This window comes from Psychrobacter sp. YGAH215 (assembly GCF_007280595.1).
In the GTDB taxonomy this organism is placed as follows: Bacteria; Pseudomonadota; Gammaproteobacteria; order Pseudomonadales; family Moraxellaceae; genus Psychrobacter; species Psychrobacter faecalis.
The window spans coordinates 57,672-115,342 of the sequence record NZ_VKLR01000004.1; the positions used below are offsets into that span (position 1 = coordinate 57,672).

General features: G+C 43.7%; 46 protein-coding genes (2 of these 46 cut by a window edge). 14 read left to right on the forward strand and 32 right to left on the reverse strand.

Going from position 1 to position 57,671, the window contains the following annotated elements; all coding sequences use genetic code 11:
- From prmA to purH, 4 genes are all read left to right on the forward strand, one after another.
- On the forward strand, positions 1-566 hold the 3' portion of the coding sequence (prmA, locus tag FOR85_RS02035) for a 50S ribosomal protein L11 methyltransferase (protein WP_144296498.1). It extends 361 nt beyond the left edge of the window; 566 of the gene's 927 nt are visible here — the last part of the coding sequence; its start codon lies off the left edge, out of view; its stop codon occupies positions 564-566.
- Between the two features lie 180 nt (positions 567-746).
- Positions 747-2,060, forward strand: coding sequence for a DUF3426 domain-containing protein (locus FOR85_RS02040; protein WP_144296499.1), 1,314 nt, complete (start codon positions 747-749; stop codon positions 2,058-2,060).
- A gap of 322 nt (positions 2,061-2,382) precedes the next feature.
- The gene (fis, locus tag FOR85_RS02045) at positions 2,383-2,652 is read left to right on the forward strand and encodes a DNA-binding transcriptional regulator Fis (protein WP_068404623.1); all 270 of its coding nucleotides are present in this window, start codon (positions 2,383-2,385) and stop codon (positions 2,650-2,652) included.
- Positions 2,653-2,851: 199 nt separating this feature from the next.
- Positions 2,852-4,432 (forward strand): bifunctional phosphoribosylaminoimidazolecarboxamide formyltransferase/IMP cyclohydrolase, encoded by a 1,581-nt coding sequence (gene purH, locus FOR85_RS02050; RefSeq protein ID WP_144296500.1) that lies wholly within the window; start codon positions 2,852-2,854, stop codon positions 4,430-4,432.
- 154 nt (positions 4,433-4,586) lie between these two features.
- On the opposite strand, the gene FOR85_RS02055 is transcribed toward purH, so the two are convergent.
- Both FOR85_RS02055 and FOR85_RS02060 read right to left on the reverse strand, forming a co-directional pair.
- Complete coding sequence (locus tag FOR85_RS02055) at positions 4,587-6,461, reverse strand: SurA N-terminal domain-containing protein (RefSeq protein WP_144296501.1); 1,875 nt, start codon at positions 6,459-6,461, stop codon at positions 4,587-4,589.
- 463 nt (positions 6,462-6,924) lie between these two features.
- On the reverse strand, positions 6,925-7,236 hold the full coding sequence (locus FOR85_RS02060; protein ID WP_223808465.1) for an HU family DNA-binding protein: 312 nt from the start codon (positions 7,234-7,236) through the stop codon (positions 6,925-6,927).
- A gap of 600 nt (positions 7,237-7,836) precedes the next feature.
- On the opposite strand from FOR85_RS02060, the gene FOR85_RS02065 reads away from it, so the two are divergent.
- From FOR85_RS02065 to fdx, 8 genes are all read left to right on the forward strand, one after another.
- Positions 7,837-8,484 (forward strand): hypothetical protein, encoded by a 648-nt coding sequence (locus FOR85_RS02065; RefSeq protein WP_068404477.1) that lies wholly within the window; start codon positions 7,837-7,839, stop codon positions 8,482-8,484.
- 490 nt (positions 8,485-8,974) lie between these two features.
- Positions 8,975-9,502 (forward strand): Rrf2 family transcriptional regulator, encoded by a 528-nt coding sequence (locus FOR85_RS02070; protein ID WP_144296502.1) that lies wholly within the window; start codon positions 8,975-8,977, stop codon positions 9,500-9,502.
- Entirely contained in the window at positions 9,499-10,725 is a 1,227-nt protein-coding gene (locus FOR85_RS02075; protein ID WP_068404481.1) for an IscS subfamily cysteine desulfurase, read from the forward strand. The genes FOR85_RS02070 and FOR85_RS02075 overlap by 4 nt, the downstream gene beginning before the upstream one ends.
- A 228-nt stretch (positions 10,726-10,953) precedes the next feature.
- Positions 10,954-11,367: a Fe-S cluster assembly scaffold IscU gene (gene iscU / locus FOR85_RS02080; RefSeq protein WP_068404483.1), complete on the forward strand. Its 414-nt coding sequence runs from the start codon at positions 10,954-10,956 to the stop codon at positions 11,365-11,367.
- A 226-nt stretch (positions 11,368-11,593) separates the two neighbouring features.
- Positions 11,594-11,914 (forward strand): iron-sulfur cluster assembly protein IscA, encoded by a 321-nt coding sequence (iscA, locus tag FOR85_RS02085; protein ID WP_068404485.1) that lies wholly within the window; start codon positions 11,594-11,596, stop codon positions 11,912-11,914.
- A 187-nt stretch (positions 11,915-12,101) separates the two neighbouring features.
- Complete coding sequence (gene hscB / locus FOR85_RS02090; protein WP_144296503.1) at positions 12,102-12,692, forward strand: Fe-S protein assembly co-chaperone HscB; 591 nt, start codon at positions 12,102-12,104, stop codon at positions 12,690-12,692.
- A 169-nt stretch (positions 12,693-12,861) separates the two neighbouring features.
- Entirely contained in the window at positions 12,862-14,739 is a 1,878-nt protein-coding gene (gene hscA, locus FOR85_RS02095) for a Fe-S protein assembly chaperone HscA (RefSeq protein ID WP_144296504.1), read from the forward strand.
- 111 nt (positions 14,740-14,850) lie between these two features.
- Positions 14,851-15,189 carry an ISC system 2Fe-2S type ferredoxin gene (gene fdx, locus FOR85_RS02100; protein WP_068404490.1) on the forward strand — a complete coding sequence of 113 codons (339 nt, stop codon included), beginning with the start codon at positions 14,851-14,853 and terminating at the stop codon, positions 15,187-15,189.
- 101 nt (positions 15,190-15,290) lie between these two features.
- Here fdx and FOR85_RS02105 read toward each other — a convergent pair whose 3' ends face one another.
- The 8 genes from FOR85_RS02105 to FOR85_RS02130 all read right to left on the reverse strand — a co-directional run bounded on the left by FOR85_RS02105 (position 15,291) and on the right by FOR85_RS02130 (position 25,785).
- The gene (locus FOR85_RS02105; RefSeq protein ID WP_144296505.1) at positions 15,291-16,721 is read right to left on the reverse strand and encodes an adenylate/guanylate cyclase domain-containing protein; all 1,431 of its coding nucleotides are present in this window, start codon (positions 16,719-16,721) and stop codon (positions 15,291-15,293) included.
- Between the two features lie 452 nt (positions 16,722-17,173).
- Positions 17,174-18,244 carry a neutral/alkaline non-lysosomal ceramidase C-terminal domain-containing protein gene (locus FOR85_RS12730; protein WP_223808475.1) on the reverse strand — a complete coding sequence of 357 codons (1,071 nt, stop codon included), beginning with the start codon at positions 18,242-18,244 and terminating at the stop codon, positions 17,174-17,176.
- On the reverse strand, positions 18,240-19,085 hold the full coding sequence (locus FOR85_RS12735) for a neutral/alkaline non-lysosomal ceramidase N-terminal domain-containing protein (protein WP_223808466.1): 846 nt from the start codon (positions 19,083-19,085) through the stop codon (positions 18,240-18,242). Before FOR85_RS12735 ends, FOR85_RS12730 begins: the two co-directional genes overlap by 5 nt.
- A complete protein-coding gene (locus FOR85_RS12740) occupies positions 19,086-19,427 on the reverse strand; it encodes a hypothetical protein (protein ID WP_223808467.1) in 342 nt (113 codons plus the stop codon).
- A 395-nt stretch (positions 19,428-19,822) separates the two neighbouring features.
- Positions 19,823-20,254: an HIT domain-containing protein gene (locus tag FOR85_RS02115; RefSeq protein WP_144296506.1), complete on the reverse strand. Its 432-nt coding sequence runs from the start codon at positions 20,252-20,254 to the stop codon at positions 19,823-19,825.
- A gap of 253 nt (positions 20,255-20,507) precedes the next feature.
- Positions 20,508-24,227: a transcription-repair coupling factor gene (gene mfd / locus FOR85_RS02120; protein ID WP_144296507.1), complete on the reverse strand. Its 3,720-nt coding sequence runs from the start codon at positions 24,225-24,227 to the stop codon at positions 20,508-20,510.
- A 238-nt stretch (positions 24,228-24,465) separates the two neighbouring features.
- The gene (rraA, locus tag FOR85_RS02125) at positions 24,466-25,008 is read right to left on the reverse strand and encodes a ribonuclease E activity regulator RraA (protein ID WP_082894266.1); all 543 of its coding nucleotides are present in this window, start codon (positions 25,006-25,008) and stop codon (positions 24,466-24,468) included.
- Positions 25,009-25,083: 75 nt separating this feature from the next.
- Positions 25,084-25,785, reverse strand: coding sequence for an NAD-dependent epimerase/dehydratase family protein (locus FOR85_RS02130; protein ID WP_144296508.1), 702 nt, complete (start codon positions 25,783-25,785; stop codon positions 25,084-25,086).
- A 524-nt stretch (positions 25,786-26,309) separates the two neighbouring features.
- Between FOR85_RS02130 and rpsT the strand changes: the two genes are divergently transcribed.
- A complete protein-coding gene (gene rpsT / locus FOR85_RS02135) occupies positions 26,310-26,576 on the forward strand; it encodes a 30S ribosomal protein S20 (protein WP_010200097.1) in 267 nt (88 codons plus the stop codon).
- Positions 26,577-26,735: 159 nt separating this feature from the next.
- Here the strand turns inward: rpsT and FOR85_RS02140 are convergent, their stop codons facing one another.
- The 20 genes from FOR85_RS02140 to FOR85_RS02235 form a co-directional block, all read right to left on the reverse strand.
- On the reverse strand, positions 26,736-27,578 hold the full coding sequence (locus FOR85_RS02140) for a histidine phosphatase family protein (protein WP_144296509.1): 843 nt from the start codon (positions 27,576-27,578) through the stop codon (positions 26,736-26,738).
- Positions 27,579-27,684: 106 nt separating this feature from the next.
- Positions 27,685-28,482 carry a metallophosphoesterase gene (locus FOR85_RS02145; RefSeq protein ID WP_144296510.1) on the reverse strand — a complete coding sequence of 266 codons (798 nt, stop codon included), beginning with the start codon at positions 28,480-28,482 and terminating at the stop codon, positions 27,685-27,687.
- A 164-nt stretch (positions 28,483-28,646) separates the two neighbouring features.
- On the reverse strand, positions 28,647-29,345 hold the full coding sequence (gene pyrF / locus FOR85_RS02150) for an orotidine-5'-phosphate decarboxylase (protein WP_144296511.1): 699 nt from the start codon (positions 29,343-29,345) through the stop codon (positions 28,647-28,649).
- Positions 29,346-29,431: 86 nt separating this feature from the next.
- Complete coding sequence (locus tag FOR85_RS02155; protein ID WP_068404506.1) at positions 29,432-29,842, reverse strand: lipopolysaccharide assembly protein LapA domain-containing protein; 411 nt, start codon at positions 29,840-29,842, stop codon at positions 29,432-29,434.
- A 73-nt stretch (positions 29,843-29,915) separates the two neighbouring features.
- On the reverse strand, positions 29,916-30,221 hold the full coding sequence (locus FOR85_RS02160) for an integration host factor subunit beta (protein WP_068404507.1): 306 nt from the start codon (positions 30,219-30,221) through the stop codon (positions 29,916-29,918).
- A gap of 255 nt (positions 30,222-30,476) precedes the next feature.
- Positions 30,477-32,165, reverse strand: a complete 1,689-nt coding sequence (gene rpsA, locus FOR85_RS02165) for a 30S ribosomal protein S1 (RefSeq protein ID WP_068404509.1) — start codon at positions 32,163-32,165, stop codon at positions 30,477-30,479.
- 235 nt (positions 32,166-32,400) lie between these two features.
- Complete coding sequence (gene cmk, locus FOR85_RS02170; protein ID WP_144296512.1) at positions 32,401-33,156, reverse strand: (d)CMP kinase; 756 nt, start codon at positions 33,154-33,156, stop codon at positions 32,401-32,403.
- Positions 33,157-33,336: 180 nt separating this feature from the next.
- Positions 33,337-33,888, reverse strand: coding sequence for a tRNA adenosine(34) deaminase TadA (tadA, locus tag FOR85_RS02175; protein WP_144296513.1), 552 nt, complete (start codon positions 33,886-33,888; stop codon positions 33,337-33,339).
- Positions 33,889-34,626 carry a uracil-DNA glycosylase gene (locus FOR85_RS02180; RefSeq protein ID WP_144296514.1) on the reverse strand — a complete coding sequence of 246 codons (738 nt, stop codon included), beginning with the start codon at positions 34,624-34,626 and terminating at the stop codon, positions 33,889-33,891.
- Between the two features lie 135 nt (positions 34,627-34,761).
- Positions 34,762-37,335 (reverse strand): AAA family ATPase, encoded by a 2,574-nt coding sequence (locus tag FOR85_RS02185; RefSeq protein ID WP_144296515.1) that lies wholly within the window; start codon positions 37,333-37,335, stop codon positions 34,762-34,764.
- Between the two features lie 668 nt (positions 37,336-38,003).
- Positions 38,004-39,311, reverse strand: a complete 1,308-nt coding sequence (locus tag FOR85_RS02190; protein WP_144296516.1) for an RNA-guided endonuclease TnpB family protein — start codon at positions 39,309-39,311, stop codon at positions 38,004-38,006.
- Positions 39,312-39,519: 208 nt separating this feature from the next.
- Positions 39,520-39,927, reverse strand: a complete 408-nt coding sequence (locus FOR85_RS02195; protein ID WP_068404516.1) for an ATP-dependent Clp protease adaptor ClpS — start codon at positions 39,925-39,927, stop codon at positions 39,520-39,522.
- A gap of 173 nt (positions 39,928-40,100) precedes the next feature.
- On the reverse strand, positions 40,101-40,985 hold the full coding sequence (locus tag FOR85_RS02200) for a hypothetical protein (protein ID WP_144296517.1): 885 nt from the start codon (positions 40,983-40,985) through the stop codon (positions 40,101-40,103).
- Between the two features lie 103 nt (positions 40,986-41,088).
- A complete protein-coding gene (gene argC / locus FOR85_RS02205; RefSeq protein ID WP_144296518.1) occupies positions 41,089-42,156 on the reverse strand; it encodes an N-acetyl-gamma-glutamyl-phosphate reductase in 1,068 nt (355 codons plus the stop codon).
- Between the two features lie 98 nt (positions 42,157-42,254).
- Positions 42,255-43,391, reverse strand: coding sequence for a uroporphyrinogen decarboxylase (gene hemE, locus FOR85_RS02210; protein ID WP_144296519.1), 1,137 nt, complete (start codon positions 43,389-43,391; stop codon positions 42,255-42,257).
- A gap of 209 nt (positions 43,392-43,600) precedes the next feature.
- Entirely contained in the window at positions 43,601-44,773 is a 1,173-nt protein-coding gene (gene proB, locus FOR85_RS02215) for a glutamate 5-kinase (RefSeq protein ID WP_144296520.1), read from the reverse strand.
- A 141-nt stretch (positions 44,774-44,914) separates the two neighbouring features.
- Positions 44,915-46,117 (reverse strand): Obg family GTPase CgtA, encoded by a 1,203-nt coding sequence (cgtA, locus tag FOR85_RS02220; RefSeq protein ID WP_144296521.1) that lies wholly within the window; start codon positions 46,115-46,117, stop codon positions 44,915-44,917.
- A gap of 323 nt (positions 46,118-46,440) precedes the next feature.
- Positions 46,441-47,886: a glyceraldehyde-3-phosphate dehydrogenase gene (locus FOR85_RS02225; RefSeq protein ID WP_144296522.1), complete on the reverse strand. Its 1,446-nt coding sequence runs from the start codon at positions 47,884-47,886 to the stop codon at positions 46,441-46,443.
- Between the two features lie 378 nt (positions 47,887-48,264).
- Complete coding sequence (locus tag FOR85_RS02230) at positions 48,265-49,548, reverse strand: lipocalin family protein (RefSeq protein WP_144296523.1); 1,284 nt, start codon at positions 49,546-49,548, stop codon at positions 48,265-48,267.
- Between the two features lie 563 nt (positions 49,549-50,111).
- Positions 50,112-51,251, reverse strand: a complete 1,140-nt coding sequence (locus FOR85_RS02235) for an NUDIX domain-containing protein (protein ID WP_144296524.1) — start codon at positions 51,249-51,251, stop codon at positions 50,112-50,114.
- A gap of 206 nt (positions 51,252-51,457) precedes the next feature.
- Here FOR85_RS02235 and hemP point away from each other — a divergent pair, with 206 nt between their 5' ends.
- A complete protein-coding gene (gene hemP, locus FOR85_RS02240) occupies positions 51,458-51,616 on the forward strand; it encodes a hemin uptake protein HemP (RefSeq protein WP_227672156.1) in 159 nt (52 codons plus the stop codon).
- Between the two features lie 122 nt (positions 51,617-51,738).
- On the opposite strand, the gene FOR85_RS02245 is transcribed toward hemP, so the two are convergent.
- Together FOR85_RS02245 and FOR85_RS02250 are read right to left on the reverse strand one after the other, a co-directional pair.
- On the reverse strand, positions 51,739-56,760 hold the full coding sequence (locus tag FOR85_RS02245) for a translocation/assembly module TamB domain-containing protein (RefSeq protein WP_144296525.1): 5,022 nt from the start codon (positions 56,758-56,760) through the stop codon (positions 51,739-51,741).
- Between the two features lie 120 nt (positions 56,761-56,880).
- Positions 56,881-57,671: the 3' end of an autotransporter assembly complex family protein gene (locus FOR85_RS02250; protein WP_144296526.1), read on the reverse strand. 2,776 nt of this gene lie beyond the right edge of the window; only the last 791 of its 3,567 coding nucleotides appear in the window; its start codon lies beyond the right edge, outside the window; its stop codon occupies positions 56,881-56,883.

Consider the following 57,671-nt stretch of genomic DNA (forward strand, 5'->3'; position numbering starts at 1 on the left):
GGCTAACACCGCCGAACCCTGCGGCTACCAATATTATTATGGATCCCGGTTTGGCTTTTGGTACTGGCTACCATGCCACTACTCGCCTCTGTCTTGATTGGCTGACCGAGCAAGACCTGACCGATAAAGTTGTGATCGATTATGGCTGCGGCTCTGGTATTTTAGGGATTGCGGCGCTGTTATTGGGCGCGCGTCAAGTTTATGCGGTGGACATTGACCCACAAGCCGTACTTGCAACCAATCAAAATGCGGCGCGCAATCACGTTGATGACCGCCTGCAAGCATTTTTGCCAGAAGACTTCAATAATTACTGGCAACAAAACGATATGAAACCTGTAGAAATCATGGTTGCCAATATTTTAGCCAAGCCACTTATTGGTTTAGCACCTTATTTTGCAACCTTGATGGCACCTAAAAGCCGTATCGTGTTAGCAGGTTTGATTGAATCGCAAACTGAGCAAGTCAGCGAAGCATATCAGCCTTACTTTGCGCTCGATCCTAAGCATGCTTTTACCGCGCAAGAAGATCAACATTGGCAGCGTTTATCTGGTACATTTACAGGGTAGCAACATTTAATTACATCTGTTACGATAGAGGAGCAGTTAAATAATGTTGTGTATTTAACGCTGCTCTATCGTTGCCTGAAAATTATGATGATTACTATATAAAAAACGACATAAAAAACTGGTAGCGATTGGTAAGTGATTATGCGGTATTAATACTGATACCTTTTTGGATTCGACCTTATGACTACGCCAATCAAAACCCAGTGCCCTCATTGTCATGCTATTTTTAATATTAAAAAAACACAGTTAAACCAAAAAACAGCCAATGTTTGCTGTGAACATTGTCAACACAGTTTTTTGGTCAATAACAACCTTATTGTCACGAATGATACAGAGCCGACTGCTGACGCTATAGTGTATGAACCTCAATCTGATGCATCCACTACCGCCAATACTTCTATTGAGCAAACGTCTACCGTTACGCCAGAAGCAAAAGCCACAACCAAGCCAAACGTCACCTCTGAACCAGAAGATGCAGATATTCTTATCCATGATGATATGGCTGAAGAAGATTTGATAGATGATCAGTTGATTCACGATGATATGGATATTGCAGATTTTGAAGAGGAAGATTTAGAATACGGTTCGCTCGACAGTATGGACGCTTGGCTAACGCAAGCAGCAGATAGCACCCCTACCTCAACTACAAACAATAGTGACAAGCCGCCGAAAAGTCCAGCGACAAAGCTAGATAAAAACGCTCACGCCTCTGTTAGTTCCATAGAAAAACCCTCTTTAGCAAACGCTCTTATAAAAGAGCCAGCATCAGCTGCCCAAGTAGCCCTTAGCTCAGCGGCAGCTAATGACATCCATGCCAGTATCGATGATAATAGCGATGAGTCTTGGCTTGAAAAATTGCTCAAAGAACAAAATGAAAACGAAGACGGCCATAGTCCAAGAAAAGACACAGATTTATCAGCGCTGCTCGCAAGCATGGGCGTTTCTATCAAAGACGAAGACAACACGCAGGCCGCACGCCTTAAAAGGCAGCAAGCACAAGTCAAGTTTTCACCAACACCTGCTAAGCGCTCGCTTGCTTCATTACTCTGGACACTTGGATGTTTAGTATTAGCGCTGCTACTTTTTGCGCAGTATGTCATTTTTAATTTAGATAACTTGGTGAAAATTCCTGCCCATGCTGAGCGCTTGCAAAAAGTATGTGCCATCGCCGCTTGTAGCTTACCTAGCGCCAATCTAGCGGCTTTGAGTACAAGCGATATCACTCATCGACCTAGCCACATCAAGACTGCCAACACCTTTAGTGATATCAGCATCACTTTAAACAACCAAAGCACCCAAGCACAACTCCTGCCGCATGTGAAAGTCAGTATTTATGGTACTGATGCACTTATCGGCGAATTTATTGCAGCACCGCAAGATTATCTACTCAGTACACAGAGCCAATTGGGCGCCACAAGTCGCAAGCAGCTGTTATTTACCATCCCAGTTGCCAATGCTCAAATCGACAAAGTAAACGCTGAGCCTATTTATTAACATTCGGCTTGGTAAAACTGCCATTTATAAGCAATAAAATTTATTCAAAAGTTTTGCTCTTTTATCAAATTTGTCCTAAATGTTTTAAATCTGTCATCATAAATGACAATCAATAGCGTCAAGCCTACAGTAATAATAGGGTAATACCCAATCTATTGTTCTGATAGGCGTTGACTTTGTTATAATAGCGCTTAAACGCCTTATGGTTTACGCTTACGCTTAAGGACATTATCTTATGCCACCACATGCACCGTATAATGCCACTCATTTTGACCAGGATATTGAGAGCTCTGCTGATTATAAAGACGGCTATCATCGCTCTATCCATAAGGTAGAAGCTTCCTTAGACAATAGCCTTCATGCGCACCAACCGTTACGTGTGCATGTAGAGCGCGTGGTGCGGCAGTATTTTGCGATGCTCGATGATGAGATGCCAACCGACTTATATGAGCTTATTTTAAAAGAGATAGAGCAGCCACTATTGTCAGTCGTGCTCGAAAAGTGCCGCGGCAATCAGACCAAGTGTGCGCAAATCTTAGGTCTCAATCGCGGTACGCTACGCAAAAAGCTCAAAACTTATGGCTTAATGTAATCTATGGCTTTATGCCAGTCGCTGTTATTTACGACGACCAAATACTACACTCACCGCCCTTATTAGCCCTGCTAACCGACATTCAATTGTATGGCACGTTTATAGTTTATGATCTTATCAAACCCGATATGCTCTGCACTGCTTGCCATTATTACCTTGCCAGACGTTTACGTCAGGCTTTTTTTATGGAAATTTTCTTATGAGTACAACTCCCCTTGCCCTACTATCGGTTTCCGATAAGTCAAATATCGTAGAATTCGCCCAAGGCTTGCTTAAAGCTGGTTTTGGTTTATTATCGACTGGCGGTACTTACCGCTTGCTGGCAGAAAACAACGTCGCCGTCACTGAAGTTTCAGACTATACCGGTTTTCCTGAAATGATGGACGGCCGCGTTAAAACGCTACATCCAAAGATTCATGGCGGTATTTTAGGACGCCGCGGTACCGATGACAGCGTCATGAATGAGCACGCTATTGAGCGCATTGATTTGGTCGTCGTCAATCTTTATCCGTTTGCAGAGACGATTGCACGTAGCGACGTCACCATGAACGACGCGATCGAAAACATCGATATTGGCGGCCCTACTATGGTACGCTCAGCCGCAAAAAACCACGCTCACGTCGGTATTGTGACTGACCCTGCTGATTATACGCGCGTACTCGACGCCTTAGGCGATGGAACGACTCTAACCGCTGCCCTACGTTACGATTTAGCGGTCAAAGCCTTTGAACATACTGCGCAATACGACGGAATGATTGCCAATTTCTTGGGCAGCCGCGTGAATGAAAACCAAGAGGCAGAGAATTTTTCTCGTACCTTTAACGTCCAATTAGAAAAAGTGCAAGACCTGCGCTACGGCGAAAACCCGCATCAAAAAGCGGTTTTTTATGTCGAAAACCATGCGCTAAAAAGCCAGCAAGCCTCTATTGCAACCGCGCAGCAATTGCAAGGTAAAGAGCTCTCTTATAACAATATTGCTGATACTGATGCCGCCCTTGAATGTGTTAAAGCCTTTAGTGCGCCCGCTTGCGTGATTGTAAAACACGCCAATCCTTGCGGTGTGGCCGTAGATAGCGATCAAGTCGCCGCTTACCGCACCGCTTTTAGTACTGACCCTGAGTCATCTTTTGGTGGTATTATCGCCTTTAACCGCGAGCTTACGCTTGCTGCAGCCAAAGCCATTATTGACAATCAATTTGTCGAAGTCATCATTGCCCCAAGTATCGAAGATGGCGTTTTGGAAGCGACCGCTGCTAAGAAAAACGTCCGCGTCTTAGTCTGTGGCGAGCTGCCAACGCCTGAGCAGCGCGACAGCCAGCTTGATTATAAACGCGTCAATGGTGGTTTGTTGGTGCAAGAGCAAGATTTGGGCTTGATTACCGCCAATGATCTAAAAATCGTTACTGACGTCCAGCCAACCGAAGCACAGATTGCTGATTTACTATTTAGCTGGAACGTTGTTAAATATGTCAAATCTAACGCCATCGTTTACGCTAAAGGTCAGCGTACTATCGGTGTCGGCGCGGGTCAAATGAGCCGCGTCAATTCAGCGCGTATCGCCGCTATCAAAGCCGAGCACGCCGGTCTTGCTACCGAAGGCGCGGTAATGGCATCAGATGCCTTTTTCCCGTTCCGTGATGGTATCGATAACGCTGCTGAAGTCGGTATTGCTGCTATCATCCAACCAGGCGGCTCTATGCGTGATGACGAAACGATTGCTGCCGCCAATGAGCATGGTATTGCCATGGTCTTCACTGGTATGCGCCACTTCCGCCATTAATCAGCGGTTAAGATAATGCTATTAAGACAACAGCGTTAAGAGTAAATAAAAATTGTAACGCATAAAAAAAGCCACTATTGATAGTGGCTTTTTCATATTTAAGGCTTAATGAAACTCGTTAAAGAAAGGGTTTAACAAATGCCTTATAGATCGCTTAACGTCCTTGCGCATTGGCCATATTGGCTTCGTTAATCTCAACTTTATAGACCATGCGTAGATAATCTAGATAATCTTGCAGCTGATCTTGACCCAAATTATCACGAATAATGGCGGCAGTTTGTGCCCTTTGGGCATCAGATAGCGGCGATTGCTGCTCTGTTTTGATGCGATCACCGACCAATAACGTCGCGCCCGTTTCAGTCTCACTCGCTACCGCCACAACGCCATTTGCTGCTGCTTGCTGACTAAAGGCTAAGCCGCGCTCTTTTTCGCTCAATTGCGTGGTCTGACGGTTTATCTCGCCCAATGCTTGCAGTTTAACAGGCTGTTTTGCAATATCAGCAGGCGTTTTAATAGTGGCCGCTAGTTTCTTCGCTTCTTTTAATGCCAGTGCCGTTGCTTTTTGTTGACGCAATATCTGCGTGATTCTTGGCGTCGCCGCTGTTAAAGACAACGTCTTGGTTGGACGATAATTACTTGGCTGTACCCATACCGTACCATTACCAACCTCAATACCCGCAGTCACCGCTTGGTCTTGAATGGTAAATTCATCAAACGCTTGCTTAATCACCGCCGGCTGCGCCAAAGCAGATTGGTTGTTTTCTTTACGATAATCTTTAATTCGTTTTAATGGCACATTTTCTTGCTGAGCGATATCTTCAATACTAAAGCCATCTGCTGCCAAGTCATTAATCGCTGTGACTTTATCGGCATACATTTCCTGGCGTTTATATTCTTTCGCTTTAGCGGTTAGCTCTGCACGCATACTCTCTAGACTTGGTATCTTGCTACCATTGTCCTCAGTCACGGTAAATATCTGATAGCCAAAGCTGGTCTTTACAGGAGCACTGACATCACCAACGCTCAAGCCTGCAAGCGCTTCTTCCACGGCTGGTGCATCATTACCAAATACCGCTGGGTTAAAACGTCCGATATCGCCGCCTGTTTCGCCTGTTGGATCATCTGACTCGGCTTTCGCAACTTTAGCAAATGATTCACCTTTCGCAAGGCGGGCTTTAATTTTATCTGCTCGCGCCTTAGCATCTTTACCCGTTAGCAGGATTTGACTGATTTTGCGCTCATCTACGATAGCAAGACTTTGCTTATAGGCTTCATATTGCTGCTGCAAATCTTCTTGGGTGACTTCATTAACTTCAATCGCTTGCGGAGTCAATTGTAAGTAAGCCAAGTCGACCATGGCCGCACTTTTAAGTTTGTCTTTATTAGCATCATAATAGGCTTGAATATCACCCTTGCTCAACTTTACTTGCTCAGCATAGTCCTGCCATTTAAAACGATGCAGCCAAATATTGCGCGACTCTAGCTGCAAATCAATCAACTGACTGACCGCTTGCATTGGATAAACTGCGGTACCGACGATGCTGGCATTGAGCTGATCTATGCTCAACTGATTGCGAAACTCAGCAAACAGCTGGTTTTTTGTCATATTGCGCTGACGTAAAAAGTTTGCAAACTGCTCGTTAGAAAAATTGCCCTCTGCATCTTTAAAGATTTCTTCTTGGCGCAGTAAACGATTGATGGTGTCATCAGAAACCGTCATGCCAAGCTTGCCGGCCTGCTGCTCTAGTAACGTGCGATCAATCAGTCCTTTTAGGACTTGCTCGTGCAGCACATCTTCATTTAACAAACTGGCATCATCAACTTGATCTAAAAGCTCAGTACGTCGGTTATTGACAGCAGTTTGATACTCGGACAGTCCCACGCTTTTGTCACCTACTTGAGCGATTTGGTTGGAATCGACACCGCCGCCAAAGTAGCTTTCGACACCCAATAGAGCGAGCGGCGATAGGCACAAAATCAATAAAATGCGACCCGGCCAGCTTTTTAAGAAATCGCGCAATTTATCCATAGTTATCTCTGCTTTATTAACCTATATTGATGAAAGACCATTGTAATACTATTAATAATATCAACGCTGTATAAGCAGGCAATGGTAAGAAGAAGAACGTGTGCATTTTATCGCTGTAAAATAAGGCTGATTGACGAAGTTTATAACAAGATTTAATAAAAATACTTGTTTATACAACACCGCTATCGCGCGCCCTATGATACGTGATTTTTGATATATACTCAAAATATTCAGGCGACTATTGCCACTAAATACTACAAATTTCAGCACTAAAAAAAGCACCTAAACTCTAGGTGCTTTTTTGCTCATTCGCTCATGACTTAATGAATCGTTAAATCATGAGTTGCTATCTATTATTTTACTGCCAACCAACGCTGTTTTTATTCGTGTATCACGTCGTCAACGAGCATTTGATTATCTCATTATAGAATAGCTAAAAAGAGTACAGCTTAAACAAAGCGGCTTAGTTTAAACGCTCTTTTAGGTTTTTACCGGCTTTAAAGCTTGGTACTTTGCTTGCTGGAATGCTAAGTTCTTCACCAGTCTTAGGGTTACGGCCAGTACGCGCTTTACGGTCTTTTACGCTAAAAGTACCAAAACCAACCAATGAGATGCTGTCGCCAGCTTCTAGCGCTTCACCAACACTTTCCATTACTGCATTCAAAGCTTCGCCAGCTTGAGTTTTATTTAGACCACTTTTTTCGGCGATGCTATCAATTAATTCTGACTTATTCATAAAATTTCCTTCAAGTTTTAGGGGGTAAAAAACGCTCACGCCAAGTATTGTATCGCTCTCAGAGTACTTAAGCAATAAAAACCACTGGCCTCACGCATAAACAGGTTTCGCTTTGTTAACGCCTTTATATCAAGGCAGCATAAGGAGCGCAAGCGATTTTACATATTTTTGTGCACTCTACTACGTATTTGACACTCAATGTTACTTAAAACTGCTGCAAATTTTCTATTAAATCGCTACTTTAGCTTATAGGATTTAACGAAATAAAGCACCTATCATCAAAGCACCTATCTTTATATTGGCTCTCTTATGAGTTTTGCCTTGATAACCTAAATACTCAAATTTGACGCAGGTGCTTAAACTCAGTTTTTATACTAACAAGCAAAATTAAAAACTAAAGCATAAACTTGGATCGAAAAACGGCTGCCAAGCCCAACTAATGCATTACCAGTCATAAATTTTGGTGTCTTTATAGATGAGCAAATTATAAGGTAGTGACTGACCAACTGACAGAAACGTGCGTTACTTTTTATACTAAAGGCGTTACTATAAGCGCGATTGCATTGTACATTTTGGGTTGATTTTGATATTTGTTTGTCCTTTTATCTTTAACTTAAACAATAAAAACGGATTATTTACATGAAGCGTTCTACGTTGTCTCACTCTTTTCTTAATATCATATTGGTGTTTATCGAGTCGGCGCTGACCCTGCTGTTACGTTTAGACCCAGAACTCCGTAAAGCCGCTTATCCACTCGCCAAGCAAGAGACGGTCGTCGCGCTTAGGTTATACTTGCCTCATGTAGAGGTTTTCGCTACCTTTACTACTAAAGGGGTGTTATTAGACGATAGATTGCCTATCGGCCGTAGTGAGCCTGACGTTATTATCAACGCTTATAGCGTTCAGGTGATTAACGCCATCATCACCCATGATACTGAGTCGACTGAAAAGCTGCAAATGCGCGGTGAGGCGGTGCAAGTACAGCTGGTGAAGCAGTTTATTATGCAGCTTGGTTTTGGTAGTCTGATTCAAGGGCTGATTAAAAAGATTAAGGGCGGCAAAGGTAAGACCAAACCTACCGAAGCCGAAATGGCAGAAAAAAAGGAGAGTTATAAGCTGCGTATTAAGGAGCAGCAAACTCAAATCAACACCTTGACCATTAAAAACCGTGAACTTGAAACCACGGTCAAAGAACTACAAAGTAAGCAGAAGACCTTTATCATTACCGCAATTATTTTTGCGGTTATCGCTATCGCTGCCATTATTGCTTTATTTATCATGACCTAATGCCTTACTAACTGCAGTGATAACGTGTTTTTAAAGTTATTTTTCTAACCTTGTATCGCGTTTAATAGGATGTAGGCTTGTTAAGCGCTCTTGCATCCCTTCTGTAATTCATATCCTGCGCGTTCGCGTATTTATTCTCTTTTAAGCCTTAATATTTCCTATCATTGTTTTTATCAATGATAGGAATAAGTCGCACTCACCATTCAACCACACTTTAATCTTGACTAAATTACTCGGGATTGAGTATAATTACCCTATCGTTGCACACATCGGGTAAACCATCTGCTGTTTAATAGCGACAAGACACCATTTAGTCGATAGATGATTTTCCTAAATAGAAGTGCAAGTACGGCTAGCTACTAACTAGCCTTTAGCAATAAGTCGATTATAAATCTATAAAGAACCTATTGATAACCATGCACTTTTGGAATACGACAAGACTAAGTTCGTTGTTAAATAAACTTTTTATAAAAAGGATTGGAGATAACACATGCGTTTGACTACTCGAGGCAGATACGCCGTGACCGCTTTACTTGATTTGGCTTTGCAAACCAGCCAACAAGACAGCGCCGTCTCTTTATCTGACATTGCTAAGCGGCAATCGATATCTATCTCTTATCTTGAACAGTTATTTTCCAAGCTCCGTAAGCGCGGTTTGGTCACCAGTATACGCGGTGCAGCAGGCGGTTATCATTTAGCCAAGCCGCTTGATCAGATTGATGTGATGAGCATCATTTCTGCCGTCGATGAATCTGTCGATGCGATGCAGTGCGGCGGACGCGGTGATTGTCAAAGTGGTACAATGTGCCTAACGCATGATTTATGGTGTGCTTTATCAAATCATGTCGAACAATACTTGAAAAATATAACATTAGCGCAATTATTAGACATGGAACATGTGCAGTCAGTCTCAGACCGTCAGCACCTCACGTTTCCAGACGACATTGCTACAAAAGATATGTCCACAAAAGACATCAACACTATTACTCTATCGACCAGCGAGGCAAACCCAGCATGAGCCAACATAACAACCTTATATACTTAGATTATGCCGCCACGACGCCAGTTGCTAAGTCAGTCGCTGCTAAAATGAGCGAATATCTGACGGTAGACGGCATCTTTGGTAACCCAGCATCACGCTCACATGGCTATGGCTGGCAAGCAGAAGAAGCGGTAGAAACGGCTCGTCAGCAAGTCGCTGAAGTGATTCATGCGGATCCACGCGAAATCGTCTTTACCTCGGGCGCAACAGAATCAGATAACTTAGCTATTAAAGGCGCGGCACATTTTTATCAGTCGCGCGGCAAGCACATCATTACCAGTAAAATTGAGCACAAAGCGGTTTTAGATACTTGCCGTGAGCTTGAGCAAGAAGGTTTTGAGATTACTTACCTTGAGCCACAAGCTGGTACGGGCTTGATTTTGCCAGAGCAAGTACAAGAAGCATTACGCGATGATACGATTTTAGTCTCGCTGATGATGGTTAATAATGAGCTTGGTACCATTACCGATGTTGCCGCGATTGGTGAGATTACTCGCAAAGCGGGCGTTGTATTCCATGTCGATGGTGCGCAGTCTGTTGGTAAAATACCTGTTAATCTTGAAGAGATGAAAATTGACTTGATGAGTTTCTCAGGTCATAAAGCCTATGGCCCTAAAGGTATCGGTGCGCTATTTGTTCGCCGTAAACCTCGTATTCGCCTAAAAGCTGAGCAGCATGGCGGTGGCCACGAGCGCGGTATGCGTTCAGGTACCTTGCCGACGCACCAAATTGTTGGGCTAGGTGCGGCATTTGCATTGGCCAATGAGCGTTATGAAGAAGACCATGCTCACGTGGCAAAGCTGCGCCAAAAACTGTGGGACGGTCTACAAGATATCGAAGAGATTTACCTAAACGGCGATTTAGAAAACAGCGTGCCTAACATCATTAATATCAGCTTTAATTTTGTTGAAGGCGAGTCACTGATGATGTCGCTAAAAGACTTGGCGGTTTCATCAGGTTCAGCCTGTACTTCAGCGACGCTTGAGCCATCGTATGTATTGCGCGCCATCGGTCGCCCAGATGAGTTGGCACATAGTTCAATCCGCTTTAGCTTTGGTCGTTATACCACCGAAGAAGATATCGATACCGTGGTAAAACAGATGCATGAAGCGGTAGACAAATTACGCGCGCTATCGCCACTTTGGGATATGTACCAAGAAGGCGTTGATTTAGACTCGGTAGAATGGTCTGAGCATTAATATTTATCCATAAATTTTAATAGTAAAAAGGTTTAATGGTTATCAGGTATAAGCATTAAACCAAATAATTCATCAGACAATTATAAATAGCATTTTTATAATATGTGTTTGACCCCAATTATCGATGAGTAGACAGACATTTAAACTTAATAAGTGAGTTATTTGGAAAGTTACTTATATAACTTAACATTTAAGTGGCTACTCATCATCTAACTAGGAGAAAACCCCATGGCCTATAGTGACCAAGTTATTGATCATTACGAAAACCCACGCAACGTCGGCAATCTTGACAAAAATGCCAAAAACGTTGGTACGGGTATGGTTGGCGCCCCAGCCTGTGGCGATGTAATGCGCCTACAAATCCAAGTCGATGACAACGGTATCATCGAAGATGCACGCTTTAAAACCTATGGCTGCGGTTCAGCGATTGCTTCAAGCTCGCTTGTCACCGAGTGGCTAAAAGGCAAAAGCTTGGACCAAGCTGGCGAGATCAAAAATATGGATATCGCTGAAGAATTGGCATTACCACCGGTAAAAGTGCATTGCTCAGTCCTTGCAGAAGACGCCATTAAAGCCGCCATTAGCGACTATAAAGGTAAGCATGGTACAGCTGCGGCAGTAACAGAAGAAGCAACCAGCTAAATTTATATAAAGCCTTGCGCTTATTTATATAATAGGCGCAAGTAGCGAATTTGAAAACAAACATGAGTAATACGACGTTAGAAGCTACTAACGCCCCTAAGGTGACAATAACGCTCATGTAATTGTCACCTTTTATTTATTTTTAACGCTTTATTGGCAGTGGTGTTGATAAAAACGCTTTTGCCGCAATTATTATCTCAATTATTGATAGTCAATGGGAGTTGGCATGATTGAAATGACAGAACGCGCCGCTCAGCATGTTCAAGACTTTTTGGACAATCGCGGTAAAGGTGAAGGCATTCGAGTAGGCATTCGTACAGCGGGCTGCTCAGGCTTGGCTTACGTGCTAGAGTTTGTTGACACGCCTGACGAAAACGACACCCGTTATGAAAGCCGTGGCGTCAATATTTTTATTGATCCTAAAAGCTTGGTTTATTTAGATGGCTTAGTGATGGATTATGAAAAAGAAGGTCTCAATGAAGGCTTTAAATTCACCAATCCCAATCAAAAAGGTGAATGTGGCTGCGGTGAATCGTTTACCGTCTAAAGCTCTAAACCAAAGCGCGCTAAACGATTGATATACGAGCGCTTAGCACCTAAAACCTGAGTTAGCGCTTAGATACTGAGTAAGTACTGAACTTTAAAAGACCAGTATTTAAAACAGACAGTAAACAAAACAGTGCATAAGTAAAAGCAAGTCTTCACAAGAATAAATAAAAACAAAGGTAGACGCTATGACAGACATCACGCCAGACGCACAGTTTGATAACTTCTTTGCCCTATTTGAACAACCTGTACAGTTTGCGGTCAATCAAGAGCGCCTTGATCAACAGCTGCGTCTGCTACAAAAACGTTATCATCCGGACAATCTTGTTGCTGATACAAAAAACGCAGCGGATAGCGCACAAGCTAAGCAGCAATCAGAGCAAGCTTCTGCGCTGATTAACCAAGCTTATCAAACGTTAAGAGACCCTGACAGTCGCGCCAGCTATTTGTTAGATATCGCTGGGCAAGCGCAAAACTTAGAGCATTCTATTGCCGACTTGGACTTCTTAGAAGATGCGATGCAAATGCGTATGGATTTGGACGATGCGATTGAAGGCAAAGAGCTTGCCGTGCTAAAGCAACTAAATCCGCAGATTACCGTGCGTCTAAATAAACAATCTGAGCGTTTTGATAGTGCTTATCAGAACCAAGATTGGCAAACGGCGATTGATGCCACGCAAAAATTAAAATTTTTGGTGAAATTAGATGCCGATGTTACTACGGGGCTTGATGAAGTCGCGTCTGCTGAGCATTTAGATGACGATGATTTATATGTTTAACGTCATACTAATTTAGTTAAATTGTTTAACTTCGCGGGTAACAAGCCTATATGTAGCTAAGGTTAAAATAACCACTTCTCTGCCGTATAATTGTAAACATTAAATACTAGTCAACCATATATTGTATTTGTACCATTTCTCTTAATTCATTTTATCTTTGAGTTTTCTTATGTCTTTATTGCAAATTGCCGAACCCAATCAAAGTGCCCAACCTCACCAGCATCGTTTTGGCCTAGGAATTGACCTTGGTACGACGCGCTCATTGGTCGCTGTGGTACGCTCAGGCAAGGCGCAAGTTTTGCAAGCCGATACAACGACCGATACTTTGTTGCCGTCGGTGGTCTACTATCCAAGTGCTGGCAAGCCTTTAGTTGGCTATGATGCCCTTACCCATTTAGCAGATGATCCAAAAAATACCATCGTCTCGGCTAAGCGCTTTATGGGCCGTAGTCAAGCCGATATTAAATTCTCCCATCCCTATGAGTTAAGTGGCAGCGAAGATGCCATGCCAGCTTTTGTGACGGCGCAAGGTGAAGTCTCTCCTGTTGAAGTGTCAGCGCGTATTTTAGCCGCGCTAGAGCAACGTGCCGCAAGCGCTTTGCCAGATGACAGCATACAAGGTGCGGTGATTACTGTGCCCGCCTATTTTGATGAAGCGCAGCGTCAAGCCACCAAAGATGCCGCACAAGCTGCTGGTATTAACGTTTTGCGTTTATTAAATGAGCCAACCGCGGCCGCCGTTGCCTACGGTCTTGATCAGCCTAACACTGACAAGAGTGAAAACTACTACCTCATCTATGATTTAGGCGGTGGCACCTTTGATGTGTCTATATTAAAGCTTAGCGATGGCGTATTCGAAGTATTAGCGACGGGCGGCAATAGTGCGCTTGGCGGTGATGATATCGATCGCTTATTGACCAATTGGCTGATTAAGCAGTTAAATATTGACCCTAAAGACGTGAGCCTGCACGACAAATCCATACTTGCTCAGCAAGCAAAAAGCTATAAACAAGCATTGACCGATGCTGAGCAAGTCGATATCGACATTGTTGTCAATGAGCGCTCTTTTCGAGGTGTGTTACGCCGCGACGATTTGATAACAATTGCAGAGCCTGTCAGTCGCCGCACGTTAAGTGTCTGCGAGCAAGTACTGCGCGATGCCAAATTATCTGCCGCTGACTTAGATGAAGTCATTTTGGTTGGTGGCTCGACGCGTATGCCTGCTATCCAGCAGGTGGTGGCAGATTTCTTTGCGAAAGAACCGCTTTGCCGCTTAAATCCCGATGAAGTCGTGGCTTTAGGTGCTGCCCAAACTGCGCATCAATTGGTCAATGGTGACAGCGATAATAGCTTGTTATTGCTCGATGTGACGCCTTTATCGCTCGGTCTTGAGACTATGGGTGGCTTGGTTGAAGTGCTGATTCCGCGCAACACCCCTATTCCCGTTAAAAAACGCCAAGTCTTTACCACTTACCAAGATGGTCAAACCGGCATGGTCATTCATGTAGTGCAAGGCGAGCGTGAAACAGTGGATAATTGCCGCTCACTTGGACGCTTTGAGCTATATGGTATTCCGCCGATGAAAGCGGGCTTTGCGCGTATTGAAGTGACCTTTAGTATTGATGCCAATGGTCAGCTGACCGTCAATGCGCAAGAAACAACGACCAAGACTGAAAGTAAAATTGAGATTGTGCCATCTTATGGTCTGTCTGATGAGCAAAAAGAGCAATTATTAATCGCAGGCTTTAAGTATGCGGAAGAAGACAAAAATGCGCGCTCGCTAATTGAAACCAAAGTAGAAGCGGAACGTGAATTATTGGCGCTACAGTCGGCGCTTAACGAGTTTGCGGCGTTAATCACACCTGAAGAGCAGCAGTCGTTGACCGTGAGCATGCAAGCCTTGCAAACCGCGCTTAGCACCGACGACTTAACCGTTATTGAAAGCGCGCAAGGCAAATTAAAGCCACACAGTGATGCTTTTGCCGCGCGTATTATGAATCAAAGCGTCAAAGCAAGCATGTCGGGTACCAGTGCGCAAGATTGGTAGTAGATAGCATTTATACCAATTATATGATAGGCGCTTAAGAAGCTAAACTAACAACTATACTAGATTGACCCTTTTTTTATTTTTAATTGATTAGCAGCGGACGAATAACTTATGCCAAAAATTACAATATTACCTCACCATGAAATCTGCCCAGAAGGCACCGAAGTCGAGCTAGAATCGGGCACAAACTTATGTAAAGCGCTACTTGAAAAGGGCATCAAGATTGAACATGCTTGCGAGATGTCGAAAGCCTGTACCACTTGTCATGTCGTGGTGCGTAAAGGCTTTAACACCTTAGATGAGATGGACGATATCGAAGCGGATTTATTGGACCGCGCGTGGGGTCTGGAGCCTGATTCACGCCTATCGTGCCAAGTGATGCTTGAAGATGACGATTTAACGATTGAGATTCCTAAATACACCTTAAACCATGCGAAAGAAAATCATTAAATAATAAAGCTGAACCATGAAATGAAACTAAAAAATCCAGTTATGTATCATAACTGGATTTTTCTTTTTATAAATACTTTCAATTCGCAATCAATCTGTACCTAATTATGACTGATATTTTCCTGCTTACTTGCTGCGACTATCTCAAGCAGCGACGCCTGCTCTTCTTGTTCGATACGGGCAAGGGCTAGATTCAAGCGATTTCTGATATCTTGATAGTCATTATTTTGCATGTCTTTAAAGTTCAAATGCAAATTAAAACCAGGTAGCGTATGATCCACCCATTTTGACAACTGACCTTTATTTTCATCGGGGTCGCGTACTTGCCACGCGCTTACCTTATTATCAAAACCTTTGAGCTGAAAAGCACCGACATATTCACAGTCATAATCATGCGAAATATAATCATGGGTACTTTCGCTAATAAATATCTGGCCTTTACCCGCGACTGCCTCAAGCCGTGAAGCAAGGTTGGCCTCTTTACCAATCAGCGTATAGCTCAAACGGTTGTTACTGCCAAAATTGCCGACGTGACAGTAGCCGGTGGTAATGCCGATACGGATATACAAACCCTCGAAACCGAGCAGCCGCCATTTTTGCCGCAAGGTGCGCATTTCACGGCGCATATCTATCGCCATTGCCACACAATCGAGCGCATCTTGGCGTGGCCCTCGACTGTTCGGCTCGCCAAAAAAGCACACCATCCCATCGCCGATAAACTTATCCAGCACCGCACCGTGCTTATTGGCGATTAACGTCATACAATGCATATAGGTATTTAGAATGTCTGCCAAATTGTCAGCGCTCAAACTATCGGACAGCTCTGTAAAGCCGACAATATCTGAAAACATCATCGTCAGCTTGGCACGTTTATTTTCGACGCTAACGGGACTGTCAGATTTAACGATTGGCTCCCAAACTTGCGGCGGTACAAAGCGCGTCAGTTTATTAATGACAGAAACCATGGTATTTAGACGTCCAGCCGCTTGCCGCGCTCGCGCTTCATAATCTACATAATCACGATAAACATGGCGAAAATGGCACAGTATCACAATCATACTGGCCAATAACACCGCAGGGGTAACAAAGCTGTCGTGACAGTCCATCTCAGTACTATTTAAAGTCACACTGACATAATAAAAGACAATGACCGTCACTACTGATGCAGCGAGAAGTTTAAGATGGCTTTCAGGGCTACTAAGAATAATTCGCATACCAATGAGCGCTGCTAGACTGAGCGAAATCACTGCACAAAACTGTATCGAACCTATGACCGCTGAAGATAAAATAATAACAATGTTAGACGTCCAAAAACTGGCTGGACGGCGATAGTTATAAATTAAAATCAGCAAACTCGGCAGACAAACCACGACAGCGAGCGCCATCGACGTCGGACTAAAGTTATAATGTATCGCGAGCAATATAACCGTTAGTATTAAAACAAAAATTTCTGGATAATCAAATCGATAGGCATTGCTACTACTACCACCCTGTACAGGAATCTTTGGGCTTGTGGTTTCAAAAAATACCATAGTCAAGGTTCGCTTAAAGGAAAACTGTCGAAGGTTTGAATAAAAATTAAAGCGGATTTTCTATCAACATATGTTTTTGCGCAGTCTTTAGATTAATAAGTACTTAGGTTAATAAGCTTTCAGGTTGCTAAGCCCTTAACTTAACAAGTAAATATATTAATAAGTAAAACGCTTTATCAACATTTGATAATATAAGTAGATAGGAAATCTACCTATTATACGGCTTTAGTGCCTTCTTACCTAGGACACTGGTAAGTAAAAGCATACCACTTGTCGCTTATTAGCCATAAAAAGCAGTGTAAAGCTCATGATTAATAAAAACTATTTGCATTAAAAACGACTTGAGTTAATAACCATAACAAAGACAAAAAAGCCAGATAATATCTATCTGACTTTTTTGAAGTGAAAAATAAATATAAGCCCATACTCAACAACTATCTGAATAAAAACAGTTATTGCGCACTAAAACTATTAGAAACGCCTGAATAAGGCTTAATTTTATGCGTCCAACCGCTCTTCCAGTCGCCTTGATGGGTCAATCGATAAGTACCTGCTAGGGTATCCTTAGCTATTCGCCAATCAATGATGGCTTTACTATACGCCGCTCCTCCGCGCTGCCACGTATAAGTGGTATCAAAATCACTATCACTATCACTATCACTCAGATAATCGACCCATTTACCATTGTCAAGACGCTGTACTTTTAAGAAACTGTCTTCGGTACGTAGATTATTTTTGGGATGAGCACCGCGGAATACTGCCGTAGCAATGTCACCCTTTTGATAACTGGTTTTAGGCTGAGTGAGGGTTTGTCCCCAAGTTTGCTTTAAAGGCTTATCGTCGAAGACCACCCCTGGACGCTCATTAAAGGATTTGCCTGAGCGATCAGGCGGTGTGGCACTGTCATAGATTTCTATACCATCACGCAGCGCCGCCGCTAGTTGAGTATATTCTTGAATATAAGCAGCGGTTTGATATGGACCATACTCAGTAGACGCCCCCTCGTAATACTGAGTAGCGAACTCTTCACGCGTGGTCAAATAGCCGCTATAGTTATTCGCCAAACCATTAATAATGACGGTAACTACCCCCGAGTCTTGTAGTTGAGCAAGCACGGCGGCGCGCATCCGGCGTCCAACCATGGTCGTCGGCTCGGCAGGGATGGCAACGAGAGCGATATTACCGATACGCATCAGTTGCACCGGCTGCTGAGTATTAATCCAGCCCCAGCTTCCCGTTGGCAATAAGACTTGTTTTTCCGCCTGACAATCATCTTGGCTGACGGTTGATACTATACCAAACGCGCCGCGCGTTAAACTGCCCAAAAATGATTGATCGACTTTATTGATATCGTCATTGATACGGAAATTTTCTCGGGTCATGCCCTCATACATACTAGGTATATTCGAGGGGCCATTCTCCCCGCCAGCGGCAAACGAGTAACCACGAGCTGGCATACATAAGACTTTATTACCCGCGCCATTGGTGAATTTACCTTCGACCTGATAGCCCTTTAAGTCAATCCAGCGCGCGTACGTCTACTGGTCCAGCAACCGGCACGCCTTGATGCCAAAGCTCAACCGCTTTATCCAGCTGCATCTGCCCATCCCGTCTAACGTTTTCCCACTCGTTATCGCTACCTTGAAAGCCCGGTTTAGAATTGGCATTACCACCTGCCGCCAGCATATCGCCTTCATCAGCATTGGCAAAAGCTGCGACAAACGGCTTGTCTGATGCTCCGCCAAAAATCTTTTCCGCGCCGCGCTGAGTAAAGCCTTTGTTATCAGCACTTAGGTGCATAAATTTATTACTAAAACTCGTTGGATGCAGCGCAAACCAATTGATCAGACCCACTGGGGTGCCATCGGCGTCATTAAGACGCAGCTGGGTCATGGTTTCATTGACATTACTATCAAGATCTTTGGCGTCGTTATTATTGTTGTAGGCAAATTCTGAGCGATTGACTGTTGCACCCTTTAGCTCGCCTTGCGCCAAAGATAGCGTCCCTGGCGTCAAGTTAGCGTGAGCACGTTTAATTGAGGTGACAATACCATTGACGATAGCATTGAAGTTTTGGCTGCTATAGCCTGCTAGCGTGTCATCGGTACTGGCAATTTGATACAGCTGCTGATGTGAGTAGCCGGCGTTACTCACATAGGTATGCGTGGCTGCGAGCATGACATTGTCATCGTTATATAAGTCACCATAATCCGCTTTTAGACGTTTAATGACCTCAAGTTTTACCGCGGTAAACATAGCGCCCATATCTGCTGATACATAGACGACGCGTTTGCCCGTATTTTTGTCCGCTTCGCCGATAATAAAAGCATAAGAGTACAAACGGTCGTTGATACCTTGTACCACCTACCCCGCAGCATAACCAAACATGCCAGTTTCGGCAGCAGCACCAGTGATATCTGCCTTACCGCTACCTACCAAATACTGGCTTGTCGGCATCGCTCGCATAGACATGGCAGAAGCGCTACGATTTAACGTGATAGAGCTGTCCGCTGCGGCAGTAGCATTTTCACTAATGGTTGGCCCCAAATCGGACAAGGCTGCAGCAGATTGTACGGATGCCGACTGTGTTGAAGCAGACTCCGTTGAATCCGTCTCACATGTCGTTAGGTTCAATACAGTGGTACAAATAGAGATGAGTAACATAAAAGGTCGTAATAGTGGAGGTGCGATAGAAGAAGTAGCCATTTGTTATCCTTAACATAGAGTAAAATCTTCAACTGAAGTATCTCAGTCTAAGATTAAATATCCCGCAACCTGTGATGCGCGCTTAATCAATGATAACTATTGATAACTATTGATAACTATTGATAACTATTGATAACTACCAATATACATCAATCCACGAAAACGACTGCGAGTACATAAGTTGGCTATATCCATTTAACCAACCCACTCTCTAATATAACGATTAACAAACAAATGTAAAATATTTTATAGCAACCAAACCTTCAATTGCCCTTAAAAAACCACTTTACTATGATTTTACTTTGAGCATACTTACTTAAATAAGATGGCTTAGATAAAACGACTTAAATAAAAAGTACTAAAGTCACATTTATCAACCATTATCTAAAGCTTAACTACATTTGCCAATCGAACGGCATTTGGTGATGACCACGCAGCGCCATCATCAGCGTTTGCTGCATTTGCGCCAACACTTCTTTGGTATAAGGAACGGCAGGAATGCCCCATACTGGATTTGGCCATTGCATGTCGTTTTGATAGCGGACGATATGATGAAAATGTAGCTGCGGTACTTGATTACCGAGGGCAGCGACATTCATTTTATCTGCTTGGAAAGTCTTAGCAAGTTGGCTTGATAACCAGCTCGACTCACGCAAAAACTGCGCTTGGTCTGCCTCAGATAGCTCGTACAATTCTTTGATACCTGATACCCGCGGTACCAATATTAACCATGGAAACTGACAATCATTGATTAAACGACAGGTTGATAATGGGAAATCACCCACTAAAAAACTGTCGGCTGCAAGTTTATGATGAAGTTGGAACATAATGACGGTTCTCTTGTTATGACGCTCAAATAAATGGAATTAAAATACCGAAAAGCAGAACTGAATTTACTAAACTATAATACGCTTAAAACATTATGCTTAAAGAAACAGCAGGCTAAATATAAGATGCCGCTATTTTATCAGTTATCCAAGCGATAAAATAGCGCCGTGACCGATTGTCTTAGCGTATGGTATTTGCTGTACTTAAACGATTTCGTAAACGTGCTTGGTTTAGCGATATAAACAAACAAAGCTAGGCAGACTCTGTCACTGTATGCTCGCTAAAATAGCGCAATAGGTCTTGAATGACGCTGACACGCTGCTGCGGTGTTGCCAGCTTATTGCTATCTTGATAGCGTATACCAGATGCACCGTTCATACGATAGTGCTGACCGTCTTTTTGAATCAGCTGAATAATCGCTAAGGCGTCGACCGGCGTATCAGGCGCAAATTCTAGTGTTAGGCTGCTGCTATTGGCATCAATCTTATTAATCTTGAGCGGTTCAGCTTGTATACGCAGTCCATGAACGGCAAATAATTGCTTAGTCTGGTCGGGTAATGTCCCAAAACGGTCAATCATTTCGGTACGAATATCGGTCAAGGCTTCTTTATCATCAGCATTACTAATACGTTTGTAAAACAATAAGCGCTGATGCACATCGTGCAAATATTCTTCTGGTATTAGCGCCGAGCTGTGCAAATTGATTTCACTGGTCAATGACAGCGGCGTACTTAAATCCGGCTCTTTACCGGCTTTAATCGCCTTGGTTGCGCGCTCAAGCATATCCATATATAAGCTAAAGCCAATCGCTTGCATGTTACCGCTTTGCTGCTTACCAAGGATTTCACCGGCGCCGCGAATCTCCAAGTCTTCACTTGCCAGCATAAAACCTGCGCCCAAGGTATTGGCGCGCTCAATCGCGTGCAGACGGCGCTTAGCATCGCCTTTAAGACCTTTGATAGAAGGCACTAGCAAGTAGCAATAGGCTTGATGATGACTACGACCAACGCGACCACGCAGCTGATGCAATTGCGCCAAACCAAATTTATCGGCGCGCTCAATGATAATGGTATTGGCATTGGGCACATCAATACCGGTTTCGATAATGGTCGAGCATATCAGCACGTTGAACTTTTTATGATAAAACTGCTGCATCACTTGCTCAAGTTGGCGCTCTTGCATTTGCCCATGCGCAACCCCTACTCGTGCTTCAGGCACCAGTTCACGGACGGTCTCTGCCATACGCTCAATACTGGCGACATCATTATGCAATAGATAAACCTGTCCGCCACGTAGTAGCTCACGCAAGATGGCTTCTTTTAATAAGGCATCGGTCTTTTGCATAACAAAGGTTTTAATCGCCAGACGACGTGCAGGCGGGGTAGCAATAATCGACATATCACGCATCCCTGAGAGCGCCATATTAAGCGTTCTAGGGATTGGCGTCGCGGTCATCGACATACTATCGACGTCGGTCTGAATCGCCTTGATACGTTCTTTATGGCGTACACCAAAACGATGTTCTTCATCGACAATCATCAAACCCAGATTAGAGAACTTTACATCAGGTTGCAGAAGTTTATGCGTACCGATAACAATATCGACCTTGCCCGCTGCGAGGTCTGTTAACACGGTATCTTGATGCTTTTTACCACCAAAGCGTGACAAGGTTTCGATACGTACCGGCCAATCAGCGAAACGGTCACGGAAATTGTCTTCATGCTGACCGGCGAGCAAGGTTGTCGGCACCAACACCGCCACTTGATAACCGGCACTCACCGCAATGAACGCCGCACGCATAGCGACTTCTGTTTTACCAAAACCAACATCGCCGCAAATAAGACGATCCATTGGCTGATTCTGTCGCATGTCTTCCATCACCGCATGAATGGCATTGGCTTGATCAGGCGTTTCTTCAAAGGCAAATTGACTGGCGAATAGTTCATATTGCGATGGGTCAATTTTAAAATGAATACCGACTTTCGCTTCGCGCCGTGCTTGCATATTAAGCAGCTCGGCCGCCACGTCATGGATTTGCTCAAGCGCTTTTTGCTTGGCTTTATCCCATTTACCGCTGCCAATTTTATGTAATGGCGCAAGCGCTGGATCTCCGCCACTATAGCGATTAATCATTTGTAAATTGGCAACCGGTACATAGATACTGGCGTCATCAGCGTACTTTAGGTGGATAAACTCTTGCTCACCATCGCCGACATCGAGCGTAATCAGGCCATTGTAACGCCCAATACCATGCTCGATATGCACCACTGGACTGCCTTCGGTGATTTCGGTGACGCTTTTAACCAAGAACTCTTCTGATACCCCACTTTGCCGGCGACGACGCGTTTGCAGCACTTGCCGGCCAAATAATTGCGTCTCACTAATCACCACCAAGCGCTCAGGGACGTAAACGCCGCGTTCAATAGGCGCAATGGTCAATCCGACTTGCGGTAACTTATTACTATTATTCTTCGATTTGTCCGCTGCTAAAAATGCCTCAAAGCTATCGTAAGCTTTGACATCTATTTTGCCTTTAAACAGTTCAATCAGAATTTCACGCCGACCCGCCGTTTCTGCCACAATTAATACAGGTGTTGCTGTTTGCGCTTGCAACTCTAAAAACGCTAACAGTTCGCTAAGGGGTTCGGCTTTTTGATGATTGACTGGTAGTTGTGGCGGTTCTTGCGCGCTTAACGTCACTAGCCCCTGTTTTTTTGGCGTCAGCGATAGTTGCTCAGATGCTAAGGTTGCGTCATCGTTATCAATGCTATCAATCGCAGCAACATCAGTCATGGTCGCAAGCTCATTGCGCGCACTCAGTATCACCCGCGGATAATGATTAAGGTGCTCGTTTAGACTATTTGATAGTAGATACAACAATTCAGGCGCAACGATGGGCTTGTCAATATCGTGACGGCGCTCTTCATAACGGCGCTGAATTTGTGACCAATAATCTGCCTGCTTTTCGTTAATCAGCTCATCTGTTATAAACAGCGCATCGCTTGGCAAATAGGAAAACAAATTACTTTCTGCCATCCAATCCTTTAAATCAAAAAACAGTGGCTGATAATACTCAAGTCCGCTACTGGCAATACCTGCCATGACATCTTTATGCAGCTCAGATTTGCGGCTACTGGCATTGGGGAACATAGCAGCAAAGTTGGTGCGGAACGTCTCCCGCCCTTCATCGAGCGGAAACTCTTTAGCGGGTAGTATTTGAAATTGCTTAATGGGCTTTGAGATATCTGGCAGTTTATGCAGCAGCGATAGCGATTCTTTGCCCATGCTGCTATCGTTGCCACTTATCATGGTTTTGAGGTCATCAACGGTCAATGTGCGCTGGGTCTGCGGATTAAAAAAGCGAATGGTCTCAATTTCATCATCGAATAAGTCTAGGCGTAGCGGAAATGGCTGACCCATGGCAAAGATATCAATGATACTACCACGTACGGCAAATTCACCCGGCTCAAAGACGTTCTCAACCGCGCGGTAACCCGCCTTTGATAATAGTTCGCGCTGAGTATTGATATCAAATCGATCACCGACACTCAGATCAAAATGCTGCCCTATCAACCAGCTTGGCGGTGCGACCCGATGCATCAATGCCTGTACCGAAATTAACAGTACGCCTGACGTTGGCATATCCGTTAACAGATTAATACGTTCGCTGACGATATCTTGATGCGGAGACAGCTCATCATAGGTCAGCGTTTCCCAATCAGGGAACACATAAGCATCGACGCCGCAAAATGCCAACTCCGTCTCTATCTGGTTAAGCTGATTTTGGTCACGCGTCACCACAACCTTTAGACGGTCAGCCACATCCCATAGCGGCGTTTGTACCAGACTTGCGAGCCACAAGCTACTGACTGCTCCATGCACAGGCGCCAGCCAACGCCGCTCGGCATTCTGGATAGGAAATAACTGCTGGTTAATAGGGTCAAAGGCGTCGGTCAAAGCAGTGATAGACATAAAGAATAGGGTCAACGTTAAGAGTCAGAAAGCTATTATACGAATATTTGCGCAATTACCAAAATTTATGCCGTAACGGTTTGTCACTTAGCCTTGTTATGAAAAAACCAAAAACTAAACAATTGAAAAAACGCATATTCATCTATAACGACAAGCTACTTAAATAAAAAAACCTCAACGATTAAGCTGAGGTTTTAGAGTTATAACCATAAAGCTACTGTTAAAGTATAAGCTGTTTTTAAATTAATGGTTTTTCGCTCGCGATAATGCCGTTATTATCAGCGTAAACAAACATACCTGAGTTTAACGTTAAATCACCAAAGCGGATTTCAATATCGGTTTGACCTTCATCGCGGCGATTTGATTTGCGCGGGATGCAGCCAAGCGCCATGACGCCGATATCCATTTGCGCCATATCATCTACATCACGCACGCAGCCATATACCACCACCCCTGCCCAGCCATTATCAATCGCTGATTGCGCAATCATATCGCCGAGCAACGCGCAGCGCATTGAACCGCCACCGTCAACGACCAAGACTTTGCCATTGCCGTCTTTATCTTTGCCATCGCTGTTCAATAAAGATTTTACGCGGCTATTATCTTCAAAGCATTTTACTGTCACGATTTCACCGCAAAATCTGTCTTTACCGCCAAAGCTATAAAATGATTTGCCTTCGATATTGGGCAGGCATACTTGCGACTCAGGATTGGCATCTAATAAATCACAAGTGACAAAGTTGTCTTTATTCATCGTGGTTGTTTCTGCTGTATCTGACATCGTGACGCTCCTTGTTAAGTTAAATAGTTGAATTATCTATCATGAAATCTGAGTTTTTATCAATTTATGCTTAGGCTATTTTTTGACTTTGGTCATTGCTAGTAGCTGTTTATTTTCGATAATTTCCGTGTCTGTAATGGTAGGCTCACTACGATATTTATTACGCTGATATACCTCATGCGCACTCATCGCCATCGCACTGGCAACGCGCTTGGCAGAAATAGGATGCAAGGATAATGACTCGGGGACGATTGGCGATATCAGTTTAAATGCTTTTTGACCAAAGCTTTCAAGCGGACGGCCTTTATGCTTGCCAAGTAATAACGATGGCCGAAAAATCACCAACTGGGTAAAACCTAGCGCCATAATAGACTGCTCTGTTTCCGCTTTGACCCGATTGTATAAAAAACGGCTGTCGATATCAGCATTCATTGAGGACAATAAAAAGAAGTTTTCCACGCCTTTCACACGGCACAATGTGGCAAAATTGACATTATAGTCGTGGTCAACTTTTCGAAACGCTTCGTCACTACCTGCTTGTTTTTTGGTGGTACCAAGGCAGCTAAAGGCATCGGTCTTACTATCTACGCCGACACTGGCAAATATTTCAGCCAAGTTATCAAAATCACTAACCTGAAAAAAGCGCATGCTGGCATTGATGTAGCGAGGCGGCCGCCGTGCAATTACAATCAACGTGTCATAAAGCTCACTAAGCTGCTTAACAAGATGCTGTCCGACCAGTCCTGTTGCGCCAATTACAATTGCTTTTCGCTGCATAGCCTATCCATTTATATCATGTTGGGGTGATTATAATGCTAAAAATGATGTCTTGTAGAAATTATTTGCTTTGGTATCATACCTAAATTAACAACTCGCTAGCGCTATTCTACACAATTTATTGTAAGAGATTTTATCAACGTCTAGGTTTATGGGAATAATTCAGACTTTTAAGTCGAACTTTTGTTAGATAATTCATTTGTTAGCGCGATAAACCCTTTAATTAAACCTTTAAGATCGGCTAGCATAACTTCTTTTAGCATTAATCATCAAATATATTGTTCTAAGCGCAATAATTTGCTAAGATAACCGGCTTTACACGTCAACGCTGTTTAATTATTCCAAACAGTTCTGGCGCGAGCGATGCTCTATTACTATTAGGTACTTTAATAACAGATAAGTGCCCTCATAATAGACATCGACATCATGTTTGGCGAGAGGCTGCTCGTCACCGATGATTGTTAAACCCATTATTATTGCAATCAACATTCATATTTTTATCTGTCTTTATCAAGGAGATACGCGTGGCTAATACTGCACAAGCTCGTAAACGCGCCCGTCAAAACACCAAACGTCGTCAGAACTCTGCGTCACAACGCTCTATGGTTCGTACTTATCTAAAACGTGTTGATGCGGCTATCGCTGCTAAAGATTATGACGCGGCTACCGAAGCTTACAAAAAAGCGGTACCGGTTCTTGATCGTATGGCTGACAAAGGTATTATTCATAAGAATAAAGCTGCTCGTCGTAAGAGCCGCCTAAACAAAACCATCAAAGGCTTACAAGCTTAAGTTTGGTTGCGTTTAGACCGCATCGCACTTGAGGGTGTGATGACCAAAACCTTGCTACTGGTTTTCATACTGGGGCAGGGTTTTTTTATGCCTATTTAATAGTTAAAAGCTGGCATTTGAAAACATTAGCGGCTTAATTAAATGCTTAAAGAATAAGGTCTATGTCCATTTTACTTCTGGTGGCAATAGCAATTTGCTTGGATGAAAACCAGCGGCACGGTAGCCCTGTAATAAATCGCTGATTGGACGAATATATACTTGCCCGCGCCAAACGAAATAGGCATTGGCTTGCTCAAAAGGCTTATCATCAAACCACAAAAATACCCCTTCCATCATCTTTGGCCAATCATTCCAATCAATCTCAACCACGTCTAGCATCACTGCTAAAAAAGCTGATAGCAGAGTATCATGACTGACGGCGAGCATTAAATGCCCATGTTGCGGCTGGTTTTGATAAAAAAGTGATAAAAGATCAAGTCCGCCTTGATAAGCGTTTTTCGTGCCTTCAAGATTGCCTTGTAAGAAGCGATTGATAAAGTTTAGCACACCAATTTCTTTAAAAACCGGGTTGGCAATCTCAGGTTCGGTCACCAGACTACCAGGTTCAACCAGTAGCGATTGATGGGCAATATCGCGTCGTAGTCCCGCACCTTCTTGCATCAGCTGCGCGGTATCAATACAGCGACCAATCGGACTTGAGATACTATCAACATCGAGCGAATACGGCAGATGTTCTGCTAACCAGCGCCCCCAAGACTTTGCCAACACGCGACCTTTTGGCGTTAGCGGCAACTGGTAACTGGCAAACCCATTACCATCAGAGCGTTCGCGCAGAGAATGTCTAGTAAATAAAATCAGTCTTTTATCTACCGGCAACAAACCGACCGAAGACATCATACTGTCAGGTAAGTGAGAAGGTGCAGGTACGCTTGGCCTGAGGTTCGTAGGCTTTTCAGGCGGTGTCGATCGTTCCGATGGGATATTATTAGGCAATTTACTCATGGTAGTAAGCGTAGCAGATTTATTGATGAGAATGAACAAAATATAAGCTCAGTTGCACTATAGCTTATTCAGCTATATATCGATATAAGCGCTTGGTTAACAGGATTTAGCCAATATCCACCACTTTGTTCCAAACAAACGCCAATTCGGTACTGCTTACCTCATTGGGATAAGCACGCGGATTGACTATCACACGCGTTTTATTAATTTGATAATCAAAGGCTTCATGAGTATGGCCATGTACCCATAGCACAGGTGCCCAGTCCTCATGCATCCAGCTCGATAAATCACTGACAAAGGCGGCATTACTCGGTAGGTTGGCAAATTTTTCAGACACCGATAATGGGCTAATACTATGATGACTCATGACCACCGTTTTTTTACCCAATGCTTGCGCCGTTATCAGTGCTTGCTGTAGCCACTGACGATGCTCAGTATGGATTTGTATCGATACTTCAGGAGAGAACAGCTCGCCACCCGCATAAATTTGCTTATAATCACGCATAAAACGCCTAGCTGCTGCCATCGTATCGGCATCGGCTTGATATTGATAGTCCGTCCATAACGTACAGCCTAGAATCCTTACCTCACCAATATCCATATACTGGCACTGTAAAAAGCGTACGCCCTGCTCTAATTCACTATCATAATTATCCCAAGTGGCTAGCTTTTTATCAAAATGTAGTACATCTTCGCCGAAGTATTCATGATTGCCCGCGATAGTAATCAAAGGTACTTGCAAATGCGCTGCCTGCTCTTGTAGCCATGGCATACCATCATCGCTATTGGCAGTATCTCCCGCTACGAGCAGCACGTCTGCATCCGTTTTAGGGATGCGCCCTAGTGGATACGATTGCCGCGCATAACTGTCAATATGTAAGTCACTTAAAATCTGTAATTTCATAGGTTTTACTATTATCCAATCAGACTATTTGCAAACGTTAGCTTTTTCCTCAGCTTACGATTAGCGTGAATTTAACCAGTGTAGCAGCTTTTCGTTAACGAGCAAAAAGTAAAAAAGACAGCGGATTAGGCTGTCTTTTTTTATTATACGGTCGATCTATAGCGCTAGATACTATTCAATATCAATTGTAATTTGGCCAAAGGATCTACTGCTTGGGTGATTGAGCGACCAATCACCAAATAATCAGAACCATCTGCTAATGCTTGCTTCGGTGTACAGATACGTTTTTGATCATCAGCATTGTCGTCTGGCAAGCGAATGCCCGGAGTGACAAGCTTAAAATCTTGCCCACATAACGCTTTAAGCGTTTTGGCCTCTTGTGCTGAGCATACTACCCCATCAAGACCCGCTTGCTTAGTCAGTTGTGCCAAACGGCTCACTTGGGCATCTAGACCATCAGTGATACCGGTTTGCGTCAGTGCCTGATTGTCCATAGAAGTCAGCACAGTAACAGCTATTAGCAGGGTTTCAAAATTACCGTCTGACAAGCGCTGCTTGGCTAACGACATGGCCTCAAGGCCCGCGCTTGCATGCACATTGACCATCCATATACCAAGCTCGGCTGCTGCGAGTACCGCTTGGGCGGTGGTATTAGGAATGTCGTGAAATTTCAAGTCCAAAAACACGTCAAAATCACGCTGATGTAGCGCTTTAACAATGTCAGGACCGCAGCGGGTAAACAGCTCTTTGCCTACTTTTAAGCGACATAACGCTGGGTCTAATTGGTCAGCTAGTGCTAAAGAGGCATCTTTAGTCATATTATCCAGTGCAACGACGACTGGAGAATGGATGGTGTTATTCATAGTTGTGCCACGTTCTATCAGTTTATTAAATGATTATTATTAAATGATTATATAAACGTCTCAATATAAGAATGCTTAGTTAGCACTCAATGCTCACGCTTTTGCTTGGTTAAAGTAGCACCATCGTCTACATCGATAACGCTGCCGTCTTGTACATTGGTCGCTGTCGCGCCGTAAACCGCTTCTTGTACTGATGGTGCGTTTGCCTGACGGTCAATGACGATATTGGCCTGCGTCACCTGCTCTTGCAGATTGGCATTTAGCTTTTGTAGCCGTGAGATTTCCCACTTATTTTGTAGCACGCGGAAGATAAGCAGCGCGAGTAGCATGCCAATCACAATGCCGAGTATTAAGCACAGAATCAGTAATAAGCCCAAATTCATCGTTGGTGCTTGGGAAAAAAGTAGATTCACCCCAACTTCGGTATTATTGGCCAATACCAAACCGAGCGAATAAGCGAAGCTTAGAAACAGTAATACCAGCAGTAAAATACGCATCAGAGATATCCTTTTATTTTGAATCGTATGAACCGTTTAACAAAGAACGCGACATTCTGACGGCTCTGCTTACCTAACCGTTTGCTACCTTGGCATTGACAGCTTCACGTAGCGCTTTGCCCGGCTTAAAGTGTGGAATGGCTTTTGCAGGTACGGGTACGCTTTCGCCTGTTTTAGGATTGCGTCCCATACGGGCACGGCGATGATGAAGACAAAAACTACCAAAGCCCCGCACCTCTACTCGACCATCATTGGCTAAGGTATCGGTCATCAAATTTAATATTTCGCGTACTGCATCATCGACGACAGTATCTGTCATGTTGTCACAATTCGCACTCAGATTACTAATAAATTCGGACTTGTTAATTGCTTGCTGCATTATCACTTGGACCTTATTGATTAATGGATAAGATAATAATGAAGTAAATTGAACAATTAAAAACTGTTTAATTTTACGTTCATATCTCGTTACTCAATGTTGCAAATGATAGCGGATATTGGCATAAATAGGAATAAGAGTTTCCTTTTTTACCATAAAACCTTACTAACTTGCCCCATACTCAAATTTAATCACAAAAAAAAGCGACCGGAGTCGCTTTCTTTTTATAGTATAACTATATCAACAAACTACCGCTTACTGCATTTGTTCTTTGATTAAGTCACCAATGGTTTTTGGCTGTGCATCAGAACCGGCAGCAGCAGTCGTACCAGTGCTTCCCAATTCTTTAATCGCTTGACGCTCTTCAGCTTCGTCTTTGGCTTTGATTGACAAGTTGATGTTACGAGTTTTGCGATCAACACTGATGATTTTCGCTTCAACATCATCACCAACAGATAGATGCTTGGTTGCATCTTCAACGCGATCACGTTGAATCTCAGAAGCACGTAAGTAAGCTTCTACTTCGTCAGCAAGTTCGATAGTCGCACCTTTCGCGTCTACTTCTTTTACTTTACCATTAACGATAGCACCGCGGTCATTGTTGACCAGGTATTCGTTGAATGGATCAGAGCTTAATTGTTTGATGCCTAAGCTGATACGGTTGGCTTCTGAATCTACAGACAATACCATTGCTTCAACGGTGTCGCCTTTGTTGTAGTTACGGATAGCTTCTTCGCCAGTTTCGTTCCAAGAGATATCAGACAGATGAACAAGACCATCGATACCACCGTCTAGACCGATAAAGATACCGAAATCAGTGATAGATTTGATCGTACCAGTGATTTTGTCACCGCGCTCGTGTTTCTTATCAAACTCATCCCATGGGTTAGCAAGAGTTTGTTTAATACCTAAGCTGATACGGCGACGCTCTTCGTCGATATCAAGGATCATTACTTCAACTTCATCGCCCACTTGAACAACTTTTGATGGGTGGATGTTTTTGTTGGTATGATCCATCTCTGATACGTGTACTAGACCTTCGATACCTTCTGAGATTTCAGCGAAACAACCATAATCAGTTAGGTTAGTGACGCGTGCTTTAACAACGCTACCTACTGGGTAAGTGCCGCCAACGTTATCCCAAGGATCCGTACCAAGTTGTTTTAGACCCAAGCTTACACGATTGCGCTCACGGTCAAACTTCAATACTTTAACTTTTAGATCTTGACCAACTTCAACCACCTCAGATGGGTGCTTGATACGGCGCCACGCCATGTCAGTGATGTGTAGTAGACCATCAATACCACCAAGATCAACGAATGCACCGTAATCAGTTAGGTTTTTAACGATACCTTCGATCTCGATACCTTCTTCAAGCTTGTTCAATAGCTCTTCACGCTCAGCTGAGTTTTCAGCTTCCATAACAGCGCGGCGACTTACCACGACGTTGTTACGTTTTTGATCAAGTTTGATAACTTTAAATTCTAGCTCTTTGCCTTCTAGATGCGTGGTATCACGAATCGGACGGACGTCTACCAATGAACCTGGTAGGAACGCGCGAACTGAACCGATATCAACGGTAAAGCCGCCTTTTACTTTGCTAGAAATAATACCTTTAACGATCTCATCGTTATCAGAGATTTTCTCAAGGAAATTCCAAGTCTCAACGCGTTTGGCTTTTTCGCGTGACAGTAAGGTTTGACCCATACCGTTATCAACCGCTTCAACCACGACGTCGACTGTGTCGCCAACTTCAACTTCAAGTTCGCCTTCTTCGCTTAAAAACTCTTCACGAGCGACGATACCTTCAGATTTAAGACCAGTATCTACTGTGATCCAATCGCTATCGATGGCTACAACAGTACCAGTGATAACCGAGCCACGCTCGATATCAAGACCTGTTTCTTCGATGCTCGCTTCAAATAGTTCAGCAAATGATTCCATTATGTCTACCTTTGTATAGCCGTATCCTGTCCAGCACAGTACGGATCAAATGTATGACTGTATAAAACGAGAATACTGGTTTTATATCTTATGCAGTCATATAAAAAAACAGTTGTTGCTAATAAGCGATTTTGCAGCTAACTCACTAGCAACGACTGTCTTACTTATATTTATACAATTTTATACTAAAACGGAAGCCATAGGAAACCTTTTAGTACTTAAAATGTTGTTTTTATTAACGATTAAAACAAACACCCTTATCTTGACAATGTTTTTTTACCAACTCATAAACCGCGTCAGCGTCTAGGTTTGAGCTATCTAAAACCAGTGCATCTTCAGCCGGTTTTGACGGTGCCGTTGCTCGGTTTTCATCACGCTCATCTCGCGCTTTAATCGTTGCCAGAATCGCATCGAAATCAGCCGCCTGCCCAGCTTTTAATAGCTGTGCCACGCGGCGCTCTGCGCGAGCGGTAGCGCTTGCGGTCAGATAGACCTTTACATCGGCATCGGGGAAAACTACCGTACCCATGTCGCGACCATCAGCGACCAATCCTGATTGGGTTGCCATGTCTTGCTGCAATTTAAGCAATGCTTGACGCACCTTTGGATAAACTGCAACTTGTGAAGCATAACCGCCAACGGTTTCATTGCGTACTTGCTCACCAATCTTAGCGCCATTGACAATGATATCCACGCGCCCTGAATCGCTATTAGGCTCAAAAACGATCTGTAAGCTTTGGGTCAACTCTAATAACGCAGTCTCATCAATCGCTTGGCTGGCATCTGCTGTAATCAGACCTGCTTCAAACGCTTTTAGACCAACAATGCGATATAACGCCCCTGAATCAAGCAGCTGATAGCCCAAGGTTTGCGCTAAACGCCACGTAATCGTGCCTTTACCTGCCCCACTTGGACCATCAATACAGATAACCGGATAGCGCAATGACGGCGTCTCACTATTGTCATTAGTATCAGGTATAAAAGCGGACATAACACTCACTTAATCGTCGGCAAAGCTGACATCGTGGTAAACAAAGAATTTCCCTGCGCTATCAAACGCTTGCACGGTAATAGACAGATTCGTAAGCAAATAGGGCAATAGTATAGCAAACAAACTTCTCCATCACTAGCAGTGTGAACAATATCTTGTTAATGGTTTGGGCTGACTTTTTTATCTTTTATTCTGTTTGGACGCTTGCCGGCGCTGCCGAAAAAAATCCTTTAGCATTTGACTACTATGCTCACGGCACAAGCCTTTATGTACTTGAATACGATGATTATAAAAAGACTCGGCAGCCAAGTTCATTTGACTACCAACCATACCAGCCCTCGGCTCGCTTGCTGCATAGATAAGCCTATCGACGCGAGCATGAATCAGCGCGCCAATACACATAGTGCACGGCTCCAAAGTCACATATAACGTTGTCTGAAGCGGCAAGCGATAATTGTTTAAACGCCTGCACGCATCCCTTAACGCGATAATCTCTGCATGCGCGGTTGCGTCATGGCGTCTAATAGGCTCATTAAAACCTTGACCTATAATCTGCTGATTGTGTACCAGTATTGCTCCTACGGGCACTTCTTCACGTGCAGCGCCTTGCTTAGCAAGATTAAGCGCTTGTTGCATCCATTTAACATCTTCAACTGACCAAAATTCATCTGTAGCAAGTTGGTAATTAACTGCCTGAAATGGCTGCAAACTTATATTTTGTATATTTTTCATTTACTGCGGTAACTGCCAATCGATGGGCGTTTGTCCATGCTGTACCAGATAATCATTGGTTTTTGAGAAAGGCTTCGAACCAAAAAACCCACCACGGTTAGCAGCCAACGGCGATGGATGTACAGCGGTCAGAATCAAATGTTTATCGGTATTGATATATTTACCCTTTTTCTGCGCTTTACTGCCCCACAATATAAATACCGTATGCTCTGTTTGGTCATTGACCACGTCGATCACGGCATCGGTAAACTGCTCCCACCCTTTATTTTGATGGCTATTAGGCTCGCTTTCTTTAACCGTCAAAGAACTATTGAGCAATAACACCCCTTGCTGCGCCCAATAGGTTAAATCGCCATGTTTTGACGGGGCAATGCCAATGTCACTCGCCATCTCTTTTAGCACATTATTTAAAGACGGCGGTTTTGGCATCGCTTTTGGTACTGAAAATGACAAACCCATCGCTTGCCCCGGTCCATGATAAGGGTCTTGACCCAGTATCACCACCTTCACCTGTGATAATGGCGTTAGATTTAACGCATTAAACATCAACGGCGCTGGCGGATAAATACTATCATCTGATTGATAGGCTTCTTTTAAAAAAGCGCGCAAATTATCCATATTATCAGAGGTCAATTCTTCTGCTAAAGCTTGTTTCCAGTCGTCCGGTAAGCGCACATTATCCAAAATGGCTTGCTTTTGGGCATCGCTCTTCGTAGATTTTTCATCAAACAATTCCATGATAGGTCCTTTTTTATTTTTTATAGGAGTATAAGAAATACGGTCATTCAATAAATTATAGCAATAAAAAAACGGCTACCATTGTAACCGTTTTTATAACACCGTAACCGTTGTTATTATATCAATAGTAAAAACTTAGCTAGCTAGTGACTCAGAATCTGGATGGGGCTCATGGGTTTCAACGACCGTTAAGATAATACGACTGTCGGCTGACCCTTTATCCGAAGATTTACCGCCATTTTTATCAAGCTTAACAGTATCACCGTCTTGCTCATTGGCTTCTTTGGGCTCTAAGCTTAAATGTACAATCCCGCCGTTTACCAAGTCGCCAAACAAAATCATACTTGCGAGTGGTTTTTTAATCTCGTCTTGAATAAGGCGCTGCATAGGACGCGCACCCATGAGGCGATCATAGCCTTTTTCCGCCAAGTAATCACGGACTTCATCGTCAATCTCGAGCGTGACTTGCTTGTCATCGAGCTGTACTTGTAGCTCAACCAAGAACTTATCGACCACAGAAACCACAACCGACGTATCTAACGCGTTGAACTGAATAATCGCATCCAAACGGTTACGGAACTCAGGCGTAAAGACACGTTTGAGCGCTTCGGTATTGTCACGGCTGTGGTCTTGTTGGGTAAAGCCCATCGAAGAGCGGCTGATACTTTCAGCGCCGACGTTGGTCGTCATAATGACGATAACTTGCTTAAAGATAGCCACGCGGCCGTTGTTGTCAGTCAACGTACCATGATCCATCACTTGTAATAACAAGTTAAAGACATCAGGGTGTGCTTTTTCGATTTCATCAAGTAGTAACACGCAATGCGGATGCTGATTGATTTTTTCAGTCAGCAAACCGCCTTGGTCATAACCAACATAACCGGGAGGCGCACCAATCAAACGTGAAGCAGTATGCGCTTCCATGTACTCCGACATATCAAAGCGAACCAACTCAACACCCAATAAGTTTGCTAATTGACGCGATACTTCTGTTTTACCAACCCCGGTTGGACCAGCAAACATAAATGAGCCAATTGGTTTATCCGGTGCTTTTAGCCCAGCTCGCGACAGTTTAATCGCATCAGCCAAGGTTTCAATCGCTTCATCTTGACCAAATACTAAGTGTTTAAGATCACGATCTAAATGCTCAAGAATGCTCTTATCATCACTGGACACGGATTTGGGCGGAATACGCGCAAGCTTAGCAATGATGGCTTCGATATCAGCAACATCGATTTTTATCGGTGCGCGTTTGCCTTTAGATTTTTTAGACCCATTGGCTTTATCATTGGCTTTTGCCGTATCTGCTTCTTCCTGCATTTCGTTAGTAGCGCTTGTTTCATCAAGGCTGTCATCGTCAGCATCACCCCCAAGACCTTCTTCATCGGCATCGATTTGCGCATCAAAGTCTTGTTCTAAATTGGCAATAAAGCTTTCTTCAGCATCAATATCGTCCAAATCCGCGACGATACCTAAACGCTTATAAGCACCGGCTTCATCAATAACATCGATGGCTTTATCGGGTAAAAAGCGCTCGTGAATGTGTTTCGCCGATAATTGCACAGCAGTTACCAAAGCTTCATCGGTATATTCGACGTTATGAAACTCTTCATAACGCGGTTTCAACCCACGTAAAATATCGATACTGTCATCGACACTTGGTTCTTTGACGTCAATTTTTTGGAAACGACGTGACAAGGCATGGTCTTTTTCAAACACCTGACGATATTCAGTAAAGGTTGTCGAACCAATACAGCGCAGCTCACCATTGGCAAGTGCTGGTTTGATTAAGTTTGAGACGTCCATATTGCTACTCATTGACGAGCCTGCGCCAATAATCATATGAATCTCATCGATAAACAAAATCGCATTGGGCTTTTTCTTTAGCGCATCAAGTAGCGATTTCATCCGTTTTTCAAAATCCCCGCGATACTTAGTACCAGCGATTAATGAGCCGATATCTAGGCTATAAATCACACAACCATTAAGCGGTTTTGGTGCTTTATCATTAATAATCAACCACGCCAAACCTTCGGCAATAGAGGTTTTACCCACACCTGGCTCACCCACCAATAGCGGGTTATTTTTACGGCGACGGCATAATACTTGAGCGGCGCGCTCAATCTCAGGACCACGACCGATTAGTGGGTCAGTTTTACCTTCAGCGGCGCGCTGGTTTAAGTTGGTTGCAAATTCAACCAAAGGATCTTTACTGGTTTTTTCTGACGCACTACGGCGCTCACCAGTCATTGAAGCACGTGGCTCAGATGGCTCGTCTTTGTCTTGACCATGTGATAAATACTGGGTCAGCTCAAGGCGGCTAATGCCCTGCTTTTTAAGCAAATAAACGGCATAAGTATCATGCTCTGAAAACATCGATACCAAAATATCAGAACCTTCAACTAAACGCCCGCCACCAATAGACTGCACGTGGAAAATAGCACGCTGCAAAATGCGGTCAAAGCTCTGGGTGGGTTGTGGTGATTGTTCAGAATCTGCGTCCACGGTTGGCGTATGCTTATTGATATAAGCTTCTAGCTCACTACGCAACGTTGACACATTGGCATTGCAAGCAGTCAACGTATTGGCAGCATTGGTATTTTCCAATAACGCCAATAGGAGATGTTCAACAGTGAGATACTCATGCGATTTTTGGCGCGCAAGTGTCATTGCTAAACGCAAAGAAACTTCAAGATGACGACTTAACATAAGGACTTCCTACGGTTGTACCTATCTTATTATTGATAGCTTTATGAATGAGTTAGTAACTAAATCAGGGCGATAGATGGATTGTTCAAGGGCAATGTTGGGATTATTAACAGACATTACTGCATATTATTGAATGATGTCTTCCATGGCTTGAATACTATTTGCGTCTTACCTTTATCTCAACATGATACTTAACCATAGTCAATCTTTTAACGCTGACTAAAATGTATCGAAGTGTCCACTAGACCTTTATTGCGCAGTATTTATTGTGCAGTATTAAAGCGACAAATAGGCAAAAAACACTTCGAGCGTAAGTTTTCGAAAGTAACGGTTGAATTTAACAGAGATAAAAGGTGCTAAAACGATATGAAAAAATGTGGGGTTTAATACGATTAAGTGTACAAGGGTATACTTTAATATATGGGTGATATGAAAGAAAAATCAAGAAGGAAATACAAAGCTAGGAAGATTAATAAAAGAGAATTAAAGGAGTGACAATAAATTTAAAAAGGCAGGAATCAAGTAGACAAATAGATTAGAGCAAACCATTGGCTAATACATCAGGTTTGCTCTACGGCAGAGTTCTTATAATAAATAAAAAGGTAAGAATTGACATACTCCCACCACTTTCGCTAAGCTCAAGTGGGGGATTCTAAAAGCGTTAGCGCTTAGGCGACTTTCTCACGAATGTCACAAGTTTTCTGTTTCAACGGGCGACCTTTACCGCATCCTCCCTCCGCAGACAAAACGGCATGTCCTGCCGCAAGAATATTTTTAGCTGCATTCACATCAGCATTTGCTTTATGCCCGCATTGGACGCACTCAAACTTAGCTTGGGTTTGTCGATTTTCTTTAGCGATATGCTTGCATTCAAAGCAGGTTTGGCTGGTATATTGCGGATTGACTTTGACAAGTAATCCGCCTGTCCAATGCTGCTTGTACTCAATCATATCGACCATCATACCCCAACCTTGATCTAAGATAGACTTGTTCAATCCTGACTTAGCTTTGACGTTGCGCCCATGCTGAGTAGCAGAGCCACTAGCAGATTTCGACATATTGGCTACTTTTAAGTCCTCACAAGCAATCATGGCGTGGTTTTTGCTGATGTTGGTGGTGATTTTATGCAAGTAGTCATGGCGGATATTAGCAATATGATGGTGGAGTTTTTGTATTTTGTTTTTCTGCTTTTTCCAGTTTTGACTGAATAAGGCTTTTCTACTTAATTGGCGCTGTAATGCGGCCAGTTTAATTTGATTGGCTTTAAAGCTGTTTTTGGGTTTGATGTGCTGACCGTCTGAGGTAGTAATCAGTTTAGTGACACCTAAATCAATACCTATGGCGCTTGTAGAGGGGTGAATTGGGTTTTGATCCAGTTCTCGCTCACACCCAAAAGACACGTACCAGTGCCCTAGTTTCTTGCTAATAGTGACGTTTTTGATGGTGCCGATGATGTCTTGTGATTTTCTAAATTTCACAAAGCCCACGCCATTAGGTAGTTTGACGCGATTACCCTCAACACGGCAATATTTATCAAACTGAACAAGCCTGATTGAGTCGCAGCCATCGGATTTACGTTTAAATCTTGGCATCAGTTGTCGTAGTTGAATCTCTGTGCCATCGCTTAGCTTAAAGAACTTGGGTTTTCGGAGCTTCTTTTTATTTTCTTTGAGCCTAGCATGAACTTTAGGGTCGAAAAATCGTGACCAAGCAGAGGCGAGATCACGTACTTTTTGTTGTAAAGATACGGCGTTGGCATGGGTTCTTAAGAAGTCAAAATCAGGATTGTTCTTTAGATCCATGATTTTATTAACCAAGTTGGTGGCATTAATAAATTCATTTTTGGCAAACATCTCAAATGAGATCGCTAGTATTTGATTCCAAACAAAACGTGCAGAGCCGACAAGACTATTTAGAATAATCTGTTGCTCTGCATTAGGCTCAAGCCTAAATTTATACGCTTTGTTGATTTTCATTACCGCAACTAATTTTGTTTGATAGAATATAAATTCTAAAGATTATTTAGATTTCATACAGTAGCTAATTTGTATAAAAATATAATAAACACTAGGCGAAATTCACCTCCACCCTAATGTCGGATGGAGTCCTCTTTCGCTTTTAGATAGAGAAGTGAGTAAAATCAACCGAAATTAGAGAAAACTTAAGACAAAATAGGCTAAAAAATTATTCACCCTGATGCGGCTCGATTTGAGTCAATAAAGGATAACCTTCACGGTGCGCCAAGCTATTGACTTTTTTGGCTTTGGTTTCGGCAATGTCTTTTGGATAAATACCGGCAATACCTTTGCTGCTATTGTGAATGGTCAGCATAATTTCAACCGCTGTATCCATACTATGACGAAACTCTGATTGCAGCACATAGACAACAAACTCCATCGGCGTGTAGTTATCGTTATACATGACCACTGCATACATCGGCGGTTTTGCCACTTCTGGCTCAGCGACCAATACATCGGCTTGCGGTGAAGTTTCGCCCTCGGTATCACCATCTTGCGCCAGACGCAGCGGCGTATTTGGGAAATGCCAATCAGCAACGGTTGGCGTTGAATGTAATATCGGTTGTTTTATCATAATTAGCGTACAAATTAATAGCGATGCTGTATCAGCATAAAGAGGATTAAAAAAGAGTAGCAGACCTGTCTAGCTATCACTTAGCATAAGACACGAAAGTATTAATACATTAAAAATCTAAAATTTAATAAAATAAAGTGCAATAAAATAAAGTTCAATCAAATATCAAAAACTTAAGGTTCAATGGGGCTTTCATCAACTTCTGGCAAATCTAAAAGTGACAACGGCATGCTATCAACCTTATCACCAAGCTTCCAGTCGTATAATTGCTCCAATTCTTGTCCGCCTGCGCTTAAGCTTAATTTCACTTGCAAAGGTTTAAAGCCTGTTGGCATCATAAAACGACCACGAATACGCGTTATGCCATCGATGGTATAACTTGCAGGCTCAAGCGGTACTTCTACAAAGTCATTATCATTCAACAAGGTTAAAGTAGGTTTTAAGCGCTTAGCTTTGCCGTCGCTGGCCAGCATTGCCACATCAAAGCCGTACTCAAAAGCGTTTTCAGGCAAAGGTTTAATTTTTGCCCCAAGTATTTGTAAAGGCATACCGCCATTTTCACTAACAAGCTCGGCATATATCTCATTAAGTTGGGCTAACTGTTTATTTTCAACCGTCAATTCCTGTTGATTTTCACGTAGCTCTTTTAAATTTGCCAAACTTATTTCTAACTCTTGCTTAGCAGTAGCTGCTTCATTGGTGGCAATTTTGCTACTAAGGCGTAAATCTTTTAGTTCTTGCGTGGCTTCTTTACTGGTAATTACCGCTTGCTGAGTTTCTGCCTGCATAGAATAATAGCCGCGCTGATAGCCAAGTTTATGGCCAAATGCGAGTCCAACTCCAGCGGTCACCAATACCGTCACCACGAATAATGCCAATACTAAGGTGGAAGCGCCGCGTTGCTTATTACTAATAAGCGGGCTATTTATCAGCGCATTACTCTGTTGGTAATGAGAATAAGAGAGATGCGCATCGTGCCCCACATCATAGGAAACAGAGTCTTGGCACAATACTCGTGCAGGCTGTTGGCAAAGGCGTGGTGCACTCTTCAAACGCATTTAGACGATATCTCTTAACAATAAAGGCAGGTTATTATAGCGGAATTTATAATCAATACCTAGCACCATAAATATGTGGGATTTGTTAATGGCTAGACATCTGTTAAGGAACGATAGGGGCAAAGTCTAAGCCCATCGATTCATCGAAACCAAACATCACATTCATATTTTGCACGGCCTGCCCAGCAGCACCTTTCACCAAATTGTCTTGCACAACAATCACCGTCAGCTCAGCACGCGCATTGTCTTGGTGAATACCAATACGCAAACGATTACTGGCTCGCACGCTGCGCGTATCAGGATAAAGCCCCTTTGGCATCACATCGACAAACGGCTCTGCCGCATAGCTTGTCTCAAATACTTGCTGCCAATCGATAGCAGTGCCTGCTTCGGTAAGCTCTAAATGAATAGAACTCAGCATGCCGCGTATCATTGGCACCAGATGCGGTAAAAAACGGATACGATGGTCAAACTGGCTCTCTAACAATTGAGCAACGCCCTGCTCAATCTCTGGTAAATGCCGATGACCTTCAACGCTATACGCTTTGAAATTATCGGTGGTTTCCGCATAGTTAAGCGCAAGCTTCGCTTGCCGACCCGCGCCCGAAACGCCAGATTTTGCATCGATAACGATACGTGACTCAACCAGCCTTTCGGCTTGCTGATTTTGCGCATCGATAATAGGTTTTAAGCCCAAAATAGCGGTAGTTGGGTAGCAGCCAGGGTTACCGACAACTAACGCATTGGCCAATTTTTCTCGATTGATTTCAGGTAAGCCATAAACGGCTGTCTTTAACAATTCAGGACAGGCATGCGCTTGCTGATACCAATGCTCAAAATCTGCTAATGACTGCAAGCGAAAATCCGCCGCCAAATCAATGACCTTGACGCCCGCTGCCGTTAACGCCTCAGCTTGCTTCATTGCCACGCCATGCGGGGTGGCAAAAAATACTACGTCGCATTTTTGTAAGGTCGCAAGTGTTTCATCGCCCAAGTCACTAAAGACGATATCTGAGATACCGCGTAAACTTGGAAATATCTCATCAGCGCGGGTGCCAGCTTCGCTACGCGAGGTTAGCAAATCAATAGACACTTCAGAATGGGCAGACAATAAGCGAATCAGCTCAATACCTGTATAGCCTGTGCCGCCGACAATCGCTGCTGAAATCATAAGATATTCCTTTTTCTTTTAATGCGTAAATATAAGCGCTATTACTAGCGCTTTTAAACGTTCATTTTTTAATAATTAACGATATTAAATTTTATAACTTAAATTTTATAATCATGTACCGCATCGATAAAGACTTTGGCATTATCAGGATTGACCCACTGGGTAATACCGTGACCTAAGTTTGCCACATAGCCGGTTTTTTCGCCACTGGCGTAAGCGCTATCGAGCATGGCCTTGACTTCAGCACGGATGGTTGCAGGCGAGCCGTACAAGGTTGCGGGGTCTAAATTACCCTGAATGGCTTTGCTGCTTTGTAGTTTTTTATGTTGTTTGGTCAATTGGCGCTGACTTTCTGTCAATACTTGACGGGCGCGATCAATAGGCATCGTCCAGTCTAAACCTAGCGCATCTGCCTCACTATCCGCTTGCACATCAAGCCACAATCCACCGCCTTTAGTAAATAGTACGACTGGGATTTCTGGATGACGTACCTTTAGCTCAGCGACAATACGCTTATTATAGGCATGCGAGAAATTCACAAACTGACGATGACCAAGCGCCCCGCCCCAGCTGTCAAATATCTGCAAAATTTGTGCGCCCGCAACCACTTGCGCATCCAAATAATCAATCACTGACGTTGCCAATTTATCTAATAATTGATGTAAAAACTCCGGATTGCTATATAAGAAACCTTTGGTATAGCGATAATCTTTTGAGCTGCCGCCTTCAATCATGTAAGTCGCTAGCGTCCAAGGACTACCAGAAAAGCCGAATAACGGCACTTGTCCGTTTAGTGCTTTACGAATGCTCGTCACCGCGCGCATGACATAATCAAGCGAGTCATTCATATCGAGCACAGGTAATCTGTCTAAATCCGCTTGCGTACGAATCGGATGCTTAAACTTCGGACCCTCGCCTGTTTCAAAATATAGTCCTAGCCCCATGGCATCAGGAATGGTCAAAATATCACTGAATAAAATCGCGGCGTCCAACTCATAACGGCGCAGCGGCTGCAAAGTGACTTCGGTCGCACGCGCCGTATCTTTACATAGACTCATAAAATCACCGGCTTCAGCGCGGGTGGCTTTATATTCTGGTAAATAACGACCAGCTTGACGCATCATCCATACGGGCGTGGTATCTATGGGCTCAAAGCGGAGTGCTCGTAGCAATCTATCGTTTTTTAAAGGCGCAAAGTTCTGCTCAAGCGCATGGTTACTGTCTGAAGCACTCATGTACAACTCTCCAAAACAGCCCTATATTCAATAAAATAAATAACAGGGCAAGATAAAATAAGTGAAAGAAAAGATTAATAAACGCTTATAACACATAGATAGCGGCATTTAATCCCAAAAAGCTTCATAATCATTTGATATCAGCTTCTTTATATTAAATGCCATTTACTATTAAGCTTTGAGAACACCTACCGATTAAAGGGGTATAACTACACGGTTAACGCTAAATTGTCGCGGTGTACCATGACCACGCGCTCTTCTTTGTTACCAAGAATTCTATCGAACTGCTCTGTACGCTCACGAGCCACACGGCAGGCGTCACGCGATGAGAAGTTTACTTGACCAACAGCGATACGCTCGCCCGTGTCTTGATTGACAATCTCAACCACATCACCTTCATCAAAATCACCGCGGACTTCGACGACGCCAACTGGCAATAAGCTCTTGTGATGTTCGACAACCGCTTTTGCAGCCCCAGCGTCTACAATGAGCGTGCCTGACATGCGCAAATGCGCCGCTAACCACTGTTTACGAGCAATGATTTTATCTTCGTCATTAGTGGTCAATAACGTACCAACGGCTTCGCCAGAAACCACACGCGTGATGACATCGTCGATAGCGCCGCTCACGATAACCGTTGGACAACCACCCATGGCAGCCAAGCGTCCAGCACGAATTTTAGTCAGCATACCGCCACGACCAAGTTTGCCGCCGTCACCGGCGATATCAAATAAGTAATCGGCCATCGCCCGCTCTTGGCGAATCATTTTGGCATTCGGATTATTACGCGGATTATCAGTAAAGACGCCATCTTGATCGGTTAAGATAATGTATAAATCGGCATTGACCATTGCCGCTGCCATCGCGCCTAAAGTGTCATTATCACCGAATTTAATCTCATCAATGGTAATGGTATCGTTTTCATTAATCACGGGCAGCACACGCCATTCTAATAACTGCGTCAATGCTCCCGTGGTATTTAAATAGCGGCTACGGTTGGACAAATCATCGTGGGTCAATAACAACTGCGAGCTTTGAATACCATGCTGAATTAGTGCTGACCACCAAGTTTCAATCAAGCCCATCTGACCGATGGACGCACACGCTTGTAGCGCCGCCAGTTTTCTTGGGCGCTCGTCCAGATTCATCCGTACCACGCCTTCAGCAACAGCACCTGATGACACAAGTAATACTTCCACGCCTTGCTTATGCAGTTTGGCAATCTGCTTTGCCCATTCGTAAATGGCAGTTCGATCAAGCCCTCGTCCATTATTGGTTAATAGCGATGAGCCAATCTTGACAATAACGCGCCGAATATCAAAGTTGCGAGCTTGCTTAACAAACCTTGCTTCTTCTGTCGTGTTCTCTATGTCAACTACCATATAAACTCCTGTTGCTAGGGTAAATGAATTACGTGGATTATATTAAAACTGTACACACACCTATTTAAAAAACGAAACATTAACTTTTGCCAATTTAACCCTAAATATATTTAAAGTCAGATACATTTAAGCGCAGATATATTAGGGAACGTATACCACTTCGACGCCATCATCAAAATCGTCATCGTCGTCTAAAGTGGTACCTTCACGCGCTGCTTTACGAGCCGCACGATAGGCTTCACGCTGCGCTTCGGTATTCAAACGAACTTCTGCTTCTAAGCGCTCAAAACGCTCTTTTTGGGCTTCAGCAAAAATCGGATCTTCGAGTTCACGCTCGCGCTCGCGCTCGATCTCATTCATCAAATGGTACTTAATCGCATCAACGCCTTCGCCGGTCAAGGTTGCGGTACGAAATACCATACCTGTCCAGCCAAGCTCAGCCACGATATGAGTGCAAAGCTCATTTAAGTCTTCTTCGGCAACCTGGTCGATTTTATTTAGCACCAAAATCTGTGGCAAATTGGCCAATTCAGGTGAAAAACGCTCAAGCTCATTTAAAATCACGCGCGCGTTTTCTACTGGATCACTGCCATCGATCGGTTTTACATCAACCAAGTGTAACAGACGGCGCGTACGAGCGACATGCTTTAAAAAACGAATACCAAGTCCAGCCCCTTCTGAGGCGCCTTCAATTAAACCTGGAATATCTGCCATCACAAATGAGCGGTGACGACCGATATCAACCACGCCTAAGTTTGGCACTAAGGTGGTAAAGGGATAATCGGCAACCTTAGGTTTGGCGGCAGATACCTGACGGATAAAGGTTGATTTACCCGCGTTAGGTAAACCAATCAGACCAACGTCAGCGACTACTTTTAGCTCAAACTTCAGCACCTTTAACTCGCCTTCAAAACCTGAAGTGGCTTTGCGCGGTGCTTGGTTAGTCGAGCTTTTAAAATGGGTATTACCCAGACCGCCGTCGCCGCCTTTGGCAATCAGTAACGTTTGACCAATTTCAATCAAATCGCCTAATACTTCGTCGGTTTCGGTATCAACCACGGTCGTACCAATAGGAACCGGCAAATAGATATCGTCAGAGCCTTTACCTGAACAGTTCTTACTATGACCGTTTTCACCGCGCATGGCGTCATAACGACGGGTATAACGGTAGTCAACTAAGGTGTTGGTATTGTCATCGGCAATGACATAAACATCGCCGCCCTTACCGCCATCGCCACCGTCAGGGCCACCGCGTGGGACATACTTTTCTCGGCGAAAACTGGCGATTCCGTTACCACCGTCACCTGCTTTTACCGTTACGACGGCTTCATCAATAAATCGCATCTTACGTTCCTTTATTTACCATCCAGCTTATCAACTGGCTACAGTCCACGACTGTATTTTAGGTGGTAGCTATATGTTTGGTAGTTATGAATAACTTAAAAAATATAAAATCTTCTTTAAAACGGTATTCGCTAAAATGTCATACCACGCTTAGCATCTATCATGACAACAACACCCGATAACCATTCGGACTATCGGGTGTTTGAGTACTGCCGTTAATAATTTACACCGATTTATCTAGGATAAAACTTACTTTCGTCGCGCTATTTTGCCTTAGCATTTTATCTAAATACAAACGGCTAAGATAGCATCTGTGCAAATTTTTACGCTGGAATTTGCGCATAGCTGATGCCAGCCATTTGCGTAGCCAAACGTAATACCTGCGTGCTATAGCCAACTTCGTTATCGTACCAAATATAAACGATAGCATGATTGTCTGTCAAAATAGTCGCTTGCGCATCAACGATACCGACATGCGTATCACCGACAAAATCAGTCGATACTGCTTCGGTAGAATCTGTATAAGCAATCTGAGTTTGCCACTGACTGCTATTAGACACTTTACGCATGAACTCATTCAACGCATCGGCACTGGCTGGCGCCGTTTTAAGGTTTAAGTTCAAAATCGCTAAGCTGACGTTTGGCGTTGGTACACGAATCGCATTACCCGTCAATTTACCGCTAAGCTCTGGTAGGGCTTTACCAACTGCTTTTGCCGCGCCAGTACTGGTGATAACCATATTCAATACTGCACTGCGCCCGCGGCGATCGGCTTTATGATAATTATCAATTAAGTTTTGATCGTTGGTGAACGAGTGAATGGTTTCTACGTGTCCATTCTCGATACCATACTCATCATTTAAAACTTTGAGCGTTGGGGTAATCGCGTTAGTGGTACAGCTCGCTGCACTGACGATAGTGTCATCGCCGACCGTATCGTTATTGACGCCATAAACGACGTTTTTAATATCACCGCCAGCAGGAGCCGTTAGCAATACTTTTTTCACACCAGTCGATTGCAAATGCTTGCCAAGACCGTCTTCATCTTTCCAAATACCGGTATTATCAATAACCAATGCATCGTTGATACCATAAGCCGTATAGTCAATCTCGCTTGGGTCTTTGGCATAAATGACTTGTACAAAGCGGCCATTGATAATCAAACCATTGTTTTCATCATCGACAACGACGCCACCAGCGAAGCTACCATGGATTGAATCGCGCTCAAGCAATGAAGCACGCTTAGCCAAATCGCCCGCTGCTGCTGGACGCACCACAATGGCTTTTAGCTGTAAGCCTTTAGCGCTTGACGCTTGTGACAACAAAAGACGCGTTAAGATACGACCAATACGGCCAAAACCGTATAGCACCACATCCGTTGCGCCATTGCTAGCTGCATTGTCATTGTTAATAGACTGTAATGCCGCTTGTAAATCACTGTCATTAGCAATCAATTGACCAACATCGATACGCGCCGCTTGGATGTCTTTATTCTCTGCAAGCGTTTTAACCATCGCTAAAGTATCCGCGACAGCGATAGGTTTAGCACCTTTATCACGTAGCGCGACTTTTTGATGCAATGCAAGTATTTGACCCACAGAGGTTGTATCTAGCGTATCACCAAACAATGTCACTTGCACATCTTGCTCATTATAAAGCTTATTTAATAAGCCCATAAGCTCAATGGCTTGTTGCTCTTGTTGGTTATAATTGCTCAAATGGTCTTGATGTAATTGGCGTAAGGTATCAGCGTTGCTCACGAGAAACATCCTTTTGGTCAGTAATTAGGTAGCAGAAAAGTAGGAAGAAATATAAATAGATAGGTCATCATTACTTAAATAATGATATTAAAACGGTCATGCTCGACTTTGGCGGTAGTGATTGGCAATAGTAACTATCACTAACTAGCGTCACAGTCTTTATCGTCACCGTCTTTAGATAAGGTAGATTTTAGCCTAAAACGCCCTATTTTGCTAGTGATAACCGAATTTGACGTACTTATCGCGTTTTTTAGCGCTTTATAAGTTACTGCATAAAACTAAAGGCAGCTTGCATTGCTGCTCTATTGTCAATTATCGATAAATCAAACAAAAATATGATAATTATAAAATACTTATATGGTTATGCCATGTATGGTTATGAAAAACTTAAGGAACCAACTTTACCGTCTGATTGGTCTGCGGGGTAAGTTTAAATTCTTTTAAATCGTAGCCCTGCTTTTGGGCAATTTGGCGATATTTTGCATAGGTCTCTTGGCTAACATTCGGCGAACGAGCCAGTAACCATAAATATTCTTTATCTGGCGTGCCAACCAATGCCGTTTTGTAATCTGCGTCACGCGCCAGTACCCAATAATCGGCGCGGCCAACAGGCACCCAGCGAATCCATGACGGCAAAAAAGTAACCTTTAATTTACTACCCGAAGCATCAGCGGGTTTAGCTAGACCTTCTGCGGTAATGGCTGAACCATCTTGCGCTTTGCATTGGTTAATCACCTTGATGCCTGAACTGTCGGTCTTTTCAACATAAGTCGCGGTCACGTCACTGGCACAATTGCGCTGAAAATACATCGGTAAACGACCTATCTCGTGCCAAGTACCAGCGTATTTTTTCAGATCAACGCTATCAACTGTGGTTGGTACACTTGCAGACTTATGAATGATGGCACTCGGCTTGATGGCTAATGTCTCGGTGCTGGTTTTATCCGTCGTTGCATTAGCCGTCACATTAGCTTTAGCCGCGCTATTGACGGGTGGCGTCGCCGCATACGCTGAAAACGCCGCCAGCGGTATGATAATTGCTAAAGCAATACCTGTGTGTTTAATAAGTCCATTCATAAATATGCGCTCCGGTATTGTTGGTAAACCCATATCTTCATTGACGTCGTCTATATCAACAGTTTCAGCAGTAATTGACTTATTGAAGTTATTACTTTCAATTAAGCTTTTCGCTGAGCTGTTAATTTCACTGTCAATATTGATATCGGAAGTATTGAGGTCAGTAGTTTTTTGTACTTTTTTATAAGCAAGCGCTTTTTTGTATCCGCCGCCATCTTGAAAACTGGGGCTTTGCAAATCTTGAGTGCTTTTAAAACTTGTATTATCTTTATCTTGGCGGTGATTGCTTTTCTGAATCAATGCAGGCGTGGCGGCTATAGGCGCGTTTTGTCCACTCTTTTTATAGCCAAATTCATTATCTGTTGCCAAGGTATTTAGAGCGACATCGTCTACTGACATGTCGTTGGCGCTATCGTTGTGATAGCTGGCGTCGTTGCTGGCATTACTCGATTGTGACGTATTATCTGTCTTGCGATAACCTTTTTTTAAATAGTTTTTATCAAGGTAATGCTGACTTGATTTAGTCTGCTGTGATTGAGAACCAGCTGCCTGCGAATCAGGCCATGCTGACTTAGGTAACTTATTGGTTTTCATAGGAGTACCATTTATTAATAGTGTTAGTTAAAATTTTTCATTTATCAAATTTTATAGCGATTAGCTCAAGTATAAATAATGCTCAACAATCACTTTAAATATAAAAGAGAGATGAGTGAAAATTAAATACTGGATTACTTATATTTACTATACCTTTCAGTGGCGCTGCCATGAATAAAATTACGATAGATAAGAAGTGGTTGGATAGCAATTGGTTAAATAGCAAGTGATTGGATAAAAAGTTGCTAGATGAATCGCCCTTAACAAACTGATTCTGCGCCCTTTGGTAATTTTCAGGTTTATAGTAATGGCAAAGAGCTAAGCAAAACAGTGTAGCAATGTAGGAAAACGCAACGGTTTGTAAGTAATTCTGTATTTACGCCATACAAGCAATACATAGTTACCTTGTGTAAAAATAGATTTAAAATCAGTGGCTTGCCCCCCATTAAACCTCACTCTTGTATGGCCTTACATTTGCTTTCAGTTTTTGATTTACCTTTCATATTTTGGTCAATTATTGGCCTAAAATATACTCTCAAATACTATAAATACCATCTTAAAAATTACCGCAAAAACTGACGAATGCCAGCAACAGCAATGCCGCCATACTGCTCTGCTTGAGCCCTCATTGCTGGCGATAAACCACCTAAGCCAATCACTGGCATATCGGCTAATTCTGCTAATATTGACCACGCTTGCCAGCCAAGTGGCTCGACATCAGGATGGGTTTGAGTTGCTAAAACTGGCGATAGAAAAATACCGATAACCGGCGGCAATTGCTGCTCTAAACGTCTATGCGCCAACTTATTAGCGGCAGCGACACTTTCGGCGTCGTGGCAGCTAATGATTAATGGATAGTTTAATAAATGGTTTGTAGACAAATCTTCGTGAATTACATTTTGGCTTTGGTGAATATCGTTATTAATATCACTTGACCCCTGCATAAGCTGCGTTTGGGTTAACTGCTTTGCGACGATTTGGTGGTTTACAGCTTGCTTATGTGCTTGGTCGCTTTCAAATTCAGCTGGTACAATCGCCTGTATATCTGCACGCAAGCGTAATAACTGCGCTATATTATTATCTGCATCCATAGCTTTTGGACGGACATAAACCCAAGCATCATGCGCCAAATGCGCTGCATGAAACTGTAGCCAAGCTGCTGCTGGATCAGCCGCGTCGTTGAAGTGTGCCAATGGATAAGTAATTGCTATCTGTTGTGGTAAGCGCAACCATGCAAGAATGGTTTTATTAGCGGCTGGCAACTGATAATCTCCTGCTAATAACTTCGATTTATCCACCCAAGTTAATGCTTGACCCTCCAATCCCTGCTGGCAATGTCTATGCTGTTCATACTGCTGCGCACTTAGTGCTACCTTGTAAACCTGCAAACATACCTGCTTATCGCCATAGTCATGATGCAGCCGACCAAGTTTTACCGCAGTATTATTTGCGATATCAATGCCCGTCTCTTCAGCGACTTCGCGTATCAGCGCTTGCTGAGCGGTTTCATTAGTATCTATCTTGCCGCCCACAAACTCATAACGATTACCTTGATGCTGCGATGCATTTCTAAAACCGAGCAAATACCGATGCTGATAATAAATAACCGCCACCGCAACATTGACGATTTTTAGCGGTTTATGGGCACTTGCCTCATTCTTAGCGAACGAATTTTTGCTTGAATTCTCTAAATGACTACTCATTCTATTGCCCTTTATAATGGTACAACTGTTTTTATTTATAGCGTTTGTAAATGCTGCTTTATATAAGTTTACATAATAACTGTGATTTATTTTATCAAATAGCTTGCAAAAGCTTTCAATGTAAATGATAATTATTATCGTTAATAACTTACTTTACCCCACTGCCTTATCTCTAATTATTTTATCAAAAGGAATTTACTATGAGCATGGTCATCTCTCGTTATTTAAACTGCCGCGAAAACCGTTTGCCTACGCTACAGTCGCAGCACCTATTTGCGCTAACCAAAGAAGTGCGTATCGAGCACGAAGGCGAAGAATATCGCTTACGCTTAACGCGCAATAACCGCTTAATTTTAACCAAATAAATCAACTGCTCACCGCATAAAAAAACGCCTTTTGATAAAGGCGTTTTTTATTGCATTAAATGAACCACTAACAAGCGACTTAAAAATCGACAGTATAGTAAGGCGATTAAAAGCTTAAGTGCTTAGAACTGCCAACTATAAACCACATCGACCGCGTTTTCCGCCGCTGAAGTTGCTTCGACATAAATGCGGCGCGTTAGCTGATAACGGATAGATAGGCTATTTTGTGCATTAAACACCCCGACGCCGTAGCGAATATACAAATCAGGGGTTACATAACCAGTAACGTTGACGTTGGTGTCATCACTACTGCCTGACGCATCAACGGTTAAGCTTTGGAAGCCAAACGCTTGACCTATCTGGTTGGTCAGATTGCGCGTGCCACTCAGCCCAAAGCTTAGTCCCGCCGCTGCAAGGTTATTGGTCACCTGCGATTTAAAGCCTTGCTCACTGATTTGCGTCGCGCTCTTATTATTAATACGGCCCGTTATCAAGGCATTCATCGCTTGCTGCTGGGTTAAGCCAGCATTGTTAAAGACAATGATGTTTGGATTTTCCGTATTGCCTTTAACGCGTACGCCGACGGTCTTACCGCTGATGGTTTTCACCGCCTCAATGCTCAGATTTGGTTTCATCACGTCGCCATTAAAACGCACCTGACCGTAATTCAGCTCTAAGCTCTGACCAAAAATATTGACATTGGTACGGCGAGAAACCTGCACGACGCCTTTGGCGCGCATAACGCCTGTGCCATTTTGGGTGACATTAATCGCCCCTGCTAACGGAATCACCGCACCAAAACCGCGGAAATTGATGTCATCGCCCAAGTCGATACCGATGTCGGCATTGATTGACCAAGGTTTTGAAATCGCTAAAACCTCATCAATATTACCAATCAAACGGCGATCAAGAACCACCGCATCTTCGGTTTGGGTAATGATATCTTCACTGGCTTCTGGTGGACGAATGGTCGCTGACGGCACACTGACGGCGCCAGTGATATTGACATAACGGTCACCCGGACGCACGATAATGTCGATATCAGGGTTAATCTCAGCCAACAATAATGGCGGCTGGGTCAATACCAAACGCTCGCCAATAATGCTGAGTTTGGCTTGCAGTTTTTGTTGCCAATTTACCGTACCAGTCAGCTTGCCCGTACCGGTACCACTATTGAAAGTGCCGTCGATATTCGCCTGCGTACCACGAATTTTGGCATCGACATTGACTTTTCTTAAGTTGATAGGTAAATCTAGCATCGCAATACGGCCATCTGCCAATTTCACATCGCCATAAAACTGCGGTTTATCGAGCGTCCCACCCAAACCACCTGCCATAGTGATATTGCCTTCGAGCACGCGCATACCGGGGAAGAAAGGCTTAAACACTGCCAAATTCAGCTCATTGAGCACCAGCGCACCCGAGATAGGTTTCGGTGTTTTATAAGGGTCAACGATAACCTCAGCATAGCCACGCGCACCGCGACCAGTATTGATATCCGTGCGCAGTTTGATGCCTTCAGGGACCGATAAAGCAATGACCGACACGCGCTTATAAGGCAAGGTAACCGGCTGACTATCGCCATCTTGGATGAGACCGATTTTGCCATTATCAGAGTACAGCGTGGTATTAATCGTTGGCGGACGACCACGTTGCCAACCGACGATGGCTTTACCATTAATTTTCGCTTGCCAATCGATATCTTTGGGTAAAAAGACCGAGAATAGTGAAGTATCCAAGTTTTGTACCGCTAAATTGACTTGACCTGCCGCTGGTGAAGCAATGAGATTCTCGCGTAAACACAGCTTGCCCGTTTGGTCGGTCGCCTGCCAACAGTGGGCGGCAAGCTGCACTTTTAAGTCAGTAGAATTATTACCCTGCTTTTTGGGTAAATTGACAATTAATTGTGCAGGTTGTAGTTGGTTTAACGTCGCATATTTTGATTTGATACGCCCTTTACCAATCACGCCTGACCAACTGAGCTTATCGCGATTAAAACCACCCTTGAGCCGAGCGGCGATAGCAAGCTCATCATTTGCCACTTCAAGATTGACCACATGCGCCTGCTCAGTGCCATTAAAAGTGGCATTGACCTTTTTAAAGCTCTGACCTGCCGCATCCAAACCTTCGGCGCTAATAATAAGCTGGCTTGGGCTATTGGCCAAATTGACGAGCTTACCGCGGATACGTCCTTGACGCAAAATAAAACCTGGTAGCGCTAGTCGCTCACCAACTAAGTCGATATAAATCGTGGGCAGCGCCTGTCCTGCCGGCTGCGATAAGGTTGCGCCGCCCGTCACTTTACCAGCAAGCTTATCTGATAGCTGGTCAAGACTGGTGATATTAATCTTAGCTTGTAGCTGCTTAGCATTGCCATTGGCAGTAAGATAATTGTCGCCCCAACGTAGCACCAAATTATTGGCATTTAAGCTATCGATTAGCGCATTAACTTGCTGATACTGTGCCTGTGCATCTTGTGCTTGTAAGCGTTTAAAATAACTGCCTAAGTCTTTTGGTAGGCGAAGCTTCGCCGCCAGACTACCTTTGGCACTGAGCGGCTGGCCTTTTAGCACGCCACTTAGGTTAACTTGTTTGATATTAACGATTTGCTGATTGTCACCCCAGCGCCCATCGGTATCAATAGTGCCAGTGATGGTACTTGGGATATCTTTAAAGAAATAACCCAAGTTAAAGCGATTCATCACCGCCTTAACATTCCAAGCGATACCTTTACGCACATCGACCGTACCATTGGCATCGATACTACCTGCGGCGCCGACATGGCGGAAACGCTTGATACGAATCAGCTGTGCGTCACCACTGGCGTCAATGCTAAGTTTACCGGCTGGCAGTTGCTCAGCATCTAATACACCATCAAATTTCACCGCAAAGTTTTTCAGCTTACCCTTTGCGTTAGAATTAGTATTGGCTTGGTTCTTTGGCGGCGTTTGCCACACACCGCTGGTTTTTAAATCACCAGTGATAATGGCGGCATTATTGGGTAAAAAATAGCCAAGGTTAAATTTGTCAAAGCGGCCATCGACCGTCCAGCCAATGTTTTGACGTAAGTCAATGACACCGTTCGCTTTTACTGCGCCGGCTTCACCGTTATAGTTGAGTTTACGAATACGAATCAGCTTTGGCGTACCAGCAGCATCAATCGATAAGCTGCCCTTTGGTACGTCAGCGGTATCAATATGACCATCAAAACGGGCATCAAAAACAGACAGCTCACCGCCGATAATATCAACGCTAGCATCACCGCTGCCCGTGATACCAATAGCGCGGCTATCTTGACTGGCATCGAGGTTTGCTTTTAAATCGGTATTAGTAAAGCTAATAATATGGCGCTGACCTTTGACACGGTTTTTACTGATATTGAGCATGCGCCCGCGCGCATTGATATGCCCTGTTAAGCGCTCAAGTGGTAAGTCACTACGATATTTTTTGGGTAACAAACCCGTGGTACGCGCATCAATTTGCCACGTTAGCGGGCGTTTTTTACTGGCCAGTTGAATCTGCCCTGTACCAGATAGGTCGCCTACTATACCTTTGTAATTAAGACGGTTGATATTAATCACGTCACCGGCTTTACGCACGCGCACATCGTAGTTGCCTTTAGGGGCGGCATTTAACTCATTAATCACCGCTTTGCTATCGACCGATAAATTCGAGCCGCGGATAATAACATTGGCTTGTCCGCTTGGACTGTCGACATTACCAATATTTGGCAAATTGCGGCGTACCAAATTTTGCCACTTGGCGTCGATATACCAAGGTGTGACTTGCTTAGAATTGGCGCTGCGACCACGAGCAGGCGTTTTGCCACGCACGATATTGGCATTGAGATGCTCACCATCGCGCTGACGCAAATCTGCATCCATCTCTAGATTGCCATTTTTATTTTTATGCTGATAATGTACCGATAAGCGACCATTGAGCTTTTGCGGCGCATAGGGTTTAAAGTCGGCATATTCAGCTGGAATCGCCTGTCGAATATCAAAATTACTGCCTGTGGCGCGGACTACCGCATCAAAACTCTCTTTCCAGTCCAAAATACCTTGCAATGTCAAATTGCCTGCTGGTACTTGCGCATCCAAACGATCAACGCGCAGCTGACTGTTGGCGATAATACCGCGACCTTGATAGTGACCCGATGGGATATCTTTAGCGGTCAGCTCGGTATTGATACGCAGACGTATCTCCGAGATGACGCCCGACGCGGTCGCCATGCCGCTTTTTAGGTGGATATTTTGGCTATCGGCATAAGGAATTAAAATATCGTCCCATTTAAGTTTCGCTTGAAACGGCGAACCTTCATCTAGTCCCTGCACCACGAAATCACCGCTGACATCGCTGTCGTTATAACGGCTACGGACTTTACCAACGGTACGTTTTAGCGTACCGGTTGCGGTGATATTTAACGGGTCGATATAGGCTTTTTCTAACGCACTTACCTCGACAATTCCGCTCAAATCTAAAGGATAGTCGCCTTGTAAATCTGCCTGACCTTTTAAAGCGCTGACTTTTACAATATCCGCATACTGCAATTTGCCGCGCCCGACGTTCACCACGCTACCAACCCAAGTCAAATCTCGCGCTTCGATATCATGCACGACGATAGGGTCTTTGGTGACTTGTTTATAAATAATGGTTTTTATTTTTGCTTGATCAAAGCGCAAATTGACTGGCAAGCTAAGCGTTCGATAATCAAACGGCTCGCCCGTTGGTGGCTTATTATTGATAATCTCAATGGTTTGAATGTCGGCATCACGCAGATGCACTTCTTTGGCAAATACCGCGCGCCAGCCTATTTTGACATAAGCTTTATCGACCAATATCTCAAGGTCTTCGGTGGCGTTGATATCGATATCGCTGACCCAAATACCATCGCGCAGATTACCCCGACCGTATTTAAACTTAACCCCCGTCTCGGCACTGATTTTTTCTAAAATGAATTTTGTGCCTGACTCAGTACCGACCGCATATAAAAATATGGCGAACATAATCGCCAGTACAATCAAAATAAGGACCGTTAATTTGAGCAAAAAAGACAGGGGAAACCAACGTCTAACAGCGCGGGCATCGCGCTGTGCTGGATCTTCATCCGAGGGCTTATTTGGCGGGGTATTTTTGGTCAACATGACACTCAGCTATGTTAAAGAAGGATTACCAGCAAGCGCTAGAATGAAAAATAAGTCTGTTTTTAGTTTCTATTAGGGCTGGTTATAAGCACTGGTGTTAGGCGTACTTATAGCAGCCATTTATAAAGGTGACCCGATAAACAGATGCAGTCTAACAGGGATGCTATCTTCCGTCACGCCAGCAGCAACATCGACACGTACCACACCAACCGGCGACGCCCAGCGGATACCGACGCCGACGCCAACTTTGGTGTCGGTTTCAAAATCTTTGTCATAGGCATTACCGACATCGGTAAACACTGCGCCGCGGAAACCTGGTCTAAACTCATAGTTATATTCCGCGCTGCCGACTGCCAGGATTTGTCCTCCGGTGAGATAGCCCTTCTCAATCGGTGATAGGCTTTCGTAATCATAACCTCGAATACTTTGATCGCCGCCAGCAAAGAAACGCAGTTTATAAGGCACTTCATAAAAATCATCCGCCCAGATATAACCGGTATTTAAACTGCCCAGAACTTGGTGTTTATCGTCAGCCCCGAAGCTATAAAGACCGCTCACACCGGCGCGTAATATTGCCATATCGGTATCACTTAGCAGACTTTCTGAACCTGCTTCAAGCGCATAATACTGACGGAACCCGCGGGTAGGATTGGCAGCATTATCGACGTCTGTTTTGCTCATGCCATAACCAAATAACAAAGCGTGCTGCGTCGGTTTCGAGGAAGTAAAGCGCACTGGCAGATTGTCTAATTCTTCCTCATCGACACCAGTTTCTAACTCATCTAAACGGTAGCGTACAGAGTAGCTACGATCCCAGCCATTTTCACGGCGGATATTACGTGCCAATGCTGCTTTTAAGGTTCGGGTAGATAAGTCAAAATTACCTTCGCCTTGATCGATAACCTCTTCTT

What these genes read in the sequence shown, in the direction of transcription:
- iscA (WP_068404485.1), top strand. Translation starts at nt 11,594, where the DNA reads ATGATTGAAATGACAGAACGCGCCGCTCAGCATGTTCAAGACTTTTTG.
- mfd (WP_144296507.1), bottom strand. Translation starts at nt 24,227, where the DNA reads ATGTCTATCACTGCTTTGACCGACGCCTTTGACCCTATTAACCAGCAG.
- cmk (WP_144296512.1), bottom strand. Translation starts at nt 33,156, where the DNA reads ATGTCCGCTTTTATACCTGATACTAATGACAATAGTGAGACGCCGTCA.
- FOR85_RS02230 (WP_144296523.1), bottom strand. Translation starts at nt 49,548, where the DNA reads ATGAAAACCAATAAGTTACCTAAGTCAGCATGGCCTGATTCGCAGGCA.
- rpsA (WP_068404509.1), bottom strand. Translation starts at nt 32,165, where the DNA reads ATGGAATCATTTGCTGAACTATTTGAAGCGAGCATCGAAGAAACAGGT.
- FOR85_RS02200 (WP_144296517.1), bottom strand. Translation starts at nt 40,985, where the DNA reads ATGCGTTTGAAGAGTGCACCACGCCTTTGCCAACAGCCTGCACGAGTA.
- iscU (WP_068404483.1), top strand. Translation starts at nt 10,954, where the DNA reads ATGGCCTATAGTGACCAAGTTATTGATCATTACGAAAACCCACGCAAC.
- FOR85_RS02115 (WP_144296506.1), bottom strand. Translation starts at nt 20,254, where the DNA reads ATGTTCCAACTTCATCATAAACTTGCAGCCGACAGTTTTTTAGTGGGT.
- FOR85_RS02140 (WP_144296509.1), bottom strand. Translation starts at nt 27,578, where the DNA reads ATGAGTAAATTGCCTAATAATATCCCATCGGAACGATCGACACCGCCT.
- rraA (WP_082894266.1), bottom strand. Translation starts at nt 25,008, where the DNA reads ATGTCAGATACAGCAGAAACAACCACGATGAATAAAGACAACTTTGTC.
- hemE (WP_144296519.1), bottom strand. Translation starts at nt 43,391, where the DNA reads ATGAGTGCTTCAGACAGTAACCATGCGCTTGAGCAGAACTTTGCGCCT.
- purH (WP_144296500.1), top strand. Translation starts at nt 2,852, where the DNA reads ATGAGTACAACTCCCCTTGCCCTACTATCGGTTTCCGATAAGTCAAAT.
- FOR85_RS02055 (WP_144296501.1), bottom strand. Translation starts at nt 6,461, where the DNA reads ATGGATAAATTGCGCGATTTCTTAAAAAGCTGGCCGGGTCGCATTTTA.
- FOR85_RS02065 (WP_068404477.1), top strand. Translation starts at nt 7,837, where the DNA reads ATGAAGCGTTCTACGTTGTCTCACTCTTTTCTTAATATCATATTGGTG.
- FOR85_RS02235 (WP_144296524.1), bottom strand. Translation starts at nt 51,251, where the DNA reads ATGAGTAGTCATTTAGAGAATTCAAGCAAAAATTCGTTCGCTAAGAAT.
- FOR85_RS02225 (WP_144296522.1), bottom strand. Translation starts at nt 47,886, where the DNA reads ATGTTTCTCGTGAGCAACGCTGATACCTTACGCCAATTACATCAAGAC.
- pyrF (WP_144296511.1), bottom strand. Translation starts at nt 29,345, where the DNA reads ATGAATAACACCATCCATTCTCCAGTCGTCGTTGCACTGGATAATATG.
- tadA (WP_144296513.1), bottom strand. Translation starts at nt 33,888, where the DNA reads ATGAAAAATATACAAAATATAAGTTTGCAGCCATTTCAGGCAGTTAAT.
- FOR85_RS02040 (WP_144296499.1), top strand. Translation starts at nt 747, where the DNA reads ATGACTACGCCAATCAAAACCCAGTGCCCTCATTGTCATGCTATTTTT.
- FOR85_RS02105 (WP_144296505.1), bottom strand. Translation starts at nt 16,721, where the DNA reads ATGGTATTTTTTGAAACCACAAGCCCAAAGATTCCTGTACAGGGTGGT.
- hscA (WP_144296504.1), top strand. Translation starts at nt 12,862, where the DNA reads ATGTCTTTATTGCAAATTGCCGAACCCAATCAAAGTGCCCAACCTCAC.
- FOR85_RS02160 (WP_068404507.1), bottom strand. Translation starts at nt 30,221, where the DNA reads ATGCAGCAAGCAATTAACAAGTCCGAATTTATTAGTAATCTGAGTGCG.
- FOR85_RS02185 (WP_144296515.1), bottom strand. Translation starts at nt 37,335, where the DNA reads ATGTTAAGTCGTCATCTTGAAGTTTCTTTGCGTTTAGCAATGACACTT.
- FOR85_RS12740 (WP_223808467.1), bottom strand. Translation starts at nt 19,427, where the DNA reads ATGGCTACTTCTTCTATCGCACCTCCACTATTACGACCTTTTATGTTA.
- FOR85_RS02245 (WP_144296525.1), bottom strand. Translation starts at nt 56,760, where the DNA reads ATGTTGACCAAAAATACCCCGCCAAATAAGCCCTCGGATGAAGATCCA.
- FOR85_RS02130 (WP_144296508.1), bottom strand. Translation starts at nt 25,785, where the DNA reads ATGCAGCGAAAAGCAATTGTAATTGGCGCAACAGGACTGGTCGGACAG.
- FOR85_RS02070 (WP_144296502.1), top strand. Translation starts at nt 8,975, where the DNA reads ATGCGTTTGACTACTCGAGGCAGATACGCCGTGACCGCTTTACTTGAT.
- argC (WP_144296518.1), bottom strand. Translation starts at nt 42,156, where the DNA reads ATGATTTCAGCAGCGATTGTCGGCGGCACAGGCTATACAGGTATTGAG.
- FOR85_RS02190 (WP_144296516.1), bottom strand. Translation starts at nt 39,311, where the DNA reads ATGAAAATCAACAAAGCGTATAAATTTAGGCTTGAGCCTAATGCAGAG.
- FOR85_RS02075 (WP_068404481.1), top strand. Translation starts at nt 9,499, where the DNA reads ATGAGCCAACATAACAACCTTATATACTTAGATTATGCCGCCACGACG.
- FOR85_RS02195 (WP_068404516.1), bottom strand. Translation starts at nt 39,927, where the DNA reads ATGATAAAACAACCGATATTACATTCAACGCCAACCGTTGCTGATTGG.
- FOR85_RS02155 (WP_068404506.1), bottom strand. Translation starts at nt 29,842, where the DNA reads ATGCGTATTTTACTGCTGGTATTACTGTTTCTAAGCTTCGCTTATTCG.
- hscB (WP_144296503.1), top strand. Translation starts at nt 12,102, where the DNA reads ATGACAGACATCACGCCAGACGCACAGTTTGATAACTTCTTTGCCCTA.
- FOR85_RS02180 (WP_144296514.1), bottom strand. Translation starts at nt 34,626, where the DNA reads ATGGAATTGTTTGATGAAAAATCTACGAAGAGCGATGCCCAAAAGCAA.
- FOR85_RS02145 (WP_144296510.1), bottom strand. Translation starts at nt 28,482, where the DNA reads ATGAAATTACAGATTTTAAGTGACTTACATATTGACAGTTATGCGCGG.
- proB (WP_144296520.1), bottom strand. Translation starts at nt 44,773, where the DNA reads ATGGTAGTTGACATAGAGAACACGACAGAAGAAGCAAGGTTTGTTAAG.
- hemP (WP_227672156.1), top strand. Translation starts at nt 51,458, where the DNA reads ATGGTCATCTCTCGTTATTTAAACTGCCGCGAAAACCGTTTGCCTACG.
- cgtA (WP_144296521.1), bottom strand. Translation starts at nt 46,117, where the DNA reads ATGCGATTTATTGATGAAGCCGTCGTAACGGTAAAAGCAGGTGACGGT.
- fdx (WP_068404490.1), top strand. Translation starts at nt 14,851, where the DNA reads ATGCCAAAAATTACAATATTACCTCACCATGAAATCTGCCCAGAAGGC.